Annotated in this window: 59 protein-coding genes (1 of these 59 running past the window's edge); 18 read left to right on the forward strand and 41 right to left on the reverse strand. The window is 67.9% G+C overall.

What is annotated here, in order from left to right; translation table 11 throughout:
* Positions 1–864: DUF222 domain-containing protein (locus BN976_RS00730; protein WP_036368893.1), on the reverse strand; the 864-nt coding region annotated here is incomplete at its 3' end.
* Positions 865–1,024: 160 nt separating this feature from the next.
* Between BN976_RS00730 and BN976_RS00735 the strand changes: the two genes are divergently transcribed.
* Positions 1,025–1,408 (forward strand): hypothetical protein, encoded by a 384-nt coding sequence (locus BN976_RS00735; RefSeq protein WP_011779598.1) that lies wholly within the window; start codon positions 1,025–1,027, stop codon positions 1,406–1,408.
* Between the two features lie 3 nt (positions 1,409–1,411).
* Here BN976_RS00735 and BN976_RS00740 read toward each other — a convergent pair whose 3' ends face one another.
* From BN976_RS00740 to BN976_RS00780, 9 genes are all read right to left on the reverse strand, one after another.
* On the reverse strand, positions 1,412–2,236 hold the full coding sequence (locus BN976_RS00740) for a hypothetical protein (RefSeq protein ID WP_011779597.1): 825 nt from the start codon (positions 2,234–2,236) through the stop codon (positions 1,412–1,414).
* Entirely contained in the window at positions 2,233–3,426 is a 1,194-nt protein-coding gene (locus tag BN976_RS00745) for an NHL repeat-containing protein (RefSeq protein WP_036367108.1), read from the reverse strand. Before BN976_RS00745 ends, BN976_RS00740 begins: the two co-directional genes overlap by 4 nt.
* Positions 3,423–4,280 (reverse strand): NifU family protein, encoded by an 858-nt coding sequence (locus tag BN976_RS00750; protein ID WP_011779595.1) that lies wholly within the window; start codon positions 4,278–4,280, stop codon positions 3,423–3,425. The genes BN976_RS00745 and BN976_RS00750 overlap by 4 nt, the downstream gene beginning before the upstream one ends.
* A complete protein-coding gene (locus BN976_RS00755) occupies positions 4,277–5,515 on the reverse strand; it encodes a tetratricopeptide repeat protein (protein ID WP_049778079.1) in 1,239 nt (412 codons plus the stop codon). The genes BN976_RS00750 and BN976_RS00755 overlap by 4 nt, the downstream gene beginning before the upstream one ends.
* A 16-nt stretch (positions 5,516–5,531) precedes the next feature.
* On the reverse strand, positions 5,532–5,726 hold the full coding sequence (locus BN976_RS00760) for a hypothetical protein (RefSeq protein ID WP_036367112.1): 195 nt from the start codon (positions 5,724–5,726) through the stop codon (positions 5,532–5,534).
* The gene (locus BN976_RS00765) at positions 5,726–6,499 is read right to left on the reverse strand and encodes a hydrogenase maturation protease (protein WP_036367114.1); all 774 of its coding nucleotides are present in this window, start codon (positions 6,497–6,499) and stop codon (positions 5,726–5,728) included. The genes BN976_RS00760 and BN976_RS00765 overlap by 1 nt, the downstream gene beginning before the upstream one ends.
* Before the next feature lie 76 nt (positions 6,500–6,575).
* Positions 6,576–8,186 carry a nickel-dependent hydrogenase large subunit gene (locus BN976_RS00770; protein WP_036367117.1) on the reverse strand — a complete coding sequence of 537 codons (1,611 nt, stop codon included), beginning with the start codon at positions 8,184–8,186 and terminating at the stop codon, positions 6,576–6,578.
* A 24-nt stretch (positions 8,187–8,210) separates the two neighbouring features.
* Positions 8,211–9,176, reverse strand: a complete 966-nt coding sequence (locus BN976_RS00775) for an NADH-quinone oxidoreductase subunit B family protein (RefSeq protein WP_011779591.1) — start codon at positions 9,174–9,176, stop codon at positions 8,211–8,213.
* Between the two features lie 85 nt (positions 9,177–9,261).
* Positions 9,262–9,786: a DUF1641 domain-containing protein gene (locus BN976_RS00780; protein ID WP_011779590.1), complete on the reverse strand. Its 525-nt coding sequence runs from the start codon at positions 9,784–9,786 to the stop codon at positions 9,262–9,264.
* A gap of 223 nt (positions 9,787–10,009) precedes the next feature.
* On the opposite strand from BN976_RS00780, the gene BN976_RS00785 reads away from it, so the two are divergent.
* Positions 10,010–11,071: an AraC family transcriptional regulator gene (locus BN976_RS00785; RefSeq protein ID WP_036367120.1), complete on the forward strand. Its 1,062-nt coding sequence runs from the start codon at positions 10,010–10,012 to the stop codon at positions 11,069–11,071.
* A gap of 3 nt (positions 11,072–11,074) precedes the next feature.
* Here the strand turns inward: BN976_RS00785 and hypE are convergent, their stop codons facing one another.
* Genes hypE through hypF form a run of 4 tightly spaced genes read right to left on the reverse strand, consistent with a single transcriptional unit; the run spans position 11,075 to position 15,822 of the window.
* Entirely contained in the window at positions 11,075–12,145 is a 1,071-nt protein-coding gene (gene hypE / locus BN976_RS00790; RefSeq protein ID WP_011779588.1) for a hydrogenase expression/formation protein HypE, read from the reverse strand.
* Positions 12,138–13,241 carry a hydrogenase formation protein HypD gene (gene hypD, locus BN976_RS00795; protein WP_036367123.1) on the reverse strand — a complete coding sequence of 368 codons (1,104 nt, stop codon included), beginning with the start codon at positions 13,239–13,241 and terminating at the stop codon, positions 12,138–12,140. The genes hypE and hypD overlap by 8 nt, the downstream gene beginning before the upstream one ends.
* Positions 13,238–13,513: a HypC/HybG/HupF family hydrogenase formation chaperone gene (locus BN976_RS00800; RefSeq protein ID WP_036367126.1), complete on the reverse strand. Its 276-nt coding sequence runs from the start codon at positions 13,511–13,513 to the stop codon at positions 13,238–13,240. The genes hypD and BN976_RS00800 overlap by 4 nt, the downstream gene beginning before the upstream one ends.
* The gene (gene hypF / locus BN976_RS00805; protein ID WP_235621942.1) at positions 13,486–15,822 is read right to left on the reverse strand and encodes a carbamoyltransferase HypF; all 2,337 of its coding nucleotides are present in this window, start codon (positions 15,820–15,822) and stop codon (positions 13,486–13,488) included. The genes BN976_RS00800 and hypF overlap by 28 nt, the downstream gene beginning before the upstream one ends.
* A gap of 192 nt (positions 15,823–16,014) precedes the next feature.
* Here hypF and BN976_RS00810 point away from each other — a divergent pair, with 192 nt between their 5' ends.
* Both BN976_RS00810 and hypB read left to right on the forward strand, forming a co-directional pair.
* A complete protein-coding gene (locus BN976_RS00810; protein ID WP_036367131.1) occupies positions 16,015–16,368 on the forward strand; it encodes a hydrogenase maturation nickel metallochaperone HypA in 354 nt (117 codons plus the stop codon).
* A complete protein-coding gene (hypB, locus tag BN976_RS00815) occupies positions 16,361–17,125 on the forward strand; it encodes a hydrogenase nickel incorporation protein HypB (RefSeq protein WP_036367133.1) in 765 nt (254 codons plus the stop codon). Before BN976_RS00810 ends, hypB begins: the two co-directional genes overlap by 8 nt.
* 3 nt (positions 17,126–17,128) lie before the next feature.
* On the opposite strand, the gene aldR is transcribed toward hypB, so the two are convergent.
* Entirely contained in the window at positions 17,129–17,641 is a 513-nt protein-coding gene (gene aldR / locus BN976_RS00820) for an HTH-type transcriptional regulator AldR (protein ID WP_036367136.1), read from the reverse strand.
* 94 nt (positions 17,642–17,735) lie between these two features.
* On the opposite strand from aldR, the gene ald reads away from it, so the two are divergent.
* Positions 17,736–18,851, forward strand: coding sequence for an alanine dehydrogenase (gene ald / locus BN976_RS00825; RefSeq protein ID WP_036367139.1), 1,116 nt, complete (start codon positions 17,736–17,738; stop codon positions 18,849–18,851).
* Between the two features lie 5 nt (positions 18,852–18,856).
* Here ald and BN976_RS00830 read toward each other — a convergent pair whose 3' ends face one another.
* The gene (locus BN976_RS00830; RefSeq protein WP_036368901.1) at positions 18,857–19,234 is read right to left on the reverse strand and encodes a YchJ family protein; all 378 of its coding nucleotides are present in this window, start codon (positions 19,232–19,234) and stop codon (positions 18,857–18,859) included.
* Positions 19,235–19,280: 46 nt separating this feature from the next.
* On the opposite strand from BN976_RS00830, the gene BN976_RS00835 reads away from it, so the two are divergent.
* Positions 19,281–19,838, forward strand: a complete 558-nt coding sequence (locus tag BN976_RS00835; RefSeq protein WP_036367142.1) for a DUF4334 domain-containing protein — start codon at positions 19,281–19,283, stop codon at positions 19,836–19,838.
* Here the strand turns inward: BN976_RS00835 and bla are convergent.
* The 5 genes from bla to BN976_RS00860 form a co-directional block, all read right to left on the reverse strand.
* Positions 19,830–20,723, reverse strand: a complete 894-nt coding sequence (gene bla / locus BN976_RS00840; RefSeq protein WP_036367144.1) for a class A beta-lactamase — start codon at positions 20,721–20,723, stop codon at positions 19,830–19,832. The genes BN976_RS00835 and bla overlap by 9 nt on opposite strands.
* 15 nt (positions 20,724–20,738) lie before the next feature.
* A complete protein-coding gene (locus BN976_RS00845; protein WP_011779577.1) occupies positions 20,739–22,094 on the reverse strand; it encodes a M16 family metallopeptidase in 1,356 nt (451 codons plus the stop codon).
* Positions 22,072–24,336, reverse strand: a complete 2,265-nt coding sequence (locus tag BN976_RS00850; protein WP_011779576.1) for a polyribonucleotide nucleotidyltransferase — start codon at positions 24,334–24,336, stop codon at positions 22,072–22,074. The genes BN976_RS00845 and BN976_RS00850 overlap by 23 nt, the downstream gene beginning before the upstream one ends.
* A gap of 379 nt (positions 24,337–24,715) precedes the next feature.
* Positions 24,716–24,985 (reverse strand): 30S ribosomal protein S15, encoded by a 270-nt coding sequence (rpsO, locus tag BN976_RS00855; RefSeq protein WP_011779575.1) that lies wholly within the window; start codon positions 24,983–24,985, stop codon positions 24,716–24,718.
* 156 nt (positions 24,986–25,141) lie between these two features.
* A complete protein-coding gene (locus tag BN976_RS00860; RefSeq protein ID WP_036367151.1) occupies positions 25,142–26,116 on the reverse strand; it encodes a bifunctional riboflavin kinase/FAD synthetase in 975 nt (324 codons plus the stop codon).
* A 92-nt stretch (positions 26,117–26,208) separates the two neighbouring features.
* On the opposite strand from BN976_RS00860, the gene mntR reads away from it, so the two are divergent.
* Both mntR and BN976_RS00870 read left to right on the forward strand, forming a co-directional pair.
* Positions 26,209–26,955 carry a manganese-binding transcriptional regulator MntR gene (mntR, locus tag BN976_RS00865; protein WP_036367154.1) on the forward strand — a complete coding sequence of 249 codons (747 nt, stop codon included), beginning with the start codon at positions 26,209–26,211 and terminating at the stop codon, positions 26,953–26,955.
* An 8-nt stretch (positions 26,956–26,963) separates the two neighbouring features.
* Positions 26,964–27,395, forward strand: coding sequence for a type II toxin-antitoxin system Rv0910 family toxin (locus BN976_RS00870; protein WP_011779572.1), 432 nt, complete (start codon positions 26,964–26,966; stop codon positions 27,393–27,395).
* Here the strand turns inward: BN976_RS00870 and BN976_RS00875 are convergent, their stop codons facing one another.
* From BN976_RS00875 to BN976_RS00915, 9 genes are all read right to left on the reverse strand, one after another.
* Entirely contained in the window at positions 27,396–28,223 is an 828-nt protein-coding gene (locus BN976_RS00875; RefSeq protein ID WP_051558239.1) for an SDR family oxidoreductase, read from the reverse strand.
* Positions 28,224–28,290: 67 nt separating this feature from the next.
* Positions 28,291–29,886: an AMP-binding protein gene (locus BN976_RS00880; RefSeq protein ID WP_011779570.1), complete on the reverse strand. Its 1,596-nt coding sequence runs from the start codon at positions 29,884–29,886 to the stop codon at positions 28,291–28,293.
* Positions 29,883–30,722 carry an alpha/beta fold hydrolase gene (locus BN976_RS00885; protein WP_036367161.1) on the reverse strand — a complete coding sequence of 280 codons (840 nt, stop codon included), beginning with the start codon at positions 30,720–30,722 and terminating at the stop codon, positions 29,883–29,885. Before BN976_RS00885 ends, BN976_RS00880 begins: the two co-directional genes overlap by 4 nt.
* Positions 30,719–31,975, reverse strand: coding sequence for an acyl-CoA dehydrogenase family protein (locus tag BN976_RS00890; protein WP_011779568.1), 1,257 nt, complete (start codon positions 31,973–31,975; stop codon positions 30,719–30,721). Before BN976_RS00890 ends, BN976_RS00885 begins: the two co-directional genes overlap by 4 nt.
* A 2-nt stretch (positions 31,976–31,977) precedes the next feature.
* Positions 31,978–32,850 carry an SDR family oxidoreductase gene (locus BN976_RS00895; protein WP_036368903.1) on the reverse strand — a complete coding sequence of 291 codons (873 nt, stop codon included), beginning with the start codon at positions 32,848–32,850 and terminating at the stop codon, positions 31,978–31,980.
* A 20-nt stretch (positions 32,851–32,870) separates the two neighbouring features.
* Complete coding sequence (locus tag BN976_RS00900; protein WP_011779566.1) at positions 32,871–33,764, reverse strand: MaoC/PaaZ C-terminal domain-containing protein; 894 nt, start codon at positions 33,762–33,764, stop codon at positions 32,871–32,873.
* A 1-nt stretch (position 33,765) separates the two neighbouring features.
* The gene (locus BN976_RS00905; protein ID WP_036367164.1) at positions 33,766–34,206 is read right to left on the reverse strand and encodes a type II toxin-antitoxin system Rv0910 family toxin; all 441 of its coding nucleotides are present in this window, start codon (positions 34,204–34,206) and stop codon (positions 33,766–33,768) included.
* Between the two features lie 44 nt (positions 34,207–34,250).
* Positions 34,251–35,441 carry a lipid-transfer protein gene (locus BN976_RS00910; protein WP_011779564.1) on the reverse strand — a complete coding sequence of 397 codons (1,191 nt, stop codon included), beginning with the start codon at positions 35,439–35,441 and terminating at the stop codon, positions 34,251–34,253.
* Positions 35,442–35,605: 164 nt separating this feature from the next.
* A complete protein-coding gene (locus BN976_RS00915) occupies positions 35,606–36,250 on the reverse strand; it encodes a TetR/AcrR family transcriptional regulator (RefSeq protein ID WP_036367166.1) in 645 nt (214 codons plus the stop codon).
* A 222-nt stretch (positions 36,251–36,472) separates the two neighbouring features.
* Here BN976_RS00915 and BN976_RS00920 point away from each other — a divergent pair, with 222 nt between their 5' ends.
* The 4 genes from BN976_RS00920 (at position 36,473) to BN976_RS00940 (ending at position 42,026) form a co-directional block, all read left to right on the forward strand.
* Complete coding sequence (locus BN976_RS00920; RefSeq protein WP_011779562.1) at positions 36,473–37,207, forward strand: response regulator transcription factor; 735 nt, start codon at positions 36,473–36,475, stop codon at positions 37,205–37,207.
* A gap of 372 nt (positions 37,208–37,579) precedes the next feature.
* The gene (locus BN976_RS31905) at positions 37,580–38,605 is read left to right on the forward strand and encodes a sensor histidine kinase (RefSeq protein ID WP_158497992.1); all 1,026 of its coding nucleotides are present in this window, start codon (positions 37,580–37,582) and stop codon (positions 38,603–38,605) included.
* 741 nt (positions 38,606–39,346) lie between these two features.
* On the forward strand, positions 39,347–40,651 hold the full coding sequence (locus BN976_RS00935) for a hypothetical protein (protein WP_145977896.1): 1,305 nt from the start codon (positions 39,347–39,349) through the stop codon (positions 40,649–40,651).
* 76 nt (positions 40,652–40,727) lie between these two features.
* On the forward strand, positions 40,728–42,026 hold the full coding sequence (locus tag BN976_RS00940; protein ID WP_036367175.1) for an NlpC/P60 family protein: 1,299 nt from the start codon (positions 40,728–40,730) through the stop codon (positions 42,024–42,026).
* A 23-nt stretch (positions 42,027–42,049) separates the two neighbouring features.
* Here BN976_RS00940 and BN976_RS00945 read toward each other — a convergent pair whose 3' ends face one another.
* From BN976_RS00945 to BN976_RS00970, 6 genes are all read right to left on the reverse strand, one after another.
* Complete coding sequence (locus BN976_RS00945; RefSeq protein WP_036367178.1) at positions 42,050–42,490, reverse strand: hypothetical protein; 441 nt, start codon at positions 42,488–42,490, stop codon at positions 42,050–42,052.
* Positions 42,491–42,556: 66 nt separating this feature from the next.
* Positions 42,557–44,497 carry a cadherin-like domain-containing protein gene (locus tag BN976_RS00950; RefSeq protein ID WP_036367181.1) on the reverse strand — a complete coding sequence of 647 codons (1,941 nt, stop codon included), beginning with the start codon at positions 44,495–44,497 and terminating at the stop codon, positions 42,557–42,559.
* Positions 44,498–44,919: 422 nt separating this feature from the next.
* Positions 44,920–45,339, reverse strand: a complete 420-nt coding sequence (locus tag BN976_RS00955; RefSeq protein WP_036367184.1) for a CBS domain-containing protein — start codon at positions 45,337–45,339, stop codon at positions 44,920–44,922.
* 87 nt (positions 45,340–45,426) lie between these two features.
* Entirely contained in the window at positions 45,427–46,335 is a 909-nt protein-coding gene (gene truB, locus BN976_RS00960) for a tRNA pseudouridine(55) synthase TruB (protein ID WP_036367187.1), read from the reverse strand.
* Complete coding sequence (gene pptT, locus BN976_RS00965) at positions 46,332–47,018, reverse strand: 4'-phosphopantetheinyl transferase PptT (RefSeq protein WP_011779554.1); 687 nt, start codon at positions 47,016–47,018, stop codon at positions 46,332–46,334. Before pptT ends, truB begins: the two co-directional genes overlap by 4 nt.
* Positions 47,015–47,962: an ACP phosphodiesterase PptH gene (locus tag BN976_RS00970; protein ID WP_011779553.1), complete on the reverse strand. Its 948-nt coding sequence runs from the start codon at positions 47,960–47,962 to the stop codon at positions 47,015–47,017. The genes pptT and BN976_RS00970 overlap by 4 nt, the downstream gene beginning before the upstream one ends.
* 164 nt (positions 47,963–48,126) lie before the next feature.
* Here BN976_RS00970 and BN976_RS00975 point away from each other — a divergent pair, with 164 nt between their 5' ends.
* Complete coding sequence (locus tag BN976_RS00975; RefSeq protein WP_011779552.1) at positions 48,127–48,711, forward strand: DUF3558 domain-containing protein; 585 nt, start codon at positions 48,127–48,129, stop codon at positions 48,709–48,711.
* Positions 48,712–48,723: 12 nt separating this feature from the next.
* Here BN976_RS00975 and BN976_RS00980 read toward each other — a convergent pair whose 3' ends face one another.
* Together BN976_RS00980 and BN976_RS00985 are read right to left on the reverse strand one after the other, a co-directional pair.
* Positions 48,724–49,782 carry a DUF7064 domain-containing protein gene (locus BN976_RS00980; protein WP_036367190.1) on the reverse strand — a complete coding sequence of 353 codons (1,059 nt, stop codon included), beginning with the start codon at positions 49,780–49,782 and terminating at the stop codon, positions 48,724–48,726.
* Between the two features lie 10 nt (positions 49,783–49,792).
* Positions 49,793–50,944 carry a sulfotransferase family protein gene (locus tag BN976_RS00985; RefSeq protein ID WP_011779550.1) on the reverse strand — a complete coding sequence of 384 codons (1,152 nt, stop codon included), beginning with the start codon at positions 50,942–50,944 and terminating at the stop codon, positions 49,793–49,795.
* A gap of 44 nt (positions 50,945–50,988) precedes the next feature.
* Between BN976_RS00985 and BN976_RS00990 the strand changes: the two genes are divergently transcribed.
* Both BN976_RS00990 and BN976_RS00995 read left to right on the forward strand, forming a co-directional pair.
* Positions 50,989–51,609: a TetR/AcrR family transcriptional regulator gene (locus BN976_RS00990; RefSeq protein ID WP_036367192.1), complete on the forward strand. Its 621-nt coding sequence runs from the start codon at positions 50,989–50,991 to the stop codon at positions 51,607–51,609.
* A 10-nt stretch (positions 51,610–51,619) separates the two neighbouring features.
* Positions 51,620–53,257 (forward strand): CocE/NonD family hydrolase, encoded by a 1,638-nt coding sequence (locus BN976_RS00995; RefSeq protein ID WP_036367195.1) that lies wholly within the window; start codon positions 51,620–51,622, stop codon positions 53,255–53,257.
* Here BN976_RS00995 and BN976_RS01000 read toward each other — a convergent pair.
* Together BN976_RS01000 and BN976_RS01005 are read right to left on the reverse strand one after the other, a co-directional pair.
* On the reverse strand, positions 53,246–53,818 hold the full coding sequence (locus BN976_RS01000) for a DUF1802 family protein (RefSeq protein WP_036367199.1): 573 nt from the start codon (positions 53,816–53,818) through the stop codon (positions 53,246–53,248). The genes BN976_RS00995 and BN976_RS01000 overlap by 12 nt on opposite strands.
* Positions 53,815–54,081, reverse strand: coding sequence for a DUF2277 domain-containing protein (locus BN976_RS01005; RefSeq protein ID WP_036367201.1), 267 nt, complete (start codon positions 54,079–54,081; stop codon positions 53,815–53,817). The genes BN976_RS01000 and BN976_RS01005 overlap by 4 nt, the downstream gene beginning before the upstream one ends.
* Positions 54,082–54,127: 46 nt before the next feature.
* Here BN976_RS01005 and BN976_RS01010 point away from each other — a divergent pair, with 46 nt between their 5' ends.
* From BN976_RS01010 to BN976_RS01020, 3 genes are all read left to right on the forward strand, one after another.
* On the forward strand, positions 54,128–54,892 hold the full coding sequence (locus BN976_RS01010) for an enoyl-CoA hydratase (protein WP_036368908.1): 765 nt from the start codon (positions 54,128–54,130) through the stop codon (positions 54,890–54,892).
* A 163-nt stretch (positions 54,893–55,055) separates the two neighbouring features.
* Positions 55,056–55,670, forward strand: coding sequence for a class I SAM-dependent methyltransferase (locus BN976_RS01015; RefSeq protein WP_036367204.1), 615 nt, complete (start codon positions 55,056–55,058; stop codon positions 55,668–55,670).
* Between the two features lie 10 nt (positions 55,671–55,680).
* Positions 55,681–56,244, forward strand: coding sequence for a class I SAM-dependent methyltransferase (locus BN976_RS01020; protein WP_036367211.1), 564 nt, complete (start codon positions 55,681–55,683; stop codon positions 56,242–56,244).
* 3 nt (positions 56,245–56,247) lie between these two features.
* On the opposite strand, the gene BN976_RS01025 is transcribed toward BN976_RS01020, so the two are convergent.
* On the reverse strand, positions 56,248–56,950 hold the 3' portion of the coding sequence (locus BN976_RS01025) for an MATE family efflux transporter (protein ID WP_036367214.1). Its footprint extends 626 nt past the window's final position; the window shows 703 of its 1,329 coding nt (coding positions 627–1,329); its start codon lies beyond the right edge, outside the window; it ends in the stop codon at positions 56,248–56,250.

Consider the following 56,950-nt stretch of genomic DNA (forward strand, 5'->3'; position numbering starts at 1 on the left):
GCGCCGCGCCACCTCAACATCCCAGCCGGCCTTCACCAGCGCCCAGAACGCCGCCACCGTGTCCGGCAACGGCGCCCGCCCCACACCCTCACCACCGCCACCGTCGTCGTCGGGGCCGTAGCCGCGGTCGACGGTGTCGTGGCCGTCCCCGCGGCCGGGGTCGCTGTTGATGTCGTGGTTGTGGTCGTCGGTGTGGTCGGTGATGTTGTGGTCGCGTTTCCACTGCGCGACCAACCCTTCAAGATGACAGTTCAGGGCCGTGTCGAACGTCGCCGCCTCATCATGGGGCAACGCGATCCGCCAATAGGTGTACTGCTCATCACTGGTCTTGGTGATCGACGCCCGCGGCACCGGATCGCGCCGGGGCTTGGCCTCAGATTCGGATTCAGGGTCGCAGTCGGCACCAGACTCGGATTCTGGGTCGGGTTCGGGGCGGGGTTCCTGCTTGACCGCGGTGCGCAACTGAGCCACCGTCGAATGGGCGGCCAAATCGGCGTAATGATCATCAGAACCCGCCCCCGCCCGCTCGGCGATCACCCCGACCTGATCCAACGACAGCCGACCCTCCCGCAAATCCCGACTACACCGCGGGAACTCGTCCAACCGGCGCGCCACCGCCACGATCGTCTCAGCGTTACGAAACGAGGTCCCCAACTTCCACGCGAGCAGGCCCTCCAACGACTTCACCCCGGTGATCCCCCACAGCTCGGCGCGGTCAATCTCGGCAGCGATCTGCGCAATACGCCCATCAATGGCATTGCGCTGACCCGCCAACTCCGCCAACTCCTCGAAAAACGCATCCAGCCGATCCGACTGACGCACCACACCACCAGTGCCAGTACCAACCGGAACCCTCGAAGACATAACCCCATCCAACCAGCAGGGTCCGACAAAAACGGCGACGCGAAACCGACTCGGTGCGGCCTCTTTTCGCCGAATCGGCAGTAATAAACAGTCAGTGGTGAAATGACCGGGCCGTGCCGGTTCACGCTGCCACGTTCCACACCCCGGCTAGTCTCATGGGATGACTCGTGCCTTCCGGCGGGCGCCGGCGCTCACCTTGGCTGCTGCATGCGCACTGCTGGGCGGCGTGCTGTCCGCGGCGCCCGCGGCCGCGGCACCGTACGGCAGCAACGGCGTCTTCGGTGTCACCACCCAACCGCGCGACGGCTGGGCGACCGCGTACATCCCGCCCGGGCACTACCGCGTAGACCAGTCCCCCAGCATGCAGCCCTACCAGAGCCCGCCAGGCCGCTGGTTCCGGTGCAGCGACTTCCCTTGCGCGCCAACATCTCCGGGGAACATCCTCGGAACGGGTGCAGCACTTAGGGACGTGCCGACGTTCGTCGACATTCTGCCCAGCGACGTGGCCGTCGCGCTGCACAACGTCACGCTGACCCCTGCCTGAGGTTCAGCGCACCAGGGCCGGATCGAAGGTGGCCCGCGCAGCGACTGACGCCGCCGCAGCGGCCACCAGCACCGTGGCATCACCGTCGCGGCCCTTCGGGAAGACGATCTCCGCGCTGTCGGGACCGTCGCGGTGGGCCATCAGCCAGTCGTACAACAACCAGTCCAGCGCGCACGCGACGTCGTAAGGGTCCGCATCGGTCTCCGCCGCAGATGAAACCACCTTCTGCATGGCCTCGCAGTGCTCACTGCGCGCGGCGTCCTTGTTGGTGCCCGAGCTGTCGTACAGCAGCATCGACAACGTCAGCGGCAACCGGGCGCCCGCCTCGGTGCGCACCACCCAGCGGCCGCCTTTCCACGGCCGGGCATGGTCCACCTGCGCCATCTCGCCGTATCCGCCGACGACACCTGGCTTCGGTTCGTCGAGTTCACCCTCAAGCGGTGCCGGCCCTAGCATGTCCAACGGATGTCGGGCCAGAATCGACATCAGCACTGCGGTGCCGATGATCTGGCCGGCCCTGGCGTCCGGCGCGAGTCCGAGACGCTCCACTGCTCGCGCATAGTCCAGGCACGCCCGGTCCACACTGCGATAGAGCTCGCCCAGATCCTGGCGGTCCTGAACCGTCGGCCTCCGCCCGCCGCCGAGCAGCTCCCCGAACCGCCGGGAAGCATCGATCAGCGAATCGTCGAGAGCGGACAGATGCGTCGCCACCAACCGGTCGGGTTCGTCGTCCTCGCCGACGAGCACGTGCAGTGTGGTGGGCGCACCGTCGGATGTCGTCCAGTAGAAACCGATCTGGCCGTCGTCCTGCACGATCCGCGGCCTCAAGATCGTCTCCAGATCATGACGCGGTTGTTGCCCGAGTCCGCAACGGCCAGCAGGTCGCCGTGCAGGCTCACGCCGTACGGCCAGCAGAGGGTGTCGCGCCCCACCAGCGACCAGCGGTTCTCGCCGTTGGACCCGAAGTCGGGTTGGGCCAGCACATGATCGGCCGGCCGACCCCCGAGCGCCTCCGCCTGCACACCGTCCCACACCAGGATTCGATTGTTCGCCGTGTCCGCGACGACGACGCAGCCACCGTCGAGGTCTATCGCGTACGGGAACCGGAACCTGTCACCGGTGTGCGGGCCGTAGGGCCACTCCTGCGCGGTGACGAAATCAGGCTGCCCCAGAACGAGATTCGCGTGAGCATCCGCCGCCGGGTGCGGTGACCAGCCGAGCACGCGATGGTCTCCGGCATCGGCGACCAGCAGCAGCTCCGACGTCCCGGCGATCGCGTGCGGCCACCGGAAGCTCGCCGGTCCGACCGCCTGGCCCCGGTTCTCCTCCCTGGCACTCGCCGTCGGCTGGCCGAGCACGATGTCGGCGGCCTGCCCCGGTTCGGGGATGCCGCCGCTCCACCCCAACACCCTCCGGTTGCCGGTGTCCGCCACCCAGAACCGGTCACCGAGTATTGCGAATCCGAAGGGCCAGTAGAAGGTTCCCGCCGAGCAGGCCTGGCCCGCATTGGGTTCCACGGATCCGGCGTCGCGCTGCCCGAGCACCACGTCGGGTGCCACATCGTCGGACTCGGGCACCTGGTTCCAGATCAGGAGTCGATGGTGCCAGGCGTCGGCGACGATCAGCCGGCCGTCGACGATCGCGACGCCGGTCGGCAGGTTCATCCCGCGCTCCGGCCCGCGGCCCCCCGCGGCGCGGCCCTCCGCGTACCCGTGCGGTTGACCGAGGACCACATCCGCGGCTTGTTCGTCCGCATGCGGCAGGCCGTGCCAGATCAGGACGCGGTGGTTGCCGGAGTCTGCGACGACGACGTGCTTGTCATCGACGAAAACCCCACGCGGCGAATACATCCAGGCCATGCTCGGGGTCGCCTGGGGCAACGCCAGCCCGCCCGGCGCTGGTGCTCCCAGCCAGCGCAGCGGTCGCCAGCCGCCGCTGTTGTCCTCGGCCGGCGGCGTTTCCGGTGAGTGGCCGGCAGGCCGCCCGGCAATGGTGTGCCGCACCGTGTAGCGGCTCATCGGCCGGTCCGAACCCAGACATCCCCATCGTCGATCCGCAACGGTAGCTGCTCCAGTTGCACCCCCGGCGCGGACAGGCACTCCCCCGACTCCGCGTCATAGCAGAACCCGTGCCACGGACACGTCAGCGTGCCCGCCGTGGCGTCGAAGACCGCATCGCCGAGCGGCAGCGCCTCGTGGGCGCACTCGTTGTAGAAGGCCGACAGTTTCTGTCCGATGTTGACCACGAGGACGTCGCCGCCGAGGACCCGGATCTCGTCGACGGCGATCGAGTCCACGCTGCCGAGGTTCACCCATCCGTCCGGCTCCGCTCTGGGCGGTATCCGCAGCGCCTCGACCGGTATCAGCGTCGGTGTGGCCTCGCCGGACACCACCTCGACCGCCTCCAGATTCGGAACACCCTGCAACAGAGCGGCTTCGACGAGTTCGCGAAGAGTCACCGAGGCCATCGAACAACCGTTGCAGGCCCCTTCGAGCCGGACGAACGCCACGCGGTCGTCGACCCGCACCAGCGTCACGTCCCCACCATGGCTGTGCAGTTGCGGGCGAACGGCGGCCAGCGCCCGCTCGGCCAGCGTCACCGGATCGGGCCGGATGATGCCGTGCAGCGTCAGCAGCATCCGGACCACAGGGTCGTCGACCAGATCGAACAGCAGCGGCCGCGCAGCGTCGTCAGCCCGCATCCGGGCCACGATCGTCGTCAGCCCGGCGCGATGGACTTCCTCCACGGCCGCCTTGAGTTCTTCGGCTGCTGCCCGCGCGGTCGGGTCGAGTTCGGCCAGTGCCGCGACCGCAGCATCGACACGCCTGGCAAGAACCTCGAGATCGGCTGTGCCTGCGCCCACGGCAGTCATCGGGCGCCCTCGCGGGAGATCTCGTCGAGCACGCCACGCACCGCGCGGACCGATTCGGTGTCCCCGTGCTCCTCGAAAAGGAAGCGCGCCTCGTACAGCCTGGCCTTGGCCTGGTCGAACAGACCGAGATGGGCAAGCACGTTGCCCTGGTTGGCCAGCACCCGCGCGCGCCCGTGCGGGTCGACGTCCCGGTCGCGGGCATCCAGCACGGCCTCGTAGATCTCAACCGCCTCGACAAGGTTCTCCTGGCGGTGACGAGTTGGGCTGTACACCAACGAGTTCGCCAAATTCAGCTGCACGCTCGCCCACCGTTGCGGGTGCTCGTCGCGGGTGAACACCGTGAGTGCCTGGCGCAACGACTGCGCGGCGATGCCCAGCCGCAGCTGGCTCGACGCCTCCACCATCGGCATCGTCAGGTAGGCGGTGGCCAGATCGGCGTGACCCGAGGCCCACAGCAGCGGAGCGTCCTCGCAGCGGATCAACTGCAGTGCCGAGTGGTAGTGCGGTATCGCTGACGGCATCAGCTCAGGTCGGAGCGCGGCCTGCTCGTGCAGCATGCCCGCGGCGGTGAGGTGCAGTTCGGCGCGAGCGACCTTCAGCCCGTCGGCACCGTCGAGCAGCGCGAGTGCCCGGTCCACGCGCGCCAGGGCGGACGGGTCGTCACCGTCGCGGCAGATACCCGCGGCCGCGCCGAGCAGGACGCCGGCCAGCGGTCTGCTCACCGGCGCCGCCGCCTCCGCGGCCGCGTCGAGCAGCTGCACGGCCTTCGCCGGTGCGTCCGCGGCGATCGCTGCCGACGCGGCGGTGGCGAGCACCGCGGCAGCAAGCTCGCCGTCGAGTCCGTCAGCGCCGGGGACCTCGTCACTGCGTCCGAGCGCGAACAACACCACGTCGACGAGCACCCCGAACTCGCCGAGATCCGCGCGAACCGCGTCGGGATCGGCCGAGTCGGGATCGAGAACGAACCGGTTGTAGCGCGCCACGGCATCGTCACCGGCCAGTGCCGCCAGCGCAGCGTCGCGGTCGCCGGCCAGCGCATGCCGGTGCCCGGCCAGCCGGTCGGGCCACACCTCGGGCAGGCGGCCGGCCAGCAGCGCAGCACGCACCGGGTCGGTGTCGTCGCCGGCGGGGATCAGCAGATAGCCGAGGGGCAGGCCGAACACACCGAGCGGTTGCGGTCGCGCCACCAGGTCCGCGGCGCCCCGCCCGGTCGGTTCAACGGCGGTGTCGGTCACGGCCCTCCCAGGGGACTCATCGCAGATCCCGTTCTGCGGCACGCTTGATCAGATCGGCCGCCAGATCCGCGCGGCGACGGGTGCGGTGCGTGCTGATCCGTCTGCGCACCACCCCGTCGTCGAACACGACGACGACATCGACGGCCCACTGTCCGCGTTCGGGCACCACCACTGCCTCAACGGCACGCGCATTGTCTTCACTCACGAGCATCACCGGTCCAGCCCCGGTTCGTCGCCGAGTGGAATGCGCAACGCCGACTGGTCATCGTCCCAGGATGCGCCCCGAACGCCCGTCATGGCGAGGTCCATGAGCACCTCGCGAACCAGAACCGACCGGTCCCCGGCGGGCGTGCGTTGCTTGAGCAGCAGTCCGCCGCTTCGGGGGCCACGCAGCGGGACGAGCCATAAGGCGCCGTCACGTACCACCGCGGCCACGGCGTCGGACGGAAACCTCGCGGCCGCGAGCTCGGCGTCCAGCCGCAGGTATCCGTCTGCGGTGAACTCGACCGTGACCTCACGCCGGCCGGCGGGACGCAGCGGTGCCAGGTAGTCGCGCTCGACGATGGACAGGACCTCTTCCATTGCGGTGGCCACCGGTTCCGAGAGGTCGGCCCCCATCTCGACGCTGTCGACCTCGATCAGGAACACGGTGATGTCGGTGGGACAGGCGTCGCCCAGCGCCCAGCGCGCGAACGCGATTGCGTGATCCCAGCGGAACGAATGGGTGTGCAGACCCTGCAGCGGCGGCAACTCGGCGAGTTCCGCGCCGGGCACCCGAAACGTCGTGCCGGGCGCCGAACCCGTGGCCGCCGCGTCGATGATGACCACCCGTCGAGCACCGTTCATCTGGAATGCGACATCCATGCCGGCGGTACCACCGTCGACGAGCTTCGCGCCGTCGGGCACGCCGCGCTCCCACAGGTGGCGGACCAGGACCGGACCGACCCCGTCGTCGCCGCGCAGCAGATTTCCGCAGCCGATCACCAGCAGGTCGCAACCCGGCGGCTGGAGGGATGCCGCCGGGCTGCAAGCTTCGGGATCTGTCCCAGGTGACGCCAGTTCACACCATCCCGTTGATCACGAACTTGCTCAGTTCACGGCCGGTCTTGCCGTCGTAGGCATGCACCGTGCACACCAGGCAGGAATCGAAACTGCGGGCGACGTGGCCGAGTTCGACCGGATCCTCGGCGTCGACGATCGGGGATCCGACCAGCGCCCGCTCGATCGGGCCGAGCACCTCCGAGCCGTCCCGGGGTCCGATGTTCCACGCGGTGGGAGTGACCACCTGGTAGTTCTTGATCTTGCTGTCCTCGATCACGATCCAGTCCGACAGTGCACCGCGCGCGGCTTCGGTGGAACCGAAACCCTTGCCTTCGGCGTACTCGGTGGGCTTGGTGTAGAAGCTCTCCTTCAGCTCCAACGCGTCGAGCCACTGCCGCGTCCACTTGTAGTACTTGGGCGCCTCGTGCATGCGGGCCAGCTGGCGCACCATCACCGACGGGCCGATGGTGTTGTAGATGTCGCCGAACAGCGGGTCGTTGTCCTGATGCGCGGCGGCGCCGGGTCCGGCCGCCGCCATGCGGCGCGCCAAAGGTCCTGCCTCCAACGGGATGTTGCCCAGATCCCCCACGGCGTAGCGCGGCGACTTGGCCCAGCTGTACTTGCCCTGCTTGCGTCCCTGCTCGGGGTCGATCGGGATGGTCTCGCCGTCGAACGGGTGCAGTGGCCGGTCGCCCTGGTAGAAGGAGTGCGTGACGTCCTCGAGGACGTTGGCCTGGTCGAACTCGAAGTAACGACCGTCGGCGTACACCCCTGAGCGGCCGATCAATGCTGCGTTGCGGCCGTCGATCGTGGGGTTCTCGTACAGGGACGGCTCGAAATATGTTCCGGTGGCAAGGTAATTGCCCACCCCCTGGCCGTACTTGTCGAGCCCGACGTCCAGGCAGTACCTGATGAAGAATCCGCAGTCGCTGTTGTACTGCGCTTCGTTCTCGTCCACCCAGGCCAGTACGTCGTTCCAGGTCTTGTTTTCCAGCCAGCGATCCACCGAACAGCCCAGCCACTGGCCTTCCAGCCAGGCATCGTTCCAGTGCTCGAGGATCGCGATGGAACGGGTGACGTCACTGAGCGTGGGGGCGCACATCACCCCGCCCGGAACCATGAAGCTCGAGTGGGGCCATTGCCCGCCGTAGATCGCATACACCTCAACAGGTTTGGCGCTCAACACGACACCGGGTTGGTAGCTGGTGCCGACATACGGCGCGAATCGGCGGACAGCCTCGTCATACAACGCCGACTTCGCATAGTTCTTGTTGGTCAGATCGATGGCGAACAGTGCATAGAAGTAGCGCGGGATCGACTGCAACGTCTCACACGCCTGACAGATGTTGCGCACCAGCGTCGCGTTGTGCGGCATGTGGGTGCGCCACGCGGTGTCCAGGGCATACGCGGACTTGTAGAGATGGCTTCCGCCGCAGATGCCGCAGATGCGCGGGCACACCACCAGTCCCGACTGAGGGTCCTTGCCCTGCAGGATGATCTCGAATCCGCGGAACATCGCCGCCTCGGTCCACGCCGAGGTGACGACCCCGTCCTCGATCGTGACGCGGACGTCGAGGTCACCCTCGACGCGGCCGAGCGGGCTGACGAAGAGATCCAGCTTTGACGCCATATGAAAAGTCCTTCCTCGGACGCGCTAGACCACGAACATGTCTTCTTTGGACCACTGCGGCGCCGCGATCCGCGCGGCCGCCGCCAGGCCCATGTACGTGAGGTGATCGGTTCCCTCGGGAACTTCCTTCGGGATCATGCCGCTGACCTTCTGCGTCTTGAACAGCGTCCCCGGCGCCAGGTCGAAGTGCGGGAACTCCGGTTCGGTGCAGCCGATGCAGGGCATCCCGGCCCGGGTCTTCGACGACTGCCGGTTCCACAGAATCCGGTTGCACGGCGAGTGCGTCATCGGACCGCGGCAGCCGAATTCATAGAACAGGCAACCGGTTCGGGTTCCCTCACCGAACGACAGGGTGGACTGCTTGTACTCGAAGAACTGCACCCGGGTGCAGCCGGTCTGGGTGAACGTCTTGAAGAACGTCTCCGGGCGGTGCAGGTCGTCGAGCGTGATGTCGCCGGCGCGGCCGGTGGCCAGCGCCACCAGAATCTGGGTGATCCAGTCCGGGTGAGCGGGGCAGCCAGGCACATTGATCACCGGGAGGCCCATCTTCGACCGGAAGTCGGGGCCGAGGAAGCCGCCCTTCTCCCGCTTGTGGAACTGCAGTCCGGTGGACCCCGACGGGTTGGGTTCCATCGCGGGGATACCGCCCCAGCAGGCGCAGTCACCGATCGCGACGACGATCTGCGCGGCTCCGGCCAGGTCGGTGACCCAGTCCTTCATCGGACGGTCGGCGAACATGTCGGTGCGGCCGCCGTAGGCCTGCATGACCGTGCCCTCGAACACGAAGATGTCGAGCGGCCGCTGCCCGTTGGCGCAGTCCCAGAAGACCTTCTGGGCATTCTCCCCGAGTTCGAGCCCCAGTGACGGGTGCCAGAGGAGGTCGAGGCCGAAGTCGACGATCAGGTCGACGACGTTGGGCTCCTCGGCGTTGAGGAACGACATGGTGTTGCCACTACATGCCCCACCCTGGAACCACAGCACCGATGCCATGAGCACTCCTCTCGGTCACCGGAAGCGCAGGCCTCCGGAGCAATCAGTTCCCGAATTCAGTTGTGCGGGACCGCGTTGGGCGCGGTCAGACTCGTCGCCCGAAGGCCCGGGCCACTTCGAGCAGGTAGACGAGACCACGTGTGACGTCGGGGTCCCTGGCGGCGCCGCGCAGCGTCTTCCACACCCCACGGACCCCGCGGGGCGGCGCCGGCATCGACTGCCGCGCCGACACCAGCGCGTCGCCGAGGGCGGCGACCACGTCGGCGCCCTGCGGCTTGGTCAGTGAGGAATTCAGCAGCGTGCTGATCGCCGGCGCCGCGTTCACCAGCCCACTCGTCAGAACTGCCAGGCTGGCCGACAACTCGCCCAGGTCACCGGTTTGGCCCTTGAGCTCACCGATCGCCGAGGTCAGGTTCGCGGTGATGTCGTCGCCGCGACGGACGAAACCGTCGAGTCCGGTGACCAGGACTGCCAACAGATCTGCATGCTCGAGCAACGTGTCCAGCGCTTCGGCGACCCGGGGGTCGTCGAGGCGGTCCCGGAGCGCGGCGGACGGTCCGGGGGCGGCCGGATCCAGGACGGGAGTTGACGACCCACCGTTGGTGTTCACACTCGACCTCCCTGCCGACTCCCCCGCGCGGGAGGGATGAACCTCAACGTACTCAGCCGTCGCGGCCCTGCCTATCGCTTTCGCGCAACCGCTATCAGGATTGCGCAGACATGACTACGCTGAAGCGAGCCCGATGTTTAGGAGACTTTGCCGTGCCGACGCGAATTCCGTTATCCCCCGGCCAAGTTAGCCTTCCCTACCTTGCACGGAAATAGCGGTCCCGGTGTCGCGGCTGACGCGTCTGGGCTTCATCGACATCCGGCGCACGAGTGATCCCGTCCGCCGGAAGGTGCGTTCGCGCGGGGTGCCGCCGGCGCTCACCGAGCACGAGATCTTCTACACCGAGGACATCAGCAAGGCGACGCGGCTGATCGGCCGCGCCTTGTCGCCGCTGACGCTGACGGTGGATCCCGCCGACGCCGACGGGTTCGCGGCCACCATGCACGGCATCCGGCTGCGCAACGTCAGCATGCTCTACCTGGACTTGCACGTGCCCGCCTCGATCGACATCCCGGAGTCCGGCCGCTACTACGCGGTGCACATGCCGATGAACGGGGTGGCCATGGTTCACCACCCGTCCTCGACGTTCCAGGCCAGCACGATGCGCTCACTGGTCTCCAGCCCGGGTGTGCCGCTGCGCATCGACCTCGGTGTCGACACCCCGCAACTGCTGATCCGCATCGAGCAACAGGCGATGACCGCCCATGTGACGCGGCTGATCGGCCGTAATCTGGCGCGGCCGTTGGTGTTCGAGCCCGAGTTCGACCTGGCCACCGAGGCCGCGATGCGCTGGAACGCGGCGGTTCAGCTCGTGCACACCGAGGTCTACCATGCCGGTTCGCTGATTCAGAAGGGTCGCGCGATCGGGCCGGTCGAGGAACTGGTGATGAGCAGCCTGCTGCACCTCCAGCCGTCGAACTACCATGCCGACATCACCCAGCCCTCACCCCCGGATCCCCGCCGCACGGTCATCCAGCAGGCGATGGATTTCATCGACGACCATCTGGCGGAACGCATCACGATGGATTCGCTGGCGGCCGCCGTGCACATGAGCGTGCGGTCGATTCAGCAGGGCTTCCGCTCCGAACTCGGCATGTCGCCGATGGCGTTCGTCCGTGAGCGGCGCCTGGAGCGGGTGCACGAAGAACTCGCCGACGCCATCCCGTCCGACGGTGTGACGGTGACCGCGGTGGCCGAGCGCTGGGGTTTCCACCATCTCGGCAGCTTCGCGGTGGAGTACCGGAAACGCTGGGGCGAGGCGCCGTCGGAGACGCTGCGCCGCTGAACCTCAGCAGATCCGTGGAAGTTGCTCCCCCAGTTCACGTTCCACCACCCGGGTGGTGCCGAACGGGGTGCGCGCCACCGCCATGCCGGGATGGTCGGCGACGACGCGTCCGATCACCGCGGCACCGACGCCCTCGGGGCACCCGCGCATCGCGGCGAGTACCGCCTCGGCGTGCTCGGGGGCCACGAACGCCACCATCTTGCCCTCGTTGGCGACCTGCAGCGGATCCAGCCCCAGGAACGAGCAGGCCGACGCGACGGTCTCGGGGACCGGAATGGCCGCCTCGTCGAGGTCCACGCCGACCGATGCGGCCCGGGCGATCTCGACGACCGACGCCACCAGGCCGCCGCGGGTGGGATCGCGCAGCGTGTGCACCGCATCGGGCGCGCCTGCAGCCAGCATCGCGCCCACCAGCCGGTGCAGCGGCGCACTGTCGGTGGTCACCACGGTGCCGAAGTCGATCCCCTCGCGCACGCTCATGATGGCGACCCCGTGCTCGCCGATGTCACCCGAGACGATCACCACGTCGCCGGGGCGGGCCCGTTCCGGGCCGATCACCACGCCCGGCGGGACGACTCCCACCCCGGCGGTATTGATGAAAAGCTGGTCGGCGCCGCCCTTCCCGACGACCTTGGTGTCACCGGTGACGATGGGAACCCCGGCTTCGGCGGCCGCCCTGCCCATCGTCGCCGCGACGGTGCCGAGCACGTCGATCTCCAGGCCCTCCTCGAGGATGAACCCGGCGGTGATCCCGATCGGTTGCGCTCCGCTGCAGGCGAGATCGTTGATCGTGCCGTTGACCGCGAGGTCGCCGATGTTGCCGCCCGGGAAGAACAGCGGCTGCACGACATAGGAGTCGGTGGTCAGCGCGATGCGGCCGGAGCCGGTGTCGAGCACCGCCGAATCCCGGCTCGGCCCGGGCTGAGATCCGAACGCCGGCAGGAAGAGGTTTTCGATCAGCTCCTCGGACAGCACGCCGCCACCCCCGTGCCCCAGCACCACGCGTCTCGTCTCGCGCAGCGGGAGCGGGCACACCCAGTCGGCGGGGTCGACGGACACGGGCGTGTCAGGCATGCGCGGCCGTCTCCAGCCGGCGGAACTGGTAGTACGCGGCACACGCGCCCTCGCTGGACACCATGGTCGCGCCCAGCGGTGTGCGCGGCGTACAGGTGCGACCGAATGCCGGACACTCGTTGGGTTTGAGCAACCCCTGCAGTACCTCCCCACTGCGACAGTCCGGGGATTCCGCCACCTGGAGATGGCCGACACCGAACCGGCGCTCGGCGTCGAACTCGGCGTAGCGCGGCGACAGGGTCCATCCGGACCGTGGAATCATGCCGATACCGCGCCACTGCCGGTCGGTGACCGCGAACACCTCGGCGAGGGTCTTCTGGGCCACGAGGTTGCCCTCGGCGCTGACCGCGCGGGGGTAGGCGTTGCGCAGCGCGGGTGTGCCCTCTTCCAGCAGCTCCACCACCTGCCGCACGCCCTCGAGCAGGTCCAGCGGTTCGAAACCGGTGACGACGATCGGCACCCCGAATTCGGTGACAAGCGGTTCGTATTCGGAAGTGCCCATGACCGAACAGACATGGCCGGCGGCGAGGAAGCCCTGCACCCGGTTGGTGGGAGACGACAGGATCGCGGTCATCGCCGGGGGCACCAGCACATGCGAGACCAGCATCGAGAAGTTGGTCAGCCCGAGTCGCTGAGCGTGCAGCACCGCCATCGCGTTGGCCGGTGCGGTGGTCTCGAATCCGACACCGAAGAACACCACCTGCTTGTCCGGGTTGTCCGCGGCGATCCGGGTGGCATCCAGTGGGGAGTAGACGATGCGGACGTCCCCGCCTCGGGCGCGCACACCGAACAGGTCCTGGCTGCTGCCGGGAACCCGCAGCATGTCGCCGAACGAGCAGAAGATGACGTCGGGGCGTGCCGCGATGGCCAACGCCCGGTCGATCATCTCCAGCGGCGTGACGCACACCGGGCAGCCCGGGCCGTGGATGAACTCGACCGCTCCGGCCAGCAACTGGTCGATTCCGTTGCGGATGATCGAATGTGTCTGTCCACCACAGACTTCCATGACGGTCCAGGGCTTGGTGGCCCGACGGCGGATCGCGTCGACCAACACCGCTGCCGCCGCCGGGTCGCGGAACTCGTCGAGATATCTCATGCCGGGTCCCTCCTGCCCACAGGCTGCTCGCCGGCCAGTTCCTCGTCGAGGACGCCGAGGTCGGCGAACATGCGCAGCGTCTCGTGGGCCGACGCCTCGTCCAGTCGGGCGATCGCGAAACCGGCGTGCACGATCGTGTACTCGCCGACCTCCATGTCGGGGAGATACGCCAGGCACACCGTCTTGGTGGTGCCGCCGAACTCGACCGTGGACATCCGTGTCCCGGCCTCCTCCCAGATCTCGATCACCTTGCCGGGGATTCCGAGGCACATGGACCGCTCCTTTCCCGAAACATCCTCTGCGAGAGCGTTGCCGCCGCGACAGCCGCCTGCCCCAACGCCAATCCGCCGTCATTGCACGGCACCACCCGGTGGGTGAGCACCTCCAGCCCGCGCACACGGAGGCCGTGGGCGATTCCGGCCAGCAGCCTGCGGTTGGCGAACACCCCGCCGGTCAGCCCGATGGTCGAGACCCCCGCAGCAACCGCGGCGTCGCCCGCGGCCCGCACCGTCGCACGCACGACGGCGTCGTGAAACGCCATGGCCAGATCGGCGCTGGGCACCCCGCGGCGCACCCCGTCGACCAACGCGGTGATCACCGGTGCCGGGTCGAGGACACCGGCGGTCACCTCGAAGTCGACGGCCCGCCAGGGGCGCCCGGCACGGGCCCGGTGCTCCAGCTCGATCGCGGCCTGGCCTTCGTAGCCGACCTGCTGGCACACCCCGAGAAGGCTGGACACCGCATCGAAGAGCCGGCCCATGCTTGTGGTGGGCACGCATCCCACGCCGCGCCGCAGCTGCTGGGTGAGGATGTGCAGGCCGGCTGCCCCGAGGGCGGCGACCGGCGGGAGATCGTCGGACGCCTCGATCCCGGCCCGGTCGAGCAGGTCCAGCGCGATGCGCGCGGGTTGGCGCACCGCTCCTTCTCCGCCCGGCAGCGCGAACGGTGCCAGGTGGCCGACCCGGGTGAAGCGAGCCGGATCGCGGACCGCGAGCAGCTCACCACCCCAGATCGTGCCGTCGGTGCCGAAACCGGTGCCGTCGTAGGTGACCGCGATGATCGGCTCGCCGAGCCTGCGGTGTTCGGCGAGCAGCGAGACGGCGTGCGCGTGGTGGTGCTGCACGGCCAGGAGCCGCTCGCCCCGCCGCTGGGCCCACCGCGTGGTCGCGTACTGCGGGTGCAGGTCGTGCGCGAGCACGGTGGGCGCACTGCCGGTGAGAAAGCCCAGGTGATCCACCGCGGCCGCGAAGCAGGCCTGGGTGCGCGGGTCGGCCATGTCGCCCAGGTGTGACGACAGGTGTGCGCGGCCGTACCTGCCTGTCAACGCGAACGTGGTCTTGATGTCACCACCGGTGGCCAGGATCACCGCCGGGTCGTCACCGTCGCCGACGCCGGCGCCGACGCTGACCGGCAGTGGCGCGTAGCCGCGGGACCGCCTCAGCGGGACCTCGTTTCCGTCATCGTCGATGCTCACCACGGAGTCTTCGCAGGGCACGTGAATGGGCCGGTCGTGGGTCAACACCGCATCGGCGAGGCCGTCGATCCAATCCAGGTCACCGTCGCGGAACACGATCGGCGAACCGCCCTGGTTGGCCGAGGTCATCACCAGTGCCGGCATGTCGGGCTCGGCGAACAGCAGGTGGTGCACGGGCGAGTAGGCCAGCATGACGCCCAGGTCGGTCAGGTTCGGCGCGACGTGGACGCTGACCGCTCCGGCCCGTGCCGGCAGCAGCACGATCGGGGCGGCCGCCGACGTCAGCGACCGGGCGGCGGCATCGTCGACATGGCAGATCCGGCGCGCCGCCTCGATGTCGGCGGCCATCACCGCGAAGGGCTTGGCGGGCCGGTTCTTTCGTCGTCGCAGCCGCGCAACGGCATCGTCGTCATCGGCACGGCAGGCGAGGTGGTAACCGCCCACGCCCTTGACCGCGACGATCAGCCCCGCGCGCAGCGCCGCGGCGGCCGACTCGACCGCACCGCCGTGGGGGCCAGGACCATGCCACGACAATGTCGGCCCACATTCGGGACAGGCGATGGTCTGCGCGTGATAGCGACGGTCGGCCGGGTCACCGTACTCGGCGGCGCATGACGGGCACATTGCGAACCCCGCCATCGTGGTGGTGGGGCGGTCGTAGGGCAGATCGGTGATCACCGTGTACCGCGGTCCGCAGTTGGTGCAGGTGATGAACGGATGGCGGTGGCGCCGGTCGGCGGGATCGAACAACTCGCGCAGGCAGTCTGCGCAGGTGGCGATGTCGGGTGACACCAGTGTGCGGTCACCGTCGTCACCGGACGGCGTGCTGTCGAGGATGCGGAAAACCGTCTCCCCGAGCGCCGGACGCATCTCGGTGACGAACGAGTCGACACACGCCAGCGGCGGCGGGCCGTCACGTAGGGTTCGGACCGCCGCGTCGACGCGGGGTCCGGGACCCTCCAGTTCGCACCGGACGGCGCGCGCATCGTTGAGAACAAAACCGGCCAGCCGGTTCTGCGCGGCGATCCGCGCGACGGCGGGTCGGAAGCCCACACCCTGGACCACTCCGGTGATGGTCAACCGCACCCGCACGCTGTCACTCGGCACGGGCGCCGCCGTGGTTCTCCGAACGAGCGCTCATGGGCGCGGTCTCCTCTGAACTACAGCCGTCCTGCGTCACTGGGCTGAGAGCACAGACCGGTGTCGCCAGGTTAGCCCCGGCAGCAGGCCACAACAATCGCAATCTCGCACGAGATTTCTGCGCTTTTCCGATGCCTGTGCGGGCTTATCCTTCGAACTGTGCACGAGTTGTCGTTATGCCACGCCATCGCCGGCGTGGTGAAGACGCATGCCGCCGGCCGCCGGGTCGACGTGGTGCGGGTGCGGGTCGGGGCGCTGCGCCAGGTGGTGCCCGACTCGCTCCTGTTCTGCTGGACGATCGTGCGTGAGCACGAGCACCTCGGCGACGCCGAACTGGAGCTCGAACGGGTACCCGCGGCGGTGGATTGCCGCGGCTGCGGACGGCAGTCCGAGATCGCCTCCCGGTGGTCGGTCTGCTGTCCCTCATGCGGCAGCGGCGATGTCGTCGTGGTGCGCGGCGACGAGTTCCTGGTGACTTCGATCGACGTGGCCTCCGAGGTCGGGCATGGGTAGGTTTCACCGCCATGACGACGGGACGGCGCACACCCACGACCATGACGGCAGCCCTTCCCACGACCACGGTGACCACAGCGGCTACCACACCGCCGCCGAGCGTGTCGACGTGCTGGAGGCCATCTTCTCCGAGAACGACCTGCGTGCCGCGGCGAACCGAAATGCCTTCGAAGAGCACGGGATCCGTGCGCTGAATCTGATGAGCTCGCCCGGATCCGGCAAGACCAGCCTGCTCGCGGCCACGCTCGACGAGCTGGTCGGCGAGATCGCTATCGGCGTCATCGAGGGTGACATCGCCACCGACCTGGATGCCGCAAGGCTTGAAGGTCGGGGCGCGCAGATCTCACTTCTGAACACCGACAACGGTTTCGGCGGCGAGTGCCACCTCGATGCCCCGATGGTGCACCGGGCACTGGCCGGCCTCAACCTGGCCGGTCTCGACCTGGTCGTCATCGAGAATGTCGGAAACCTGGTGTGTCCCGCCGAATTCGACGTGGGCGAGCACGCGAAGGTGATGGTGTACTCGCTGACCGAGGGCGAGGACAAGCCGCTGAAGTACCCGGTGATGTTCCGCGCCGTCGATGTGGTGCTGCTGAACAAGATCGACCTGGCGCCCTACCTGGACGCAGACGTCACGACCTACACGGAGCGGATCCGGCAGGTAAACCCCACGGCCACGGTGCTGCCGGTGAGCGCGAAGACGGGCGAGGGCATGTCCGAGTGGTACCGGTGGCTGCGGACCTTCGCGAAGGACTGATACTCACAGCGGCGAGGCGCCGCGCAGGTGCTCGAAGATCAGCGACGTCTGCGTGCCCGCGACATCGGCGTCGGCGTTGAGATTCTCCACGACGAACGCCCGCAGGTCGTCGGTGTCACGGGCGGCCACATGCAGGATGAAGTCGTCGGCACCGGCCAGGAAATACACGTCCATCACCTGCGGCTTGCTCCGGATCTGCTGAATGAAGTTGCGGATCTTGCCTCGCGCAGTGAACTGCAGGCTGACCGAGATCATCGCCTGAAGGGTCAGCCCGATCGCCGCCGGATCGATGTCGGCATAGAACCCGCGGATCACCCCCAACTCCTGCAGGCGCCGCACCCGGCCGTGGCAGGTCGACGGCGCGATGCCGACGAGTTCGGCCAGCGCGCTGTTGGAGATGCGCGCGTCCGAGTGCAGCGCGGTCAGGATCCGCCGGTCGATGTCGTCGACGGTGACCCGAACATCCTTCGACGACACGGGCCCTTCCCGTCGATAACCCGATGATTCTGTGGCCATAGCGCGACTCTAACGAATCTTCGACAAGAACATTGCCAACAATCCGCTGTTTCTTCACACTTTGTCTAGCCAGTCATCACAGCGAGGAGCGATCATGCGCGTCGGCATCCCGACGGAGATCAAGAACAACGAATACCGGGTCGCGATCACCCCGGCAGGGGTTGCGGAGTTGGTGCGACGCGGGCACGACGTCCTCGTCCAGTCCGGGGCGGGTGACGGATCGGCGATCTCGGACGCCGACTTCAAGCGCGCAGGCGCACAGCTGGTCAACGGCGCCGACGAGGTGTGGGCCGAGGCCGAACTGCTGCTCAAGGTCAAAGAACCGATCGAAGCCGAGTACTCGCGGATGCGCGAAGGCCAGACCCTGTTCACCTACCTGCATCTGGCGGCGTCCAGGCCGTGCACCGACGCACTCATGGCCTCACGCACCACGTCGATCGCCTACGAAACCGTCCAGACGGCCGACGGTGCGCTGCCGCTGCTCGCGCCGATGAGCGAGGTGGCGGGGCGACTCTCCGCACAGGTGGGCGCCTATCACCTGATGCGCACTCAGGGCGGCCGCGGCGTGCTGATGGGCGGCGTCCCCGGTGTCGCGCCGGCCAAGGTCGTGGTCATCGGCGGTGGCATGGCCGGCGACAATGCCGCCGCCGTGGCCTGGGGCATGGGCGCGCACGTCACCGTGTTCGACCTCAACGTCAACACACTGCGCAAGATCGACGCCGAGTACGGCGGCGCCATCGAGACCCGGTACTCGTCGAGGCTCGACCTGGAGGATGCGGTCAAGCAGGCCGACCTGGTGATCGGCGCGGTCCTGGTGCCCGGCCACAAGGCCCCCAAGCTCGTCACCAATTCAACGGTGGCGGCGATGAAGCCGGGGGCGGTCCTTGTCGACATCGCCATCGACCAGGGCGGCTGCTTCGAGGATTCCCGCCCCACCACCCACGACGATCCGACGTTCACGGTGCACGACACGGTGTTCTACTGCGTGGCCAACATGCCCGGCGCGGTGCCGCGTACGTCGACGTGGGCGCTGACCAACGCCACGATGCCCTACGTGCTCAGGATCGCCGACAAGGGCTGGCGGGATGCCTGCCGCGCCGATGCCGCGCTGGCGAACGGGCTCTCGACCCATGAGGGCGCGCTGCTGTCCGATGAGGTGGCCGCCGATCTCGATCTGCCCTACACCGATCCGGCCGACGTACTGGCCTGAGGGCATCAGTCGAACAGATCACCGTCGACGTAGAACCACCGGCCGGCGCGCACCGCGAACCGGGACCGCTCGTGCAGGGCCCCGGTTCCGTGGTGGGCGAGGAACTCCACTTCGCCGGTCTGGTCGCCGGGTCGGCCTGCGACGGAGTCGATCACCTCCAACCGCGTCCACGTCACCGTGGCATCGTCGGCGATGTCGTCTGGTCGCGTGCGCGGATGCCACGTCCGCCAGATGTAGTCGGCCTCACCCGCGACGTACGCGCTGTAGCGCGACCTCATGAGCTGTTCGGCGGTCTGCGCCTGCCGCTCCCCTTGGTGGAGCGGCAGGCAGCAGCGTCCGTACGGTTCACCGCTGCCACAGGGGCAGTCCTGGTCGGCTCGCATGGTCACAGTGTGCCTGATTTGACGGGTGTCAAGTACGATCGGCGGCATGGTTGCGCTCACCGACGTGCTCACCGCCGTTCCGACCACCACCGCCGGGGCGCTGGAGCTCTTCGACTCCTGTCCTGCCATCGAGACCGACTTCATGCTCGGCACCTGGCACGGCGTGGAACTGCCGACCGGCCATCCACTGGACGGGCTACTGGCGGCCAGCGGCTGGTGGGGCAAACACTTCAAGGACTGCGAAACAGTCCACCCCTTGCTCTTCCCCACCGCCGACGGCGCCGGTCTGTGGCCGCTGAACCCAGCACTTGCGTTCGCCGGCCTCGGAGCGGCCACCAGGCTGCCCGTACTCGGGAGCCGCGGCTTCGCGGGCGTCATCACCGCGCTCAAACCCGCCCTCAGGGCGCGGGGGCCCAAGGCCAGGCTGCGCACCACCCGCTACCGCGGCGTGGACACCGCCACGATGATCTACGACCAGCTACCGGTCAACGACGTGTTCCGCTCGATCGACGACCGAACCGTGCTGGGCGCGATGGATCTGCGCGGTATCAGGACACCGTATTTCTTTGTGCTGCAACGCGACAACTCGCTGCGACTAACCTAGTTCGGACAGCACCAACGCTGCCAGCTCACCGATGAGCGGGCGCAGACTCGGGGCGTCGGGGTCATCGACCGCGGACCTGGTCATCAGCGACAGCAGCACCTGCTGCCCGGCAGGACCGTACGCCACGCCGACATCGTTGGTGGTGCCGTAATCCCCGCTACCCGTTTTGTCCGCACTGGTGTAGCCGGCGGGCAGTCCCGCGCGCATGCTCGAGGTCTGATTGGCCAGCATCCAGTCCAGGAGCTGTTGGCGGGTCGGCGGATTCAGCACGTCGCCGGTCAGGATGTTGCGGTAACCGTCACCCAGCGCACGCGGCGTGCTGGTGTCCCTCGGATCCCCCGGCAGCGCGGAATTCAACTCGACCTCCCAGCGGTCCAACCGCGTGCGGTGGTCGCCGATGCTGCGCGCGAACGCGGTGATCGCCTGCGGCCCGCCGAGCACGCGCAGCAGACCGTTGGCCGCTGCGTTGTCGCTCTGCTGCAGCGCGGCCTGACACAACTCGGCCAACGACATCGACGTCCCCACCCGCGGCTCGGTCACCGGCGAATGGGGGCGGATGTCCCCGGGCTCGATCGGGACCGCGTCGTTGAGCGTCAGCTCGCCCGTCTGGGTGCGCTGCAGCACCGCCGCGGCCGCGTACGCCTTGAAGGTCGAACACATCGCGAAGGACTCAGTATCGCGATAGGCGAGGCTCTTTTGCGTGTTCAGATCGATTGCGTACAAACCGATCTGGGCATTGTGCCGGCGACCGAGCGCATCGAGGCGCTGTTCTACCGGCGGTAGCGGTTGTGCGGGGTCGGCGAGCACGGTCTGCGGGGAACACGCGGTCAGCGTGACCAGCGACAGCCCGCCGAGCAGTACGTTTCGTCGGGAAAAATCCATCACCTACGAGGCTACCGGTCAGCTCCCGATCCTCTGCAACGGCCGCGGCAGCGACCGCTTCCTGTGCACCGGGCCGAGCACCGCCGCACCGAAGGGTTTGGTGAGCAGTTGCCGCGCGACCGCGTTGACGTCCTCGAGGGTGACCTCGTCGATGCGCGCCAGCGTCTCGGCGATGCTGCGGTGCTTGCCGTAGTTCAGCTCGCTGCGCCCGATCCGGTTCATCCGCGACGCCGAATCCTCGAGACCGAGCACCAGCCCGCCCCGCAGCGACCCCTTCGCGATCCTGCACTCGTCGGCGGTGATTCCGTCACGGGCCACCTCGGTCAGCACGTCGGTGGTCACCCGCACGACCTCGTCGAACCGCTCCGGTAGGCACCCTGCGTAGATCGACAGCGCACCGCTCTCGGCGAAGGTGTCCACCGTGGAGTACACCGAGTAGGCCAGCCCGCGGGTCTCCCGAATCTGCTGGAAGAGCCGTGAACTCAGGCCCCCGCCGAGGGCCGAGTTCAGCACCGACAACGCCCAGCGGTGGTCCCAGTGCCGGCCCGGGGTTCGCACGCCCAATGACAGATGGGTCTGCTCGGCGTCACGGCTGACCAGGTGCAGTGTCGGCTGTCCGCCCACGCGACCGGCGCCCTTCCGCGGCGGCACCGGGGCCCGGCCCCGCTCCAGGCGCGGGCCGAAGTGTTCACGGACGAGCTTGACCACCATGTCGTGCTCGACGTTGCCCGCGACCGCCACCACCATCCGGTCCGGCGTGTACCGGCGCACATGGAACGAATGCAGCTGCGACCGGGTCATCGCCGAGATCGACTCGACACTGCCGATCACCGGCCGGCCGACGGGGTGGTCGCCGAACATCGCCGACAGGAACACATCGCCGAGTGTGTCCTCCGGATCGTCGTCGCGCATCGCGATCTCTTCGAGCACGACATCGCGCTCGACCTCCACGTCACCCGGAGCGCAACGCCCGTTCAGGACGACGTCGGCGACCAGGTCGACGGCCAGCTCCAGATCCGAGTCCAGCACGTGCGCGTAGTAGCAGGTGTGTTCCCTGGCGGTGAACGCGTTGAGCTCACCACCGACGGCGTCGACCGCCTGGGCGATCTGCACCGCGGTACGCGTCGGAGTGGCCTTGAACAGCAGGTGTTCCAGGAAGTGCGCAGCACCGGCCACACTTCGGCCTTCGTCGCGCGACCCCACGTTCACCCACACCCCGACCGACGCCGAGTGCACCGACGGGATGTGCTCGGTGACCACACGCAGGCCACCGGGCAACTGGGTGCGGCGCACCGCCGTCGACTTATCGGGGGCGTCTCCGCCGCGTTTTCCGCGGCGGAGCGCCTGCGAGCTAGCTGCTTGTCGTCGCTGCATCGACCGGTGCGTCAGCGGGTGCGTCGGCTGCCGTCTCGCTCTCTTCGGCGACCAGGACCAGCGAGATCTTGCCGCGGTTGTCGATGTCGGCGATCTCCACGCGCAGCTTGTCGCCGACCTTCGCCACGTCCTCGACCTTGTTGATCCGCTTGCCGCGGCCCAACTTGGAGATGTGCACCAGACCGTCACGGCCCGGCAACAAGGAAACGAAAGCTCCAAAGTCGGTGGTCTTCACCACCGTGCCGAGGAAGCGCTCGCCGACCTTGGGCAGCTGCGGGTTGGCGATGGCGTTGATCTTGTCGATCGCCGCCTGTGCCGCCTCGCCATTGCTGGCGCCGACGAACACGGTGCCGTCGTCCTCGATCGAGATCGACGCGCCGGTCTCCTCGGTGATCGAGTTGATCATCTTGCCCTTGGGCCCGATGACCTCGCCGATCTTGTCGACGGGCACCTTGATCGTGGTGATGCGCGGTGCGTACGGGCTCATCTCGTCGGGGGTGTCGATGGCCTCGGCCATCACCTCGAGGATGGTGATCCGGGCGTCCTTGGCCTGCGCGAGGGCACCTGCCAGCACCTGGGAGGGAATACCGTCGAGCTTGGTGTCCAGCTGCAGGGCGGTGACGAAGTCCTTGGTGCCCGCGCACTTGAAGTCCATGTCGCCGAACGCGTCCTCGGCGCCGAGGATGTCGGTCAGCGTGACGAAGCGACGCTCGGTCTTGCCGTCAATTTCAATGTCGTCAGAGACGAGACCCATCGCGATGCCGGCGACCGGAGCCTTCAGCGGCACACCGGCGTTCAGCAGCGACAACGTCGAGGCACACACCGAGCCCATCGAGGTCGAACCGTTGGAGCCCAACGCCTCCGACACCTGACGGATCGCGTACGGGAACTCCTCGACGCTGGGCAGCACCGGCACCAGGGCACGCTCGGCGAGCGCACCGTGGCCGATCTCGCGGCGCTTCGGCGAGCCGACGCGGCCGGTCTCACCGGTCGAGTACGGCGGGAAGTTGTAGTGGTGCATGTAGCGCTTGGAGGTCTCCGGGCCCAGCGAGTCGATCTGCTGGGCCATCTTGACCATGTCCAACGTGGTGACACCCATGATCTGGGTCTCGCCACGCTCGAACAGCGCGCTGCCGTGCGCCCGCGGAACCACCGCGACCTCGGCAGACAGGGCGCGGATGTCAGTGACGCCGCGGCCGTCGATGCGGAAGTGGTCGGTCAGGATGCGCTGGCGGACAAGCTTTTTGGTCAGCGAGCGGTAGGCGGCGCCGATCTCCTTCTCACGTCCGGCGTACTGCTCGGCGAGCCGGTTGAGGACCTCGACCTTGATCTCGTCGGTGCGGTCGTTGCGCTCGTTCTTGCCCGCGATGGTCAGCGCCTCCGACAGCGCCTCGGTGGCCACCGAGGCGACGGAGTAGTAGACGTCGTCGCCATAATCGGGGAACAGCGGGTACTCGGCCGTCTCCTTGCCGGCGGCACCGGCCAACGCGGCCTGGGCGTCGCACAGCACGGCGATGAACGGCTTGGCGGCCTCAAGGCCCTCGGCCACGACCGTCTCGGTGGGTGCACCCGCACCACCGGCGACGAGTTCGATGACGTTCTCGGTGGCCTCGGCCTCGACCATCATGATCGCGACGTCTTTGTGGTCATCCCCAACTTTGCGGCCGGCGACGACCATGTCGAACACGGCCCGCTCGAGCTGCTCGACGGTCGGGAACGCCACCCACTGGCCGTCGATCAGGGCGACGCGCACACCGCCGACCGGACCGGAGAACGGCAGGCCGGAGATCTGGGTCGACGCCGATGCGGCGTTGATGGCGAGCACGTCGTAGAGATCCTTGGGATCCAGGCTCAGCACCGTGACCACGACCTGGATCTCGTTGCGCAGACCGCTGACGAACGACGGGCGCAGCGGCCGGTCGATCAGGCGGCAGGTCAGGATCGCGTCGGTGGACGGGCGACCCTCGCGGCGGAAGAACGAGCCGGGGATGCGGCCCGCGGCGTACATGCGCTCCTCGACGTCGATGGTCAACGGGAAGAAGTCGAAGTGCTCTTTGGGGCTCTTGCTGGCGGTCGTCGCGCTCAGCAGCATGGTCTCGTCGTCGAGGTAGGCGACGACGGCTCCGGCAGCCTGCTGGGCCAGCCGGCCGGCCTCGAAGCGAATGGTGCGGGTGCCGAAGCTCCCGTTGTCGATGGTGGCGGTGGATTCGAACACGCCGTCTTCAATTTCAACTACAGACATGGACGTCCGTATGGCCTCTCTGATTCACATCAGCGGTTTCGCGTGATCACGCGCAATGATGCGGACAACTCCGGGTCGCCCCGGGAAGTCTCGCCCTGATGCGTCGACGGCCGTCGATCGAAGCTGCCGGAGTGTCTCTCCGGCAGCCACTACCGAAGACCGCGCGATCGGGCGGTTTGTGTCATGTCACGCGGGAACGGTGCACGCGGATCTGCGAGGACCGCACCCAGTTGTTCGTGCCGTTGGCATCGGAACGCACCCATGGTACATCCCGGCACACACAAAACCCCTAATCCGGGGCCGCGGTACGCACCGACAGAACAGAACCGCCCCGCTGCCGGATCGGCGGCGGGGCGGTGTCCGAACGAGATGCGCTGGGTCAGCGGCGCAGACCCAGGCGTTCGATGAGCGAGCGGTAGCGCTCGACGTCGACCTGGGCGACGTACTTGAGCAGCCGGCGGCGGCGGCCGACCAGCAGCAGCAGCCCGCGGCGCGAGTGGTGATCGTGCTTGTGCTGCTTCAGGTGCTCGGTCAGATCGACGATCCGCTTGGTCAGCAGGGCCACCTGGGCCTCCGGCGAACCGGTATCGGTGTCGTGCAGGCCGTACTGGCCCAGGATTTCCTTCTTCTGTTCGGCAGTGAGCGCCACGAGATGACTCCATCAATTCGGTCCGCGAACATCGAGGGCACCGACATCAGAATCGAGCCCCGAAAAAGCGCGGCCACCGCGAACTGCAGCACGCGCCGGGTCGGCAGGCAGTCTAGCAGCGGGCACAGCTCACCCGCGAATCCGGCGAAAGCCCTGCTAGTGGGCCGACAGCAGCGCGCGGGCGCGTTCGGTGTCGGCTCCCATCGCGGTGACCAGGTCGGCCACCGAATCGAACTTCTCCTGCCCGCGCAGGCGCGCGACGAAGTCGACGGCGACGTGCTGGCCGTACAGGTCGGCGCTGGTGTCCAGCACGAACGCCTCGACGGTGCGGGTGCGCCCGGAGAAGGTCGGGTTGGTGCCCACCGACACCGCGGCCTGGTAGCGCTCCCCCGGCGTGACGGTGCCGACGACAGGGCTGTGCCCCAGCACGGTGAACCAGGCCGCGTAGACGCCGTCGGCCGGGATCGCCGAGTACATGGGCGGGGCGACGTTGGCGGTGGGAAACCCGAGCACTCGGCCGCGGCCGTCGCCGCGCACGACGACACCCTCGACCCGGTGCGGGCGGCCCAGCGCCTCGGCCGCGGCGACCATGTCTCCGGCGTCGACGCAGGACCGGATGTAGGTCGACGAGAAGGTGACGGTCTCGTCCTGGTGATGTTCGGCGACCAGCGAGAGCGAGTCCACCGCGAAGCCGAACCGCTCGCCGGCCTTGCGCAGCAGGTCGACGTTGCCCGCGGCCTTCTTGCCGAAGGTGAAGTTCTCCCCGACGAGCACCTCGACGACGTGGAGTCGCTCGACGAGAAGTTCGTGGATGTAGCGCTCCGGGGTGAGCTTCATGAAGTCGGAGGTGAACGGCATGACGAGGAAGACGTCGATACCGAGTTCCTCGACGAGCTCGGCCCGCCGCGTCAGCGTGGTGAGCTGGGCGGGGTGGCTGCCCGGGAAGACGACCTCCATCGGATGCGGGTCGAAGGTCATCAGGACGACCGGCACCCCGCGCGAGCGTCCGGCCTTGACCGCACGGCTGATCAACTCCTGGTGTCCCCGATGGACACCGTCGAACACTCCGATGGTGACGACGCACCGACCCCAGTCTGTGGGGATTTCGTCCTGCCCCCGCCAGCGCTGCACGCCGCTAGCCTACGACCCGATCGCAACTCTGGCTCAAATAGCTGCCGAGCGACACCACCGGATCAGGTGATGATTGCCTAAACTTTCTCTTCGTGAGTCCTGATGGCAACCCCGCCAACCCCACTGATCTGTCGACGGTCGCCCAGGACTACCTGAAGGTCATCTGGACCGCACAGGAGTGGTCGCGCGAGAAGGTCAGCACCAAACTGCTGGCCGAGCGGATCGGGGTGTCGGCGAGCACGGCGTCGGAGTCGATCCGCAAACTGGCCGACCAGGGCCTGGTCGACCACGAGAAGTACGGCGCGGTCACCTTGACCGAGGCCGGTCGCCGCGCCGCGCTGGCCATGGTGCGCCGGCACCGCCTGATGGAGACGTTCCTGGTCAACGAGCTCGGCTACAGCTGGGACGAGGTCCACGACGAGGCCGAGGTGCTCGAGCACGCCGTCTCCGATCGGATGCTCGACCGGATAGACGCCAAACTCGGCTACCCGACCCGCGACCCGCACGGCGATCCCATCCCGGCCGCCGACGGCAGGGTGCCCACGCCTCCCGCACGTCAGCTGTCGGACTGCCAGGACGGCGAGGCGGGCACCGTCGCACGCATCTCCGACGCCGACCCCGAGATGCTGCGGTACTTCGACGCGGTGGGAATCAACCTGGACTCCCGGCTGCGCGTGGTGGCCCGGCGCGACTTCGCCGGCATGATCTCGGTGGCCATAGAGAATCCAGAACACCCAGAAAATCCGGCGAACCCCGACGGGGCCACGTCCGGCCATGACAACGAAACCACCGTCGACCTCGGAAGCCCAGCCGCACAGGCGATTTGGGTCACAGCGTAGGAGTACACATGGCCAAACTGGAGTTGTCCCGCTCGCTGCCCATCCCAGCCGAGCGCGCCTGGCACCATGCCGCGGACCTGTCCACTCTGGGCGAGTGGATGAGCATGCACCAGGGCTGGCGCTCGGAGCTGCCCGACGAACTCGGGGTCGGCGCCACGGTGGTCGGGGTGGCGGGCGCCAAGGGCATGCGCAACCGGGTCACCTGGACAGTGCGCAGGTTCGACCCACCCTCAGCCCTCGAGATCAGCGGCGAGGGCGTGGGCGGAACCCGCTACAAGCTGGCGATGAAGGTCGCCTCCGCCGGAGACGGCTGCACATTCACCGTCCGGATGGATCTGGGCGGCGCCCCACTGTTCGGCCCCATCGGCGTCGCAGCCGTCCGCGCGGTCAAAGGCGACATCGACAAGTCGATCGAACGCTTCGAACAGCTCTACGCCTAGTCATCGAGTGTCGATGCGGCGGTTGTAGTCCCGCCGAGCGGTGTCGTCACCGTCGAGCATCCGGTGACCGGCGCCGAGCGCGGCCATGACCTGGGTGCGTGCGGCGCCGGGAAGCAGACCGTAGGCCCAGGACACCGGGCGCAATCGAGCGGGCACGTAGACCGTACGCCGGTGCCGCCGAACCCCTGCGACCACGCCGGCCGCGACTTCCGCGGGTTCACACGACCTGAGCAACCAGTGATCGCGCAGCCCGCTGGTGAGCTCGGTGTTGACGACGCCCGGGAGCACGCACGTGAACCGCACCCCGCAGTCACGCAGCTCAAGCGCTGCGGCCTCGGTGAACCCCACCACCGCGAATTTGGTTGCGGTGTAGGTGGCTACGCCGCCGAAGGCGATGCGGCCCGCCGCGGACGCCACGTTGACGATGTGACCGGAGCGGCGGGCGACCATCCTGCTCGCGGCGTGCTGAGTCCCGAACACCACCCCCGCCACGTTGACCGCGAGCTGGCGGCGGACGGATTCGGGCGACTCGTCCAGCATCTGGGTGACGGGCATGATGCCGGCGTTGTTCACCATGACGTCCAGCGGGCCCAGGCGTTGCTCGACCTCGTCGAGGAACTTCTCGACGCTGTCATGGTCGGTGACGTCGACGCCGGACCCGAGGCAGCCGATCTCGGCTGCGGTCCGAACGGCCAGATCGGCGTCCAGGTCACCGATGGCCACCGAGGCTCCGGCCGCCGCGAAGGCGCGCGCCGTCGCCGCGCCGATTCCCCGCGCCGCGCCGGTGATGGCGACCACGCGTCCGGTGAGATTTCTGTCTGCGGTCACTGTTCCGCCTTTCATACCGAGTTGTGCCGACGTTCGTGGACCGCGCGCGGGACGGCTGGGCACCATCTCAGCGCTGCTCCATTCGCGCCAGATCCCGCTTGAGGACCTTGCCGGTCTCATTGCGCGGCAGGGCATCGACGAACAGGACGTCGCGGGGCACCTTGTGGCGCGCCAGCCTCGATCGCACGGCGTGACGGATCTGATCGGCATCGATGTCCGCGCCGGCGGCGGGCACGACGAACGCGCGCAGGCACATCCCGAAATCGTCGTCGCGCACCCCGACCACCGCGGCCTCCCGGACACCCGGTAACTCCACAAGCAGATTCTCGATCTCGAGCGGATAGACGTTCTCGCCGCCGGAGATCACCATGTCGTCCTCGCGGCCGTCGATGAACCACAGCCCGTCGTCGTCGAAATGACCGGTGTCGCCGCTGGAAAGGAGTCCGTCGACGGTCTTCTTGCTTCCGCCGCCGGTGTAGCCGCCGAAACTGAGTCCGCTGGACACGTAGATGGTGCCGACTTCGCCGGCTCGGGTGATCCGGCGATCCCGACTGTCATAGGCGGCGATCGTGCATCCGATCGGCGGCCGCCCCACAGTGCCGGGGGCGCGCCTGAGTTCCGCCGGTGTCGCGACGGCCGCGGTGGCCACCTCGGTCGAGCCGTAGAGGTTGTACAGCACCTCACCGAAATGCGCCGCGGCCCTGCGGTAGAGCTCCGGCGACAGCGACGACCCGGCGACGAACACCACCGACAGCGACGAGGTGTCGAACGCATTGAGCGCCGCGGGCGGCAGGTCGAGGATCCGGGACAGCATGGTCGGCACCAGGATCAGTGCTCGCGCGTGATGCTTCTGCACCGCCTCCAGCGTCTCGCGGGCGTCGAAACGCCGGTGGAGCACCACGTGGTTGCCCAGCGCCAGGCCGACGGTGCAGGTCGCCAGCCCGGTGGCGTGGAACAGCGGTGCGGCAACAACGTAGGCGCTGTTGCGCGGCCATGGGATGCGGTCGAGAAGCTGGGCCGACTGCAGCGGGTTGAGCCGGTCGCGTGGCGCACCCTTCGGGATACCGGTGGTGCCGCTGGTGAGAAGCACCAATCCGCCCGGCCGTCGCGGGACAACCGGTATGGCAGTACTTTTCGTTGCAGCGCGACTCGCCATCTGTGTGCCGGTGAGGCGCACGACGTCCGGGTCGAGATCACGGAGCAGCGGTGCGAACTCGTCGTCGGCAACGACGGTGGTCACACCCTCGCGCAGGCACACATCGGCCAGTTGCGGTGCGGCGAAACCGGTGTTCAGGAGCACCGTTCGCACGCCTGCCTTGTTGGCTGCCGCGAGGTCGAGGACCAACTCCACACCGCTTCGACGCAACAGCCCCACCACCGCCGGTCCACCCGCCGCGGCCGGTATTGCCTGTGCCCGCGCATTGGACTGTTGGTCCAACTCGACGAATGTCAAGGTTTCGGTGTCGTCGGTGAGCGCGGGCCAGTGCCGGTACTGCGCGGCCGTGAAGCTTGCCAGTCCGCCGAAGGCGCCGTAGCGACGCACGGCTCGGGATGCGCGCAGCGCATCCCGCGGACGCAGGGGGTCGACCATCCCGCGTTTGCACAGCACCACCGACGCGCGAGCCAGAGTCACTGTGTGCAGGAGTCTTCCACTTGCACTCATCGGGGAATCCCATCCAGGAGTCGGAACGTGAGCCGGACCACCGCGGCCGGATCATCGAGCTGTGGGCAGTGGCCCGAGCGGGGAAGGACCACCAGATCGCTTCCCGGTATCTGCCGGTGCAGGATCCGGCTGGCGTGTACCGGGATGATCCGGTCCCGTCCACCGTGCACGATCAGAGTCGGGCAATTCACCCGAACCTCCCGATGACCGCCGGCGGTCTCGATCGCGTACTGAAACGCATAGCGGCCCAGCGTCTCCAGTGCCCGCGGCTGAGTGGCCAACGACGACCACCGACTCACCACGTCGGGATTGACCACCGCGTCGGGCCCGTACAACACCTTCCTGGCGGCGGCCTCGGTAAGGGCTCTCGCCGCCGGTGCAGGCAGCCGGATGGCGCCCACCCCGCGCCACACCGGCGCCGGAACCGGCCGCAGACGCGCCAACCGTGCCAGCCAGTGCCTGGCGTTGACGGGGTCGTCGAGCGCGACCAACCCCGCGACGAGTGCCGGATGACGGTTCGCCGCCCGCACCGCGGTGGCCGCCCCGAGCGAATTGCCGACCAGGACAACCGGACCGAGATCTTTCAGCAGCGCTCCGGCGAATGCGTCGAACTGTCCGAGCAGTGGTCCCGGGGCGCGGGCCCCTGCCCGGCCGAACCCGGGCAGATCCACCGCGACAGCTCGTCGGCCCGCGGCACCGAACCCGCGCAGAACCTCCGTCCAGGTGTCGGCGGAATCGGCGTAGCCGTGCAGCAGCACCACCGGTGGGTCGCTGCCCGGCACTGCCAGCACACGAGTCCCGACCCCGCCGAACGAGGCGCGAGTCTCGACGATCATCCCGACAGCAGCCCCTTGGCGATGTGAGTCACCTGAATCTCATTGCTGCCGGCATAGATCATCAGCGACTTGGCATCCCGCGCGAGTTGCTCGACGCGGTACTCGGCCATGTATCCGTTGCCGCCGAACAGTTGCACGGCTTCCATCGCCGCCTCCGTGGCCGCCTCGGACGAGTAGAGCTTGATCGCAGAGGCCTCCGCCAAGCTCGGCATCCTTCCGGCGCCCAGGCGTTCAAGTGTCTGGAAGACCATGTTCTGCACGTTCATCCGGGCCACCTCGATTCGGGCCAATTTCAGCTGAATCAGCTGGAACTGACCTATGTTGCGCCCCCAGAGGGTCCGGGTCTTGGCATAGTCGAGGCACAGCCGGTGACACTCGTTGATGATGCCCAGGGACATCAGCGCGATTCCGAGTCGCTCGGCAGCGAAGTTGGCGCGTGCGCTGTCGCGTCCGTCGCCGGCGCCGTGCTGCTCGGTTTCGCCGAGCAGCCGGTCCGGGGACAGCCGCACGTTGTCGAAGAACAGCTCCCCCGTCGGCGAGGACATCATGCCCATCTTCTTGAACGGTCTGCCCTGGGTCAGCCCCGCCATCCCCGAGTCCAGGACGAACGTGAGGACCGGACGCTGCCGCGGGTCGGTGGCCGGGTCGTCGGCCAACTTCGCGTAGACGACGAGCACGTCGGCGTCGGGGCCGTTGGTGATGAACGTCTTCTGCCCGTTGAGGATGTAGTCCGCGCCGTCGCGCTTGACATAGGTCTTCATCCCGCCGAATGCGTCCGAACCGGCATCGGGTTCGGTGATGGCCCATGCGGCGATCTTCTCCAGCGTCATCAGCTCCGGCAGCCACCGCTCCTTCTGCGCCAGCGTGCCCCGGCTCATGATGGTGGCCGCGCCCAGCCCCAGGCTCACCCCGATCGTGGACAGCAACCCGATGCTGACACCGGCGATCTCGGAGACCAACACCGCGGCCATCGACGCCTGGGCGCCGATGTCGCCGAGTCCTCCGCCGGCCTTCTTCTCGTGCTTCTCCCCGGTGGACCCGGACTCGTGCCGTGCCCGCTCCTTGTCCAGCATCGACTTCACCGCATCGGCGGCGACCGCGTCGAGTCCGAACTCGCTGAACAGCTTTCGTGCGATGGGGTAGGGCGACAGCGCGCCGCTCTCAAGGTCGTCCAGATGCGGTCGGATCTCGGTGGCGATGAACTCGCGCACCGTGTCACGCATGATGATGTCGGTATCTGACCATTCGTACACGGTTACGCTCCGGGCAGCCGGGCGGCGATGTCGTCGAGCTCCCAGACCTTGTCGGTCTCGATCGTCTCGACGTCCTGCCAGCCTTGGAGCAGCGAGATGGCGCCACCCTGAACGGCATACACCTTGCCGGTGACAGGGCACTTCTCGCTCGCCAGATAGCCGACCAGCGGTGAGATGTTGGCCGGTGCGAACAAATCCAGTTCGCCGTCGTCGGGTTCGGCCATCAGCGCTCCCATGCCCGGCGTCGCCAGCGTCAGCCGGGTCCGCGCGATCGGCGCGATGGCGTTGACCCGCACCCCGTACCGCTCGAGTTCTTCTGCGGCGATCAGTGTCAGTGCGGCGATCCCGGCCTTGGCGGCCCCGTAGTTCGCCTGACCGGCATTGGGCAGCGTCACGCCGGACCCTGATGCGGTGTTGATCACCGCCGCGGTCGGCTGCTCGCCTGCCTTGGACTGTTCCTTCCAGTACGCGGCGGCGTGGTGAAGCATCGCGAAATGCCCCTTGAGGTGGACGTTGATCACCGCGTCCCACTGGTCCTCCGCCATCCCGGCGATGAACGCATCGCGCAGGATGCCGGCGTTGTTCACCAGGACGTCGAGACGGCCGAACTCGTCGATCGCCTGTTGCACCACACGCTTGGCGCCATCCCAGTCGGCCACGCTGTCGGTGTTGGCCACCGCCCGACCGCCGTTGGCGGTGATCTCGGCGACAACCTCGTGCGCGGGGCCTACGTCGGCGCCCTCACCGGTGTTACTGCCGCCGAGGTCGTTGACGACGACCGCGGCGCCCTGCGCCGCGAACAGCAGCGCGTGCTCGCGGCCGATGCCGCGACCCGCGCCGGTGATCACCGCGACCCGGCCATCCAACATTCCCATCATGTGTCTCCTTTGACTCGTCAGTCGGCGATCTCGGCAAGACCGTCGGTGATTGCCTTTTCGGCGCCGCCGGCCCGGGTGGTCTCGAACTGGTAGGTCGTGACGCCGGCCGCCGCGGTGCCGCTGTCCCTCTTCCAGATCGACGTCTCGAGATCGTCGCCGGGGAGCACCATCTTCGAGAACCGCACGGCGAATCGCCGTAGCCGGCCCACGTCCGAGCCGGCGACCTCGGTCAGCACGGCCCACGAGGTGAACGCCATGGTGCACAGGCCGTGAGCGATGATGCCCGGCAGACCGGCGTCGCGTGCCACCTCCTCGTCGAGGTGGATCGGCATCGGGTCACCGGATGCCGGGGAATAGCGGAACGTCTGGTCGTGGTCGATGTGCTGGGCGACCCGGGCCAGGGGATCCCGCTCCCGTAGCGCTTCGTCGAACTTGTGCGACGGGCTGAGCTCGCCGATCTTCTTGCCCGCGTTGAAGCCCCGCACGAAGCACGTCACGTACTGCTCGTTGACCAGCTCGCCGCCCTCGGTCCGGCACTCGATCAGGATCGCCGCGCGGGTACCGTTGTCCAGGCCCTCATATCCGATCATCTTTCCGCGGGACACCAGCTTGTCCCCGGGGCGGATCGGGCGGTGGAAGTAGAAGTCCTGTTCCCCGTGCACCACCCGCGGAACGAGTTCCACCGGGAGTACGTCGACCGTGGGCATCATCATCGACTCGAACACCGGGACGATGGCGAACACGGGCGGCGCGACATCACCGTTGCGATGCGCCTCGATGGGATCATTTGTGGCCGCGGCATATTCGGCGATGCGCTCGCGGGTCACCTCGAAGTGATCGTCGTCTGTCCAGGTGTCCAGACCGCTGTCGTCGAACGCCGGATCGGCCACCGCCGCGCGTGTGTCCGTCACGTCACACCGCCGCCGAGGCGAGCTCGTCGAGCTGGCTGAGCGTCTTGTCGAGCTGACGCAGGCCGTCCTTCTCCACCGCTTTGGCCAGCGCGCCTTTCACCAGCGCACCCTCGAAGTCACCACTGACGGTGAACGTCGAGCCGGCGCCCGACGGTTGGATGGTGAACGTGAAATCGGCCTTCACACCGGCCATTCCGGTGCCGCCGAGCGCCAGCGCGGTGGGGGCGTCGACCGCCTTGACGATCCATTCGATCTTGTTGGCCATGTTCAGCATCACGATCTTGGCCGTCAGCCGGGCACCCGGGGTGAGCGTGGCGGGGGGCTGATCCAGCCACCTGTCGTGCACGGTGAACCACTTGTCCCAGGTCTGCGGGTCCGAGATGATCGCCCACAGCTCCTCGGGAGCGGCGCTCAGATCCCTTGTGGCTTCGATGTGTCCCATGGTGTTACTCCTGTCGTCGGGTTGTGTCTTCGGAGGTCAGCGCGTCAGCGTTCGGCGCGTTGGTAGGCGGTGACGACGGCGGCGCCGCCGAGACCGATGTTGTGCTGCAGCGCGGCGGTCACGCCGTTCACCTGGCGCTTGTCGGCGTCCCCACGCAGCTGCCAGGTCAATTCGGCGCACTGCGCCAGCCCGGTGGCACCCAGCGGGTGCCCCTTGGAGATCAGTCCGCCGGACGGGTTGACCACCCACCTGCCGCCGTAGGTGGTGTCCCCTGCGTCGATCAGTTTCGGAGCCTCGCCTTCACCGCACAAGCCCAGCGCTTCATAGAGCAGCAACTCGTTGGCCGAGAAGCAGTCGTGTAGCTCGATCACCTGAAACTCCTCAGGTCCGAGACCCGCCTGTTCGTAGACCGATTGCGCCGCAGCGACATTCATGTGGTAGCCGATCAGCGCCTTGCAGGTGCCATCGAAGCTGTCACTGAAGTCGGAGGTCATGGCTTGACCCACGATCTCCACGGCACGGTCGGCGAGCCCGTGTCTGTCGACGAAGTCTTCGGAGGCCAGAATCGCCGCGCCGGAGCCGTCAGAGGTCGGTGAGCACTGCAGTTTCGTCAAAGGGTCGTAGATCATTCGCGAATCCAGGATGTCGTCGAGCGTGTACTCGTCCTGAAACTGTGCGTACGGGTTGTTCACCGAGTGCTTGTGGTTCTTGTACCCGATCTTCGCGAAATGCTCTGCGGTGCTTCCGTATTCCTTCATGTGCTCCCGGCCCGCGGCACCGAACATCCACGGCGCCGGCGGGAAGAGCACCTCCGAGATCTCGGCGAGCGCCAGGAAGTGCTTCTCCATCGGCTGGGCCCGGTCGTCGTACGTCGACCCCAGCGATCCCGGCTGCATCTTCTCGAAACCCAGCGCCAAGGTGCAATCGGCCAATCCGCCGCGGACCGCACGCGCGGCCAGGTACAGGGCCGTCGAACCGGTCGAACAGTTGTTGTTCACGTTGACCACCGGCACGCCTGTCATGCCCAGCTCGTAGACCGCCCTCTGCCCCGACGTCGACTCTCCGTACACATAGCCGACGTATGCCTCCTCGACCTCGCGATAGTCCACACCCGCGTCGTCGAGCGCCTTGGTCCCCGCCTCGCGGGCCATGTCGGGATAGTCCCAGCCCTCCCGGCTACCGGGCTTCTCGAATTTCGTCATCCCCACGCCGATCACGAACACCTTGTTCGGCATCGTCTGTCCCTTTCGCTCAACACCTTTGGCGTCTGCGCGCCACAACCGCTCGAACAAAACATACATATCTGACTGTATCTTTGCAAGAGGGTGTCGCGGGCCCGAAGGTTGTCGGCAGGTAAAGGCAGAAAGAGGCAGGCGGCCGCCCGCCTCACCTCATCGGATTACTCGGACGGTTCGGCTTTCAGCGCGTCGGCGAGTGCCGAACCGAGGTCGACACACGCACGGTCCCAGCGCCGACGAGCGAGATCGAGATCACGATCGACGAAGCTGACCACCAGGATGCCACGAAGCGCATCCATCGCGGTGAAGATGGCGTTACGAATCCTCTTGTGAGAGAAGGTATTCGGGAGAAGTTGATCAATCGCAGCGACCAGGGTGCTGTTCACCATCGGCTCGACACGGGCCACCTCGCGGGCGAGGACATCATCGGTGCGCGCGGCGACCCACAGTTCGATCGTGGCCACGAACATGTCGCCCTGGTGCGACTCCCAGAGAAAGTCCAACACCCTGGGCACCGGGTCGGGACTCGAAAGCAGTCGCCCGTTCTGCCGGATCGCCGCCTGGATGCGCTGCTCGGCGAGGTGCTCGATGGCAGCGACCACCAGGTCTTCCTTGGATCGGAAGTGATGGACCTGAGCGCCGCGCGTCACCCCGGCGATCTCGACGATCCGCGGGGTCGTGGTGCCCGCGTACCCGTAGGTGACCAGGCACTCCACCGTGGCATCCAGCAGTCGGGTGCGCATGGCTGCAGTACGTTCGGCCTGGGTGCGCCGCCTCGTCGCCGCGCGTTCGACTCCCGTTCGCATTCTGCCGCGCCTTCCCCCGATCGCCCGGTCCCCCGGCTTGCAGGTCGGATCAGACTACCTCCGACGACAACCGTGACCAACATCAATCGCACCCCACACGCCACGCCGCACCGGTGCTTGACATACATGCATGCATTTATGTACGGATAGGCGCGGGCCCGGATCAGGCAAGGCGGTGAATGCGGCGATGCACCAAAGCGCACCGGCGATGGTGACACGCCGATGAACCTCATCGACGCCGGCGCCCGGAGCCCGGAGGCCCTGTCACGGGAGCACAGAAGTGTCCTCGTCGTCGACGACGACCCCGGCATCTGCGACCTGCTGGAGAGCGTGCTGGAACTCGCCGGCTATCACGCCCGTCGCGCATCAGACGCCGGCGAGGCGATGACCACCGCGACCCGCCACCGCATCGATCTGGCCTTGATCGACATCGGCTTGGCCGGAGTCGATGGCCGCGTCCTGCTCCCGCACCTGCGGCGGCAGGATCCCACCACCGGTCTGATACTGCTCACCGCACGTTCCGACATCGAGTCCAAGGTCGACGCGTTGCGCGGCGGCGCCGACGACTACATCACCAAGCCCTTCCATCCCACTGAGGTGATCGCACGCGTCGACGCGGTGCTGAGGCGAACGAAGGGCGAAGAGCCCAGTGAACTCGGCTATGCCGATCTCACCGTCGACATCGACCGGTTGACCGTACGGCGCGCGCAACGGAAGCTCGCCTTGACCCCGACGGAACTTCGACTACTGGTGTTCCTGCTCCGCAACGCCGAACGCGTCGTCTCCCGCAGCCAGATACTGGACCAGGTCTGGCAATACGAGTTCCGCGGCGAAGGGCTCATCGTCGAGAAAGTCATCTCCAATCTCCGCAGAAAGGTCGACACCGGGAGCGAACCACTGATTCATACCGTTCGGGGGTTCGGCTACACGCTGCGCAGGGCCGACCGGGATACATGACGGCTTCGTCGCGAGCACCGTCGATGGTCTCGACGGTGCGGACCAGAACCGTCGCGGTGGTCTGCGCGGCGCTGTCGGTGATCTCGATCGCGGCAGTGGTCGGGCTGTCCGCTCTGGTCGACGTGTACACACAGCGTCATGTGGATCTCGCGGCCCGAGTCCTCGACTTCGCCGCATCGAGCCACGACGAGACGAATCCGCTCGACCCGGTCGACTTCGCAAAAACCCTGCCGCGCAACACTACTGTGATCTTCGCCGACCGAGGCGGCACACACACACTGTGGTCGACCTCGAGCTCCCGCTCCGCGGAGTCGGACGTCGACAGTCTGCTTGCGCCAGTGCGCCCCGACGAACGACATCGTCGACGCAACGATGGGCGGCCACCCCGTGCGGGCCCGGGCACTGCGTTTCGACAATCCGGTCGTCATCGGAAACCGCACGACCGGTTGGCGCGCGACAGCGGACACCGCGGTCGTCGCGCTCGGCGCCCGCTCGGCGACGAAGTTGACGCGGGTGATGGCTGCGGTGGCCGCGATCACCGGCATTGCCACCATGATCGGAGCTGCAGCTGCGACCACCGTGCTGGTCAGGCGCACCATGTCACCGCTGACCCGGCTGACCACCGCGGTTCAGGGGCTGGGCCCTCACCCGCGCGCGGGCTCGCTACCGCGGGGCGCGGGGAGCCGGTTCCGTGAGGCGGCGACTCTGACCGAAGCCATCGCCGATCTCGTCGACCGACGCGCACGCGCCGAGGAAGAACTGCGTGAGTTCATCGCGAACACCTCGCACGAGCTGCGCACCCCGCTGACCAAGATCCAGGGATGGTCCGAGCTCTACTTCCAGCGACCGCCCACCGCCGTGCACACCGACAGGGCGATGCAGAGCATCGTGGAGGAGTGCGACCGAATGCGCGCCATGATCGACGGCCTGTCGATGCTGGCCCGAGCACAGGAGATACCCGAACTCGCAACCGAGGACGTCGACGTGTGCGCACTGTGTCGGACGGTGGCCGAGGACGTTGCCGTCATCTCCCCCGGATGCCGGGTGCGCACCGATATTCCGGAGCAACCGATCCTGATCGCGGCACATTCGGACCGCATCACTCAGGTACTGCGGAACATCGTGGGTAACAGCCTCGTCCACGGCGGACCCGACGTCTGCATCGGCATCCGGGTGGCCGCGGACTCTCACGGCGTCAGCATCGACGTGACAGACGACGGACACGGGATACCGGCCGAGCACCACCCTTCCTTGTTCGCGCGGAACTACTCGGCCGCCGAGGGTGGCAGCGGACTCGGATTGGCCATCGTGCGCGCCATCGTGACGTCTTACGGCGGTGACGTCTCACTACGGTCGGTCGCTGGCGAGGGCACCGCGGTGACCCTGCATTTCCCGTGACCGGAGCGACATAGCCGGTTTATTCAATCGATGTGCTTCAGGGATGCAGCCTTCAGGTAACGGTCCACGCATCGTCAGGCCCGCACCGTCCACTGAAGGACGTGCTGCGGAACAGACAACACATCGACCGAAGGAACTCCATGTCCCCCCAAGGAATATCGCAACGGTTTGGATCGGTGGCCCTCAGCCTCGTCCTGGCCGCGACGATCCTCACACTCTCCCCGACTGCAGCGTCGACGCCCGACACCGACGCCTCCTCACCTGCCCTGGAGACCTTCCGTGTGCAGAAGGTCATCGACTTCGACCTGCCGGCCGGCGTCGTCGCCGGCAGCGCGGATCTCAGCCCCGACGCCGAACACCTGCTTCTCGAGGTCGAGATCGACGGTCAGACCCAGATCGCCGTCACCGACCTCGAGGGCCGCAACTACCAGTGCGTTTCGTGCGGCGCCACCGGCAATGCCACCAAAGCGCTTGCACTCCAGGACAACAAACGAATCTGGTTCGCCGACACCTCCGGACAGCAGTCCGGCGAGGATCCGAGCAGTGGAGGAACCGGCACGATCAACTACGCAGTCCTGGAGTGCGGGCCTTCCATCTACGACTGCCAACAGCGCTCCGTCAAGAAGGTGAAGTTCCCCTCGGACCGGCGCAACCTACCCGCACAGAACCGCGAGGCCAAACCCCGACCCGTTCGGCGAGTACGTCACCTGGAACGAGGTGTCGGCCATCGAAGGCACCCGCATGAGTATCGCCGCCCTCGGTACCGCCGGGGACGGATACGAGCTGACCGGACAACGGGTGTTCAGCCCGCAGTGGTCGAAGAAATCCGACTACGCCAAAGACCGGGAGAACGCCATGCGCTTCTATGAAGGAGCCTCCTGGCATGCCGGTGGCCGGCTTCTGAAGTATCAGACCACCACCACCGGACTGAACTACGACATCTACCTCATGGACACCTCCACGGGCGAGCGCCGACAACTGACCACCGATCTCGACTACAACGAGTCAGGTGACGTCGCACCCGACGGCAAGACTGTCTACTTCAGCTCCGCCCGCGGGCTGGACCGGATGGACGTCTTCACGGCTCTGGAACGGCCGTCCCTGATCGACAGCGGCGCGTTCGGCCAGATCGGACGGGTCGGCCTCTGGAACAACCGACGTTGCATGAACGAACCCTGGCTGATGAACATGGCGGTAGGCCAGATTCGTGGTGGTTACTCGGGACAGCCCCTCGTCATCGACCCTGCCTGGACCCTGCGCGGCTGGAGCTGGTTTCCGGATTCGACACGCGCGGTGGTCAACGAACAGCAGCGGCCCGATGATGTGACGGGTCCGGGTTCTCCTGACACGCCTTGGCGGACAAGCATCATCGAATTCCCTACCAGGACACCCTCCGCGCCCCTGGCACCAGTGCACCAGAGCAGGGCGGCCATCGAGACCTGGTCGGTTCCGGTCAAGGACTACAACCCGATGATGGGCCGTCAGTTGCTGATAAAGGTTCTCAAAGGCAAGAGCTCCGGGACCGCGACACTGCAGTACCTCGGGGTCTACGCGACGGGCTCTTATTCAGTCACCTACAAGAACTACTCCGACGACGGTAGGAACGTCCTCAACGGAACCGAACGCATCGCCATCACCAATGCCGTGAACGACGCCGAATGGAGCGCCGACCTCACCAGCAAGGGCGACCGCACCGGCTACCTGAAGGGCACGATCAAGGTCCGCGCGCAGAACAAGTTCACGGGCAAGGTGACCTCTGAGGTCAACGGTGTCACGTACACCGGCGTCCCGACGCAGGCCGACTGTCCGGCGATCGCCGCACCCAAACTCACGATCACCGCCGCGAACGGCCGAGTACTGATCACGTCGACGGTGCCCGAGGACGATCAGGCGAGACCGGTCCGTGGGGTCGAGGTGAAAAGCGGGTCGGGATCTGCCATCACGGACGAGAATGGCTACGCCACAGTGCTGTTCACGCCCGGTGACACCATCACCGCCGCCGGTGGCGGTTTCGAATCAGCCAGCTGGCCGGTCCCGGCCTCCTGATGCTCCCGGGTACGCGTGGACCGTGCGGGGCCCGCCCCGCACGGTCTGCGCACACCCCACCGATTGGAGAACCATCATGGCAAGGCCCGTTGCTGTGGCGCTCGCGATCACTGTCACCACGGTCGTCTGCGGAGTCGGCCCGGCCGCATCGGCGCGCGCCGAGCCGGAGGCACCGGATGCCGGCACCCTGGCCTCGCTGATCGTCAGGATTGCTGAGGCCGATCAGTCGCTCCACGACCTCGACGCGCAGATCCAGACATTGCGGGAGGAGGTGAACAAGACGATCGCCGATCTCGCCGCGGCTCACGAACACGCCGCACGGGCCGACCTGGACGCCGAGGCCACCGCTGTGTCCCTGCACGATGCGGTTCGCGCCGTCGATACCGCCCTGGAGCGGTTCGACCGATTCGCGGTTGCGACCTACGTGCACGGTCCCGGCATCTCGCTGGTGGCACCGGACGGGCCGGAGGATCTCCTGGGAAACGTGGCCTACGCCAATGCACTGCACATCAGTGCTGCCAACGCAGCTGAGGATCTGCAGCGAGCGCGGACCGAACAGACCAACAGAAACTCGGCCGCTCGGCAGGCCCGCCAACGAGCCGATGCAAGTCTCAATTCGGCGCAACGCCGCCAACTCGACGCCGTGGCCGCGCTCAGAACCGCGCAGGATCGGCTGGCCGCGAAGCGAACCGAGTTCGCCGCTCTTGTCGACCAGCGTGATCATGCTGTCGCAGCGCTGAATTCGACGTCACTCACTGTGACACGTCGGGACGAACTCATACTCCAGCCGTCGATCACGAGGCTGCCCCGCGACCTCGGTGCGGTCATCGATTCCCTCGTGGCGATCGCACGCGACTCCACCAGTGCGACCGCCGAGATGGGCCGCGCGTTCCTCGCACAGGCGGGGGTTGGACCGGACGATGTCTCGATATCTGCCTCTGCGCCCACCGGTGAGCTGCCACGGTCGGTGAGGTGGCAGGCCTCCGAGTACGTTGTGGCGCGCGCGCTTTCGCAGCGTGGGGTGCCGTATTCGTGGGGTGGCGGAGCCGCGACCGGACCCAGCCGCGGTATCGACACCGGCGCGGACGTGGTCGGATTCGACTGCTCGGGTCTGATTCTGTACGCGTTCGCCGGTGTGGGGATTGCGTTGCCCCACTACACCGGCCACCAGTATCAGGCCGGCCGCCAGGTTCCCGTCACCCAGATGCGTCGTGGCGACGTGATCTTCTTCGGACCCGGCGGCAGCGAGCACGTCGCGCTCTATCTCGGCAACGGCGTCATGCTCGAGGCGCCAAGACCGGGGCAGTTCGTCCAGGTCTCACCCGTGCGGACGTCCGGTATGACCCCGTACGCCGTGCGGTTCATCGAGTACTGACGTGCATCGCCACCGCAGGACGCTCACGGAGCGGGCGACCCCATCACGAGATGGTTTCCGTCGATCGAGGACTCGACGGTGCCGACCATCGAAAGCTGGTTCACGATCTTGACGCCGTCGGCCCGCAGGTATCCACGTTCGTTGCCGCCGGCACCGGTCACCGTGACGTCCGCACTGTAGGTGATGTTCGTCAGCGTCGCGTTGGCGACCGTGGTCTCGGTGCCGTTGAGGATGAACCCCGCCTCGTCCTCGAAATCCGTGTAGGTCACCGTCGTCGTAGTCAGGTTGCCGGATTTGGACGACGTCACCACCGCGGTGCCGCCGACCCTGCCCGCCCGTGACGGTTCGGTCGGGGTCGCGGTGACCACGACCGCAGACAGCGGCTGCGCCCAGGAGGATGTCTCGGGCGTGGACACATCGTCGGCACGGGTACCACCGTCGATGTTGTTCAACGTCGCGACCACCAGTCGGGTGTCGCCCGGGTCTGTCTTGCTACGCTCCCAGAACGCGACCTGGGACCCGTCCGGACTCTAGTTGGCCACCGGCACAGAGTTGTACGCGCCCGAGGTGTCGCCCAAGAAGATGCCGTTCGCGCGGTTGAGCTCGTCCTCGGTCGACACCACCCAGGCCTGGTTCAGTGAACCCTTCTTGGCCTGGAAGGTGGGGAACACCACGTAGGCGGGCACGAACGTCGGCCGGACGATCTGCGACATGGGGGTGAGATAGTCCAGCGTGCGCGAACTTCCGACCGCCAACCATTGACCGTTCGGCGACATGTCGACCGATTCGTCGTAGTCCAGGTTCGCGGTCAGCCTGGTGACGGTGCCATCGGCCAGGTGGACCAGCACGTTGTCGGCATTGCCTGCCTCGTATCTGCCCGAGAAATCGGTGATCATCACACCCTTGCCGTCGGAGGTGAAATTCTTCAGCTCCCCTCCGACATAGACCACGCGGGCCTCGACGATCTCGTATCCGGTCTCGGTACGCTCCAACCGACCGACGCTCGACACCAGTTGCGTGGCCGTGCCCGAACTCAGCAATTGCGTGAAGCCCACGTGCAGGCCGTCGGGTGCGACCCGCAGTTCACGCTGCCTCTGTACCACAACGACATTCGGTGGGACGTTGACCGGAACGGTGATCTCGAGCAGTTGTGAACCTGTCCCGCAGGCGGCGACGCCACCCGCGCACTCAAGGATGTAGTGGTCCGCGGTTTCGCCTCCGGTGTCCGATTGCGTGCCCACGCTCAGCAGAATCCGATTCCCGTCCTCGAAAACGAACGGCTTGGAGAGATTCTCCGTGATCTCGGGTGCCAGACCGCAACTGAGGCACTGCAATCCGGTGCCGTCCGGATTGACGCGATAGATCTCCGATCGACCACCCTCGACCGGAGTGCCCCGGAACACCAGCGCCTTCCCGTCGGCGGTATACGCCGGGTTCTGCGGTTGGCGGACGGTGTCGGGGAGCGGGACGATGAAGCGGTCGGCGCTGGGCTGGATGCTGTGCACATCCAGACCGATCGTCACCCGCGGTATCCCGAAGTCGGGCCGCAGAAAATGCAGAAGGTTCAACTTTCCGTCGGTGACACGCACCCTGAAGGCGTCGGTGCCGCCGACCTGCGCCCATTCCAGATCGGGCGTATACGTGAACGTTCCGGTCTGCTGGTCGATCACCACGGTTCCGTGCTCGGGCTTGCCGACGACCCGGTAGGTCAGCTCGTCGCCTTCGGGATCGGTGGCGCCGACGCTGCCCGTGATCACGCCGAGTGGCCCCTGGGTGGTCGCGTCCGGGTCATAGTCCACCACCGGCGCCTGGTTGAAGAAGTTCCGTCGTACCCACCCCAGCAGCGACCACGCCATCGCCGACTGCGCGGGCTGATCGGCCGGATCACCGGCTGGGGCGGCAAACGCCCTCGCGGGCGCCAACTCTCGATGTGCGGCCGCGGGCTCTGCGACCGGTGCGCCGGCCGTAACCTCAACCGCCGGTTCCTCTACCGGCGCCATCGGTTCGGCGGGGTCGACGACTGTCCCCGGGTCCCCGGCTGATGGCTCGTCACCTTCGGAGCGGTCAACCTCCTCCGCTTCGAGATCTTCTGAATCGACCTCGCGGTCGCTGTCCCGACTCTCGGCGTCGTCGGAAGAGCCGTTGGTTGCGTCCCCGACGACACTGTCGCCGGGCTCTTCCCCGTCTCCCGCCGAGGACGGTCCGGAATCCCCGGTGGCGGCGGATTCCTGCGGATCGGCGCCGTCGCCTCCCTGTCGTGACGGTTGGTCCCCGTCGCCTGCCGACCCGCCGTCTCCGGACTCCGAATTGGAGGACTGCGCGGTATCGCCTCCGCCCGACGAGGCAGGCTCGGCGGCGGCGACTCCCTGGCCTGTCGTCACCACTGCCGCTACCGCCAACGCGGCTGCGAGCGTTCCGTACCGCGCGGCGTCGACGAGTCTGCCGGGGCCGCGGTCGTCGGCGTTCGTCATGGTTCCTCCATCGGCAAGTCAACAAACATTCAGCTATGAACGTAAATTAACGTAGAGGCAATCTTGCTGATGGTCAAGCCTCTCGACGCGAGAAGATCGGACGTCAGCTCGATTTCGGTGCACCACCAGTGCATTGCGCCCGCCGCGCCAGTCGACCAGATCCGCGGCCGACAGTCGCCTTCCATAGAGCCAGGACGGCGGCATCGGCTACATTCATGCAGTCAAGAACGCATGTCGAGTCAGGAGGAGGCTACACCGGGCGAGTCGCCGGGGCGGCGGGCGCCACGAGCATGCGCGACCGGGTGACCTGGACCGTGCATAGGTTCGATCCGCCCTCAGCGCTGACGATCAACGGCGAGGGCGTGGGCGGAACGCGCTACGAGCCGACCGTGAAAGTCGCCTGCGCGTGTTTACCGCAGCGCTCAGCCGAGCGCGCTCGCGTCGGCGTCTGCCGCGTAGACCCCGAGCAGGTCACGCGCCGAGACGATGCCGACCAGCGTGCCGTCACGCTCCACAAGAACGTGCCGGATGTAGCGGTCCATCATCCGCGTCGCGACCCTGGCGACGGTGTCGTCGGCGTCGCACCAAATCAGCTTCTTGCTCGCCACATCGGCGGCCGGGACGCTCGACGGGTCCTGCCCGGACGCAACCACCCGCGCGACGTCGCGCTCGGTCACCAGCGCCTCGGGCCGCGGGTCATCTCCCACCACGACCGCACCGACCTCGTTGCCGACGATCGCCGCCGCCACGTCGGCGACGGTGGCATCCGCCGATACCCGGACCACCGATCCCCCGATGATCGTGGAGACCTGGATCGAACCTGCCGCGGGAATCTCAGTCATGACCCCATCGTCGCACCTCGACAGACAGCGTCGTCGACAGCCCCGGCACGTCCCGCCGACCGCCCGCATCCAGGCGCACACCCCGCACTACAGCGTCGCTGGACGCAACACCACCACCGAGCGAGTCCGATCACCCTCATCCGACAGCAGCGCGATGACCCGGCCGTCGGGCGCTGTCGCGGCGTACACGCCGTCGATGCCCGCCACCGGCAAAGCCCGCCCGTGACTGGCCGATTCGGCTTCGGCCTCGGTGATGTCCCGACGCGCGAACGCGCGCAGGCACGCCTCGTCGAGGCTGTAGGACAGCCGTGGCGCCTCGGCGAGCTCATCGAGGGTGCGGGCCTGCTCCAGCCCGAAGCCGCCGACGCGGGTGCGTCGCAACGCGGTCAGGTGCCCGCCGACGCCGAGCGCGGCGCCGACGTCACGGGCCAGCGCCCGGATGTAGGTTCCGCTCGAGCAGTCGACGGCGACATCGACGTCCACCAGCTCGCCGTCCCGCCGCACCTCCAGCACCTCGAAGCGGTCGATCCGCACCGGACGGGCCGCCAATTCGACCGTCTGCCCGTCCCGGACCATCTGGTAGGCGCGCTTACCGGCGATCTTGATGGCACTGACCGCCGACGGGATCTGGTCGATCGGACCGCGCAGCGGCGCGATCGCGGCCTCGATCTGCGCGTCGGTCACCTCGGCCGCCGAAACCGACTGCAACACTTCGCCTTCGGCGTCTTCGGTGGACGTGGTCTGCCCCAGCCGGATGGTGGCGGCATACGACTTGTCGGTGGCGGTGAGCAGACCGAGGATCTTGGTGGCGCGTTCGATGCCGACCACCAGCACACCGGTGGCCATCGGATCCAGCGTGCCCGCATGTCCGACCTTGCGGGTGCCGAACAGCCTGCGGCAGCGGCCGACAACGTCGTGGCTGGTCATCCCGCCCGGCTTGTCGACGACGACGAGTCCCGGGGCCGGATCGTTCCTCGGGTGCGCGCCTTCGGTCACAGCACGATCGCCGTCAGGGCGATCCCGTTGCGGACCGACCACCTGCCGGCCAGCGAGGTCAGCGGCGGGCCGGATTCGGCCTCGGGGTCGATCAGGATCTGCGAGGTGAACGTGCCCGACTGACCCGAGTTGTCGGAACTGTCGATGTCAAACGTGATATGGGCGTCCTCGAATCCCAGCCACCGGTGTGTGAGCGGGAACCACGCCTTGTAGGTCGCCTCCTTGGCGCAGAACAACACCCGGTCCCAGTGCACACCGGTCGGCATGTCGCCGAGCTCGTGGCGTTCGACGGGCAGGCTGATCGCGTCCAGCACGCCCGTGGGCAGCACGTCGTGCGGTTCGGCGTCGATGCCGACGGAACGCACCTCCGCGCGACGGGCGACCGCCGCGCCACGGAAGCCCTCGCAGTGCGTCAGACTGCCGACGATGCCGTCGGGCCAACACGGTTCGCCCTTGTCCCCCTTGAGGATCGGCACCGGCTCCATCCCGAGGTCCACCAGCGCCTGGCGCGCGCAGAACCGCACGGTGATGAACTCGTTGCGCCGCTTGGCCACCGACCTGGCGATCAGCGGCTCTTCCTCGGGCAGCGGCGCCAGCTCCTTGGGGTCGGAGTACATCTCTGCCGCCGCCAAAGCGTCGATCTCACCGGGAAGTACTCCGGCGAGCAAAGTCGCTGCGATCACGCCCGGTCCCTGATCCGCTGCTGCATCTTCTCGGCGTTGTCTCGCATCTCCTGCGTGATCTGGAAGTGGCCGCCGAACTCGTTGAGGTAGCCGGGCGCGTACTTCGGGTCGGGCAGGATCTGCCGCAGCCACCGGTACGGCCTGCGCCTGCGCCACTCGCGCGGATATCCGACCGACACCTCCTCGAACCGCACGCCGTCGTACCAGGTGGTGCGCGGGATGTGCAGGTGCCCGTACACGGAGCAGACGGCGTTGTATCGGGTGTGCCAGTCGGCGGTCGCCGTGGTGCCGCACCACAGCGAGAACTCGGGATAGAACATCGCGTCGCAGGGTTCGCGCACCATCGGAAAGTGGTTGACCTGCACGGTCGGCATCATCCAGTCGAGGTCTTCGAGTCGCTTGCGGGTGTAGTTCACCCTGTCGTGACACCATGCGTCGCGCGTCGAGTACGGCTCGGCCGAGAGCAGATACTCGTCGGTGCCGACGATGTTGCGTTCCTTGGCGATCGCCAGGCCCTCGGCCTTGGTCCCCGCGCCCTGCGGCAGAAACGAATAGTCGTAGAGCAGGAACATCGGCACGATCGTGGCCGGGCCGCCCTCCTCGGTCCACACCGGGTAGGGGTGCTCGGGGGTGACGATGCCCATCTCGTCGCACATGTTGACCAGGTAGTCGTACCGGGCCCTGCCGAAGATCTGCATCGGGTCGCGCTGGGTGGTCCACAACTCGTGGTTGCCCGGCACCCAGATCACCTTGGCGAACCGTTTACGCAGCAGGTCCAGTGCCCACCGGATCTCGTCGGTGCGCTCGCCGACGTCGCCGGCCACGATCAGCCAGTCGTCGGGCGAGGCGGGGTGCAGCGACTCGGTGACCGGTTTGTTGCCGGTGTGTCCGGTATGGAGGTCACTGACCGCCCACAGCGTGGGGCGTCTCTCGTCAGTGGTCACAGCCCGTCAGCCTACTGGTGGACACCGGCCGACCACCTGCCGGCAACTAGAACCTGTTCTAAGTTCCTCCCCGACGGCGCGCCGCGGCCCGTTACACTCCCGGGCAGGAAGACGACGGACAGAGCGGCGGCCGCGACGGACTGCCACGAGAACCAGGGGGTGTGATGGTCGCCAAGCTGCGACTGTTCTCGGCGCTGTGCGCGCTGGTCGCAGCGGTGGTCGTGGTCTGGCAGACCACACCGGGCGGAGTCGCCGGCCCGGGCCCCGTGGACCTGCGGTCGACGTTCGCGCCGCTGCCGGCGGCCACCACCACCATCAAGTCACCGGTGATCGACCTCACCGACCCCGATCCGTTCGATCCGTGCCGGGACATCCCGCTCGACGTCGTCGCGCGAATCGGTTTGGCCTACACGCCGCCGGCGCACGAGGACAGCCTGCGCTGCAAGTACGACGCCGGGAACTACCAGATGGCCGTCGAGGCGTTCGTGTGGCGCACCTACGAGGAGACGCTGCCTCCCGACGCCGTCGAGTTGGACATCAACGGCCACCGCGCGGCCCAGTACTGGATCATGAAGCCGACCGACTGGAACAACCGCTGGTGGATCACCTGCATGGTGGCGTTCAAGACCAGCTACGGGGTCATCCAGCAGTCGCTGTTCTATTCGCCGATCTACTCCGAACCCGACCCCGACTGCATGCAGACCAATCTGCAGCGGGCCCACGAACTGAGCGCGCACTACATCTATTGATATCTATTGATATCAGCCGAGCCGCTCGGTCGGGATCGAGCGCTCCAGCATGCCGTAGGTCGTCTCGCCGTCCCAGGTGTAGCGCGCTCCGGCCTGCTGCAACGCCGGGAACGTCCAGTTGGCCATCGTGGCCAGTTGTCCGGCGGGAACAGTGCTCGGATCGGTGATGTCGTGGGCGGACAGCACCGTCTCGCCCTCGATCCGCACCGCGCCCCGCCCGGTTTCCAGCACCACCGACACGTCCTCCCCGACGGGTTGGAGCCGACTCAGCCACGGCGCCGCGACCACGCGGGCCGGGATGAGTGTCCCGTCGCCGGAGAAGACGTATCCCTCGTTGAAGGTGGGCTGCCCGTCCGGCCGTGGCGGGTAGGCGATGTAGCCGAAGGCGCGGCCGCTGGGAAACAGCGCCGACTGCCAGCAGTGACCCCAGAAACCCTCCAACTTGCGCACACCCTGGCGCTTGATGCGCAGGCCGGTGCCGGTGAAGTGGTGTCGTTCGGCGCCCACGTCCAGTGAGCCGGTGGCGCGGAACAGCTGTTCGTAGCGCGGTCCGCCCATCAGGTCTCCGGCGATGGAGCTCTGCAGCGACGACGCGGCGTCGGCCCGCAGCGCGCCCTGCACCCACGGCGGCACCGCCGGTGTGGCCCGCACCTCGAACCGCACGTCGACCGGAGGACCGGTCTTACGCCCCTCCACCAGGTCCTGCGAGCTGGTCTGGACCAGCGTCCCATCGAACGCCATTGTCCAGGTGTCGAATTCGCGCACGCAGGTGAATGCCAGTGGACCCGCACCCAGCACTCTGGGGGCGCCGTCGGGTCCGGCGACGGGCAGACTCGGGGCATCCTCGCGGGTCCGAAACACCCGGCCGTCCGGGAAGGCCACGTTGATTTGAACGGCGTGGGTGCCCCAGTTGGCCGCGACCGCCTCGATGCCGACCCTGGGTAGCCCGAGCTCGCCCCGATCGTCGGACACCCAGAAGCTCACCGAGTCCCGCATCTGCGGATCGGCGGGCCTTTCGGCGAACGTCAGCTCCCGGCGCGGATCTATCCCACCGGTCAAATCGATTGCCATGGAGGTGGTTTCATCTCTCTTCTGGTGCGTCACGGGGTCCGATCCAGCGCCGCGCGTGCGCCACGTAGTCGGCGAACAGTGGCCGGATCCGACCGGGATCCAACCCGAAAGCGCCCGGGTCCGCTGTCGGCTTGGCTTCGCGGTTCTGCGCGTTGTGCGCCCACCACCCGCGCATACCGGATTCGAACTCGACGGTGACGGGGTCGCCGAGCCAGGCGTAGAGCGCACGCACCTCGCCGACCGGGTCCTGGGCCATCGTGCGGAAGTCGATGTCGAAGAAGCGGTGATCGGCGCCGTCCTCGCGGAAGGCGACTGCGCGGCCCATCCCGACGGACCACTGATACGTGTTGAGTTCACCCAGGTATCGGCGGTCGACGTGGTCGCTGAAGCCGCCGACGATGTCGGCGTACACATCGGCCACCGACAGCAGTACATCGGTGGGATCGCGATGGGTCATCACGAACCGGGCGTCCGGGAACACCGCGTCCAGGCAGTCCAGCGACAGCACGTGGGCGGGTGATTTCAGCCGCCACGGGCGTGTCGGCTGCCCCCACTGCAGCAGCTTGAGCACGCGCCGCTGATAGGTGTAGGTGGACGTGAAATCGGCCCGCTCGACCAGCCACTGCGAATAGCTGGGAATGTGCGCGAAGGCCTGGAAGATCTGCGAGGTGAAGTCCAGCGCCATCAGGTCCAGGCACTCCGCCGGGCCGTCGGGATCCGACGGGACGTGGTGGCGGCTGCCGGCCGGCACCTCGGTCACCCCCGGCGGGATGCGGGGGTCGTCGCCGGCAACGGTCGACGGCGGCGGACACGGCCGGGCGGCTTCCCAACTGTGCAGATACCGGATACCGGGATCCTGCGCGAGCAGGAACGACAGCGCCGTGGAGCCGGTGCGCGGCAGTCCCAGCCCGAACAGGGGTGCGTCGACGCGTTCGTCGTCGATCTCCGGGTGGCGCCGGTACCAGTCCTCCACCTGCAGGCGCTGACGCAGGTGCCCGACGATGCGCGGGTACATGAAGGCTTCGCCTCGCGCGTTGAGCCGGGCTTCCCGGTCCAGCGCGCCGACGAGGATATCCAGACCTTCCCGGAACGCGTCGTCGCCGAAGTCGTCGAGCCCGCTGCTGCCGCGTGCGGCCCGCAGCAGGTCGTCTGACGATGCCACGCCGCACCCCCTCGGATAATTCGAGACAGTACACTGCCACCAATATGAGCGAGGCGTCAAGCAACCGCAGGGCATACGACAGTCCGGCTCGCCGCAGGCGGGCCGAGCAGACCCGCGATCGCATCCTGACCGCGGGCAGTGAACTGGTACACGAGTACCGAACCTGGGATTGGCGCGAGCTCACGTTCCGCGCCGTCGCAGAGCGGGCCGGGGTCGGCGAACGCACGGTCTACCGCCACTTCCCCACCGAACGGCACCTGCACGACGCGGTGATGCGGCGACTTGAAGACGAAGCCGGCGTCGACTACCACGGGATCGACCTCGCGAATCTCACCGACGTCACGGGCCGGTTCTTTGCTTCGCTGCAACGCTTCACGGTCGACAGAACCGTTCCCACCCCCGCGGGGCCGGCGTTCGCCGGCGCCGACGAGCGTCGCCGCCGGGCCCTGCTGCACGCGGTCGCCGACGCCACACCGGACTGGCCCGAGGACCGCAGGCGCGCCGTCGCCGGCGTGCTCGACGTGTTGTGGAGCCTGCCCAGCTACGAACGCCTGGCCGACGCGTGGGAGCTGTCCGCCGCGGACGCCTCCGGCGCGCTGAACTGGCTGATCGACAGGGTTATCGCGTTGATTCAGGCGGGCGACGCCCCGCCGGCAGGCCAGTAGTGTTCGTTAGGTGAGCTCTGAACTGTCCCGCCTGGCCCGGCACGCCCTCAGCCGAGCGCTGCACCTGCCGCCGCCGGTCTGCGACTACGCCGTGAACCGCCACGTGCGGGTGCCGATGCGCGACGGCATCGAGCTGGTCGCCGACCACTACACACCCCGCACCGCAGACCCGGCGGGCACGCTGCTGGTGCGCGGCCCCTACGGCCGCGGTTTCCCGATCTCGGTGCTGTTCGGTTCGATCTACGCTGCCCGCGGCTACCACGTGGTGTTGCAGAGCGTGCGCGGCACGTTCGGCTCGGGCGGTGAGTTCGACCCGTTCGTCAACGAGGTCGCCGACGGCGCCGACACCGCCGCCTGGCTGCGTGATCAGCCGTGGTTCACCGGCACGTTCGCCACTATGGGGCTGTCCTACCTCGGGTTCACCCAGTGGGCGCTGCTCACCGACCCGCCACCGGAGCTCAAGGCCGCGGTGATCACCGTCGGCCCCGACGACGTCAGCGGACCACGTTGGGGCAGAGGCTCGTTCGGCCTCAACGATTTCCTGGGCTGGAGCCACCTGGTCGGAGGCCAGGAGGATCCGAACCGGCTGCGGTCCCTGCTGCGCCAGGCCGGCGCGCAACGACGGGTCACCGAGGCGTCACTCGGGCTGCCGCTCGGGCCCGCCAGCCGCACCCTGCTCGGCGACGGCGCACCGTGGTTCGAGTCGTGGCTCGAACATCCGGAGACCGACGACCCGTTCTGGAGCGGGCTGCGGCTGCGGGACGCGCTGGCCGACGTCGACGTCCCGGTGCTGCTGCTCACCGGCTGGCAGGACCTGTTCGTCGAACAGACCCTCGAGCACTACCGCATGCTGACCAGCCGCGGGGTGACCGCCGGGCTCACCGTCGGCCCGTGGACGCACGGACACATGATGACCACGGCCGCCCCGACCGTGCTCGGCGAGACCCTGGACTGGCTGGCCACCCACCTCGGCGGCGCCGCGCCGCTGCGCCGTTCCCCCGTACGCATCCACCTCGGCGGGCGGGGCTGGCTGGATCTTCCCGACTGGCCGCCGGCGATGCCCGACGTCGTGCTGCACCCGCAGCCGGCAGGCCGGCTCGGACCCGCGGCACCGGAACCCGATGGCACGGCCACGTTCGTCTACAACCCGGCCGACCCCACGCCGACAGTCGGCGGCCGGCTGCTCTCCCCCGCCGGCGGCTACCGCGACGACACCGGGCTGGCCCGGCGCGCCGATGTCCTGACGTTCACCGGCACCCCGCTGCCCGCCGACCTGTATGTCGTCGGCCATCCCGTGCTGGAGCTGGCCCACACGTGCGCCAACCCGCACAACGACCTGTTCGTCCGGGTCAGCCAGGTCGACGAGCACGGCCGTTCCCGCAACGTCAGCGACGGATATCAGGCGGCCGCACCGGATTCCGGGACGGCGCGCATCGAGCTCGACCCCGTCGCGTGGACGTTCCCGGCCGGCTCCCGGATCCGGTTGCTGATCGCCGGCGGGTCACACCCGCGCTTCCTGCGCAACCTCGGCACCGGTGAAACCGCAACCACCGCAACCACATACAAGACCGCGCGGCACACCGTTCACCTCGGCGAGCAGAGCCGGCTCGTGCTGCCCGCCGGCTCGCACACGCCCTCAACCGACTGAGTCGCGAACCCGCTGCGCGATCTCGTCGAGTACGGCGTCGGTGTGCACCGGCGCGGCCCACACCGGGCTGACCGGAAGGTCCACCCAGCTCGCGCAGCCGCGGTAGGCCGGGGTGCGGGTCAGACGCACCGGCTCGGCCAGCGGCACGGCCGACACCACCAGAGCGGTCAACCGGTGCCGGGGCCGGAAGTCCAGGCGGTCGACCTGCACCGATTCAGCCGTCCAGATATGAAGCGGTGCAATGTCTTCCAGGCCCTGCGGACGTTCAACCGGGATGGCGGCCACGACCCGTGCGCCGGCTCGCACCACGACGGCGTCGTCGGTGCTGTCGGCGGCGGCCGGCTCGAGGAGGTCGCGGTGTTGCGGGCGGACCCGTTCGGCGTGGCTGTGCGCCACCGTGGGGAACAGCAGGAACCGCGACTCAGCCACTTCGGGAGCCAACTCGAATCGCTTCTCACCGATGCCGCCCTTGCGCAGCAGCACGGTCTGCCTGCCGTCCAGCAGCGCGTGGATCGCCGCGCTCCACTCTTTGAGCGCCGGCTGGGTCGGGATGGCGGTCATCCCAGCTGCAGGCGTGCGCGCACCTCGGGGCGCCGCAGCGGCGGAACGGTTTTCGGTGGTTGCCTGCGTGGCTGCAGACCGGCCAGGAGGCGCCGGGTGGACTCGGTGACCTCGGCGACCGCGGTCTCGAAGGCCTCCACGTTGGACCCCGAAGGTCGGGTGATCCCGCTGACCTTGCGGACGTACTGGCGGGCGGCGGCCTCGATCTCGTCGGGCGTGGCGGCCGGCTCCAGACCCCTCAGCTCGGTGATGTTTCGGCACATGGACACCACGATAGGCGCGCAACAGGGCTGCGGTTACGGTGAGCGGATGAGCACCGCCACCGACGTCTTGCTGATCGACACCACAGACCGCATCCGGACCCTGACGCTGAACCGGCCCGGCTCGCGCAACGCTCTGTCGGCGGCCCTGCGCGGGCGCCTGTTCGAGGCGCTGCGGGAGGCGCAGGCCGACGACGACGTCGACGTCGTCATCCTCACCGGCGCCGATCCGGTGTTCTGCGCCGGCCTCGACCTCAAGGAGCTCGGTGACACCACCGAGCTGCCGGACATCTCGCCGAAGTGGCCGCCGATGGACAAGCCGGTGATCGGGGCGATCAACGGCGCCGCAGTGACCGGGGGCCTGGAGATCGCGCTGTACTGCGACATCCTCATCGCCTCCGAGCAGGCCCGCTTCGCCGACACGCATGCCCGCGTCGGGCTGATGCCCACGTGGGGTCTGTCGGTGCGGCTGCCGCAGAAGGTCGGCGTCGGGATGGCCCGCCGGATGAGCATGACCGGTGACTACCTGTCCGCCGACGAGGCGCTGCGCTGCGGGCTGGTGACCCAGGTGGTGCCGCACGCCGAGCTGCTCGACACCGCGCGGCAGATCGCGACGTCGATCGTGGGCAACAACCAGAATGCGGTACGTGCACTGCTGGCGTCCTACCACGGCATCGACGACGCGCAGAACGGCGCGGCGCTGTGGCAGGAGGCGGCGGCGGCGCGCGAGTGGATGAAGAGCGCCTCCGGTGACGACATCGCCGCCAGCCGCAGCAGCGTGATGGACCGCGGCCGCACGCAGGTGCGGCAGTAGGGCACGGCCGCACGCAGGTGCGGCAGTAGGGCACGGCCGCACGCAGGTGCGGCAATAGACCGCGAGCGTGCGTGTCTGTGCCCTTCCGGCCGGCGTGTCGCCTGCAAATCCGCACGCTCGCCGGTCTTGACAGTGCCCCCTCGGCACGCGGCAGAGTCGGGCCATGAGTGAATACGAACGCCCGGTCAACCACCACGGCGATCACCCGGGATTCTCCGGATTCACCGGAGATCTGTTCGCGGTGCTCTTCCTGCTCGCCGGCCGCCGAACCGCGGGGTTGGCGGCCGCCCTCACCGAGGTCACGGCGAGCGACCACGTCGTCGACATCGGATGCGGGCCCGGCAACGGTGCCCGCATCGCGGCCCAGCGCGGTGCGCGGGTCACCGGTGTCGACCCGTCACGGTCCATGTTGCGGGTGGCGCGCGCCGTCACCCGCGGTCGTCCCGCGATCACGTGGGCCGAGGGCACAGCCGAAGCGCTGCCCGTGCCGGACGCGTCCGCGACGGTCGTGTGGGCCCTGGCCACCGTGCATCACTGGCGCGACGTCGGCGCGGGCCTGTCCGAGATACACCGGGTGCTCGTGCCGGGCGGACGGTTGCTCGCCGTCGAACGGCAGGTGGCGCCCGACGCCACCGGTTTCGCCAGCCACGGATGGACCGGACAGCAGGCGGAAACCTTTGCGGCACTGTGTGTCACCGCCGGGCTGGCGGACGCGAAGGTCAACGCCGACCGCGCCGGCCGGCGCGAGGTGTGGACGGTTCGCGCGGTGCGCCCATAGGCTCGCGTCCGTGAACGAGGCGCACCGGCTCTGCGGCAGCGACCAGTGGCGGCAGATGATCCGGGACGTGATCCTGCCGTGGGCGATGGGCGACCACCGACTCGGTGACGACGTGCTCGAAGTCGGTCCCGGCTACGGGGCCACCACCGACGTGCTCTGCACGGAGGTCGCCCGGCTGACCGCGGTCGAGATCGACCCCGACCTCGCCGCGATGCTGATCGACCGGTTCGCGGACCAACCGTCGGTGCAGATCGTGAATGCCGACGCCGCCGCGCTCGACTACCCCGACGGCCGGTTCACCGGCGCGGCGTGCTTCACGATGCTGCATCACGTCGAGCCCTCGCAACGCCAGGACCGGCTGTTCGCCGAGATCGCACGGGTGCTTCGCCCCGGCGCCGTGCTGGTGGCCAGTGACAGCCTGGCCAGCGAGCCGCTGCAGCAGATGCACGACGCGGACACCTACAACCCGGTCGACCCGCAGACGCTGCCCGGCAGGCTCGAAGCAGCGGGCTTCACCGACGTCGAGGTGCAGACCAACGAGTTCGGCTGGTCGGCGGTGGCCCACAGGGCATGAATGTCAGCGGGTTCCGGGCACCAGCCAGCGACCCGACAGTGCGCGCCAGCCGACGAACACCAGTCGCAACACCATGAACGCGCTCAGCCCGGCCCAGATACCGAGCAACCCCCAGCCGAACGCCAGCGACAACCAGATCAGCGGCAGGAATCCCACCAACGCGCTGATCAGCGTCGCGTTGCGCATGAACGTGGCGTCGCCGGCCCCGAGCAGCACCCCGTCGATCGCGAAAACGATTCCCGCGACCGGCAATTGGGCCACCAGGAACCACCACGGCACCCCGATCTGATCCAGCACCGATCGGTCGTCGGTGAACACCGCCGGGAACACCGAGGAACCCAACGCGAACACCGTGGCCAGCACCACACCGGCCACCGTCGAGAAGATCGTCACCCGCCAGGCCACCGCTTTCGCGTGGGTCAGCTGGCCCGCACCGAGCGCCGCGCCGACCAGCGACTGTGCCGCAATGGCCAGTGAATCCAGCACCAGCGCAAGGAAATTCCACAGCTGCAGCACCACCTGGTGCGCGGCGACGGCGGCGGCGCCGAACCGGGCGGCCACCGCCCCCGCCGAGATGAAGCAGGCCTGGAACGCCATGGTCCGCAGCACCAGGTCACGGCCCATCACCACCTGGGCGCGCAGCACCGGCGGCCGCAGTCGCAACGGCACCTTCTCGACGACCAGCGCCCGGCAGAACAGCGCCGCC

The organism is Mycolicibacterium austroafricanum (assembly GCF_000612725.1).
In the GTDB taxonomy this organism is placed as follows: Bacteria; Actinomycetota; Actinomycetes; order Mycobacteriales; family Mycobacteriaceae; genus Mycobacterium; species Mycobacterium austroafricanum.

Bases quoted from the DNA above. Each gene is read 5' to 3' on its own strand.
- BN976_RS00735 (WP_011779598.1), top strand. From the start codon at position 1,025: ATGACTCGTGCCTTCCGGCGGGCGCCGGCGCTCACCTTGGCTGCTGCA.
- BN976_RS00745 (WP_036367108.1), bottom strand. From the start codon at position 3,426: ATGAGCCGCTACACGGTGCGGCACACCATTGCCGGGCGGCCTGCCGGC.
- BN976_RS00750 (WP_011779595.1), bottom strand. From the start codon at position 4,280: ATGACTGCCGTGGGCGCAGGCACAGCCGATCTCGAGGTTCTTGCCAGG.
- BN976_RS00760 (WP_036367112.1), bottom strand. From the start codon at position 5,726: ATGCTCGTGAGTGAAGACAATGCGCGTGCCGTTGAGGCAGTGGTGGTG.
- BN976_RS00770 (WP_036367117.1), bottom strand. From the start codon at position 8,186: ATGGCGTCAAAGCTGGATCTCTTCGTCAGCCCGCTCGGCCGCGTCGAG.
- BN976_RS00775 (WP_011779591.1), bottom strand. From the start codon at position 9,176: ATGGCATCGGTGCTGTGGTTCCAGGGTGGGGCATGTAGTGGCAACACC.
- hypE (WP_011779588.1), bottom strand. From the start codon at position 12,145: ATGCCTGACACGCCCGTGTCCGTCGACCCCGCCGACTGGGTGTGCCCG.
- hypD (WP_036367123.1), bottom strand. From the start codon at position 13,241: ATGAGATATCTCGACGAGTTCCGCGACCCGGCGGCGGCAGCGGTGTTG.
- BN976_RS00800 (WP_036367126.1), bottom strand. From the start codon at position 13,513: ATGTGCCTCGGAATCCCCGGCAAGGTGATCGAGATCTGGGAGGAGGCC.
- hypB (WP_036367133.1), top strand. From the start codon at position 16,361: ATGGGTAGGTTTCACCGCCATGACGACGGGACGGCGCACACCCACGAC.
- aldR (WP_036367136.1), bottom strand. From the start codon at position 17,641: ATGGCCACAGAATCATCGGGTTATCGACGGGAAGGGCCCGTGTCGTCG.
- ald (WP_036367139.1), top strand. From the start codon at position 17,736: ATGCGCGTCGGCATCCCGACGGAGATCAAGAACAACGAATACCGGGTC.
- BN976_RS00830 (WP_036368901.1), bottom strand. From the start codon at position 19,234: ATGCGAGCCGACCAGGACTGCCCCTGTGGCAGCGGTGAACCGTACGGA.
- BN976_RS00835 (WP_036367142.1), top strand. From the start codon at position 19,281: ATGGTTGCGCTCACCGACGTGCTCACCGCCGTTCCGACCACCACCGCC.
- BN976_RS00845 (WP_011779577.1), bottom strand. From the start codon at position 22,094: ATGCAGCGACGACAAGCAGCTAGCTCGCAGGCGCTCCGCCGCGGAAAA.
- BN976_RS00850 (WP_011779576.1), bottom strand. From the start codon at position 24,336: ATGTCTGTAGTTGAAATTGAAGACGGCGTGTTCGAATCCACCGCCACC.
- BN976_RS00870 (WP_011779572.1), top strand. From the start codon at position 26,964: ATGGCCAAACTGGAGTTGTCCCGCTCGCTGCCCATCCCAGCCGAGCGC.
- BN976_RS00880 (WP_011779570.1), bottom strand. From the start codon at position 29,886: ATGAGTGCAAGTGGAAGACTCCTGCACACAGTGACTCTGGCTCGCGCG.
- BN976_RS00885 (WP_036367161.1), bottom strand. From the start codon at position 30,722: ATGATCGTCGAGACTCGCGCCTCGTTCGGCGGGGTCGGGACTCGTGTG.
- BN976_RS00895 (WP_036368903.1), bottom strand. From the start codon at position 32,850: ATGGGAATGTTGGATGGCCGGGTCGCGGTGATCACCGGCGCGGGTCGC.
- BN976_RS00905 (WP_036367164.1), bottom strand. From the start codon at position 34,206: ATGGGACACATCGAAGCCACAAGGGATCTGAGCGCCGCTCCCGAGGAG.
- BN976_RS00910 (WP_011779564.1), bottom strand. From the start codon at position 35,441: ATGCCGAACAAGGTGTTCGTGATCGGCGTGGGGATGACGAAATTCGAG.
- BN976_RS00915 (WP_036367166.1), bottom strand. From the start codon at position 36,250: ATGCGAACGGGAGTCGAACGCGCGGCGACGAGGCGGCGCACCCAGGCC.
- BN976_RS00920 (WP_011779562.1), top strand. From the start codon at position 36,473: ATGAACCTCATCGACGCCGGCGCCCGGAGCCCGGAGGCCCTGTCACGG.
- BN976_RS31905 (WP_158497992.1), top strand. From the start codon at position 37,580: ATGGGCGGCCACCCCGTGCGGGCCCGGGCACTGCGTTTCGACAATCCG.
- BN976_RS00935 (WP_145977896.1), top strand. From the start codon at position 39,347: ATGAGTATCGCCGCCCTCGGTACCGCCGGGGACGGATACGAGCTGACC.
- BN976_RS00940 (WP_036367175.1), top strand. From the start codon at position 40,728: ATGGCAAGGCCCGTTGCTGTGGCGCTCGCGATCACTGTCACCACGGTC.
- BN976_RS00950 (WP_036367181.1), bottom strand. From the start codon at position 44,497: ATGACGAACGCCGACGACCGCGGCCCCGGCAGACTCGTCGACGCCGCG.
- BN976_RS00955 (WP_036367184.1), bottom strand. From the start codon at position 45,339: ATGACTGAGATTCCCGCGGCAGGTTCGATCCAGGTCTCCACGATCATC.
- BN976_RS00975 (WP_011779552.1), top strand. From the start codon at position 48,127: ATGGTCGCCAAGCTGCGACTGTTCTCGGCGCTGTGCGCGCTGGTCGCA.
- BN976_RS00980 (WP_036367190.1), bottom strand. From the start codon at position 49,782: ATGGCAATCGATTTGACCGGTGGGATAGATCCGCGCCGGGAGCTGACG.
- BN976_RS00990 (WP_036367192.1), top strand. From the start codon at position 50,989: ATGAGCGAGGCGTCAAGCAACCGCAGGGCATACGACAGTCCGGCTCGC.
- BN976_RS01000 (WP_036367199.1), bottom strand. From the start codon at position 53,818: ATGACCGCCATCCCGACCCAGCCGGCGCTCAAAGAGTGGAGCGCGGCG.
- BN976_RS01005 (WP_036367201.1), bottom strand. From the start codon at position 54,081: ATGTGCCGAAACATCACCGAGCTGAGGGGTCTGGAGCCGGCCGCCACG.
- BN976_RS01010 (WP_036368908.1), top strand. From the start codon at position 54,128: ATGAGCACCGCCACCGACGTCTTGCTGATCGACACCACAGACCGCATC.
- BN976_RS01015 (WP_036367204.1), top strand. From the start codon at position 55,056: ATGAGTGAATACGAACGCCCGGTCAACCACCACGGCGATCACCCGGGA.